The organism is Haloferax sp. ATCC BAA-644 (assembly GCF_000336975.1).
Taxonomy (GTDB): Archaea; Halobacteriota; Halobacteria; order Halobacteriales; family Haloferacaceae; genus Haloferax; species Haloferax volcanii.
This window is the reverse complement of record NZ_AOLF01000022.1, coordinates 167965-223151: the sequence shown is the minus strand read 5'-3', so window position 1 is coordinate 223151 and position 55187 is coordinate 167965. Positions and strand designations below refer to the sequence as shown.

The window sequence follows — 55187 nt, the reverse complement described above, 5'->3', positions numbered from 1 at the left end:
GTGTTTCAGACGAACCCTTGTGGGATTGAAGCAGAATAGTCGGTATTAGAGATGGACGAACGAATCCCACGTTTCAGACGAACCCTTGTGGGATTGAAGCAGGGTGCAGGTCGCGGACATCGAGCGCCCGAAGCGCCGTTTCAGACGAACCCTTGTGGGATTGAAGCGCCTCCAGGAGCGCGCGGTGCTCGTCGCTCGCGTTGTCGTTTCAGACGAACCCTTGTGGGATTGAAGCCGGTTCGACGACGACGCGAGCTTCGCAAACGCCCGTTTCAGACGAACCCTTGTGGGATTGAAGCGAACTGCGCGCCGGGGACGATGGTGTCGAAGTGGTGTTTCAGACGAACCCTTGTGGGATNGACGAACCCTTGTGGGATTGAAGCGAACTGCGCGCCGGGGACGATGGTGTCGAAGTGGTGTTTCAGACGAACCCTTGTGGGATTGAAGCAGCCAGTGGCTCTCGGAGACGGGCACCGAACGCGTGCGTTTCAGACGAACCCTTGTGGGATTGAAGCAATGGCTCTCGTTCTCCCCGCGTTAGGACTCACGTCGTTTCAGACGAACCCTTGTGGGATTGAAGCGGCTTCCCACGGCGTCTGGTTGAGCCGCTCCAAGAGCGTTTCAGACGAACCCTTGTGGGATTGAAGCCAAGGATGCCGACCGCCCGGACGAGAGGCCACGTACGTTTCAGACGAACCCTTGTGGNGCGTTTCAGACGAACCCTTGTGGGATTGAAGCCAAGGATGCCGACCGCCCGGACGAGAGGCCACGTACGTTTCAGACGAACCCTTGTGGGATTGAAGCCGCTTTACCGCCGACTGCGACAGCGACGCGCCCCGGTTTCAGACGAACCCTTGTGGGATTGAAGCGTTCCCGCCGCGCTTCAGGAACCACCGGAGCGAATCGGTTTCAGACGAACCCTTGTGGGATTGAAGCACCTCCCGCGAGCGCCACTCTGCGACCCCGTGAATCGTTTCAGACGAACCCTTGTGGGATTGAAGCGAGACTTGTCCGCCGTCGGCGAGCAGGTAGCGGACAGTTTCAGACGAACCCTTGTGGGATTGAAGCCAGCTAAAACAAATCCGCACGTCGCGCCAAAACCGCGTTTCAGACGAACCCTTGTGGGATTGAAGCGTGGACTACGGCGACTTGTTCACCTACGACCGCGAGTTTCAGACGAACCCTTGTGGGATTGAAGCTACAACTTCGCGGCACGTCCGGGGTCGAACGGTGGTTTCAGACGAACCCTTGTGGGATTGAAGCCGCGAGCGGGAGCGCAGCCGCGACTACGTGGCCGACCGTTTCAGACGAACCCTTGTGGGATTGAAGCGACACGGAGCTCCGCCGACACCTAACGGAGCCGCCCGTTTCAGACGAACCCGTATCGAAGTGAAGAATCAGGCGACGGCATTGCGATGCACGTATTAGTCAATCACGTACTGAAATCGAAGAATGCCCGGGGTGGGCTCCGAACCCACGATCTCCGCATGTCCCAGGTGCGAGGCCGGCATGACCTCGCGGGGGGCGGAGGCTTCCAAGGCGTTCCGCACCGATTGTGAAACCCTATGAGTGCGGCGCTATGTCCAGCTAAGCCACCCGGGCTCAACTTCCCGTTGTGTACTGGTTGTATTTAAGCTTCTCATCTCCGACGACCGCGGGACGAGTCACCACGGCACTCGATTCGAGTCATCACCCGCGGATTTATGTCCCAACACCGGGTGCACACACGCATGAGCCAACCGGAGATCGTCCAGTCCGTCCTCGGAGAGGAAGACGTGGTGACCCGCGTCCACCTCGGGGGCGAGGACGAACTGTTTGTAACTCCGACGCGGACGCTCGTCTATCGGGCCGAAGGCCTCCTCTCGGACGAGTCCGTCGACGAGTTCTCGCACGCTGCCGAGCAACTGTCCGTCAAGGAGGGGCGACGAAAAGCGAAGATATCGCTGGACTACGGTCTCGACGGGAGCGAGACGTTCTCGCTGTCGACGAAGCGCCTCGACGACGCGCTCCAGCCCGTCGTCGAGGGCGTCCTGTCGGCCGCCGGCGTGACCGACGAAGACGGCGAGCGTCTGGTTCAGGCGTTCCGGTTCAGCGAACTCACGTTCGTCATCACCGACGCCCGCGTCGTCCGACACATCGGGAGCGCAGTTTGGGACGAAGACTACGAGGCGTACCGCTTCGCTGACGTGACCGACCTCGAATTCGAGTCGGGAAGCGTCGCCACGACGGTCGTACTCACCGTCAACGGCCGCCAAGAGCGGTTCAAGATCCCCAACGAACAGGCGCGGCTCGTTCGCGAGAAACTCGCGCGGGCGCTGTGTGACTACCACGGCGTCGGCAGCCTCGAAGAGTTCCGCGTCCAGATGGAGAAGGCCCGGGCGAACGCCGAGTCCGCCGACGACGCCGGCCGCGACAACACCGACTTCGGCGCGGGCCCTGACCCGCTGAGCGCGAACCCCGGCGAGCTATCCGACGAGCCGGCGAACGCCACTCGCTCCGAGGACTCCGCGTCCGCCGAGCCGACCCAGCAGGCTGCTCGGAACCAGTCCACCGGGTCCGCCGAGGCTGCCGCCGCGACCGGCGCGGTGGCGGAAGCGAAGGCGGCCGAGGCCGCGACGACCCAGTCGGCCGCCGAATCGCCGGCCGCCGAGCAGTCGTCCGGCAACGTCGCCGGCGCCGACGACCTCGGATTCGAAGGGTCGGGCTTCGAATCGGCCGCCGAGTCCGAGGCGGGCGATACCGCCACCGCGGACGCCGACTACGCCGCTCTCGCTGCCGAAGTCGAGTCGCTCCGCGAGGTCGTCGAGGCCCAAAGCGAGCAGATTCGCCACCAGCAGGAGCTGGTCGAACAGCTCATCGAAGAACTTCGCCGCGGGCGGTAACGCGGTCGCGCGACCGGCGGCGACCGCGGCGACCTACTCCCGCCCGAGTACTTTTCTCACACACGACGAGCCGAACGGCCCGAGTTCGCCGGAGTCGAACCGCACGAAGTGGCCCGTCGAGATGGACGCGCCGCAGCGGCGGCAGTCGAAGTCGCCCTCGCGCTGGACGACCTGACTCTCGAACCTGACGAACGTGCCGCCGCGGTTGTGACGGATGCGGCCGCCCTCGCGCTCGATGATGCCGCGAAGCTCCGCCGCGTCGAGGATGTCGCGGGTGAGCGTCGGGTCCGTGGTGACCGTCTCGATGCGGTCGACGACCTCGGCGAGGGAGAGTTCGTCGGCTTCGAGGTGCGCGAGGAGGTCGAGCGCGAGTTCGACGCGCTCGTCGCGTGTGGGCTCGGTCACGGTTCGGGAGCCACTCGAACGGGGGCGGGCTAAAGCCCTCCGAAGCACAAAGCGTTTGGTCGCGGCGCGCCGACCGACTCCAGAGCTTCCGTGCCCCGTCCGCGTCTCGCCGCCGGCCTCGCGCTCGCGGCCGTCGTCGCCGGTCTGCTGTTCGCGTCGCCAGACGCCGTCATCGCGCGCGCGACGTGGGTCGCCGCCGACCCCGTGCGACTCGTCGCCGTCGTGAGCGCGCTGGCGCTCGTCCGCCCGCTTCTCGCGTGGCCGACGACGCTCCTCGCGCTCGTCGTCGGCTACGGGCTCGGCCCGGTCGGCGTCCCGTTCGCGCTGGCGCTCATCGTCCTCACGAGCGTCCCGCCGTTCCTCTTCGCGCGGCGCTACCGGGGCGCGACCAGATTTGCCGACATCGGCCAGCGAACGGTCGAACAGACGGGGTCGGTGAAGGGCGTGGCCGCGAGCCGTCTGCTGCCGATTCCTTCCGACGTGGTGTCGGTGGCGGCGGGCGTCGCCAACGTCCGACTCGGCGCGTTCGTGCTCGGGACCGCCGCCGGGGAGCTTCCGTGGGCCGTCGCGGGCGTCGTCGCCGGCGCGTCCGTCGAGACGCTCACGACGGACTCGCTCGCGGCGGCCGTCCGCCCGGAGTTCGTCGTCCTCGCCGCTATCGCAGGCGTGTCGATGCTCGTCCCGACCGCGTACCGCCGCTACCGAAGCGGGTCGGGCGCGTAGGAGAAGATGCGAATCGAGCGGGGCACGCGACCGACTGCGACCTATTCTAACAGCGACTCGCCGGTCATCGCGGACGGCTGGTCGACGCCGACGAGTTCGAGGATGGTCGGCGCGATGTCGCACAGCGAGCCGCCCTCGCGGACGGTCCGGCCGCCCGAAAGCGGGTGGTCGGGGTCGAGGTCGGCGTGCTCGCCCTCGGCGTCGTTCTCCGCGGCCCCCTCGTCGTCGCGGTCGGCCGCGAGGTAGACGAACGGGACGGGGTTGAACGTGTGGGCCGTGTGGGGGTCGTCTTCGGTGCCCATGTCGTCGGCGTTGCCGTGGTCGGCCGTGATGCAGACGTGGCCGCCGCGGGCGCGGACGCGCTCGACGAGCCGCCCGAGCTGTTCATCGACGGCCTCGACGGCCTCGATGGCGGCCTCGTAGTCGCCGGTGTGGCCGACCATGTCGGGGTTGGCGTAGTTGAGCACCATCACGTTCGGGTCGTCGGACTGGATAATGTCGATAGCCGTGTCGGTGAGCTCTCTCGCGGACATCTCGGGCTGGAGGTCGTAGGTCGGCACGTCGGGGCTCTCGACGATGTTCCGAATCTCGCCGTCGAACTCGACCTCGCGGCCGCCGTTGAGGAAGTAGGTGACGTGGGGGTACTTCTCCGACTCGGCCATGCGCAACTGCGTCATGTCCGCCCCGGCGAGCACCTCTCCGAGCGTGTCTTCGGGCTGTTCCGGCGGGTAGGCCACGGACACATCGAACGTCTTGTCGTACTGCGTCATCGTCGTCATGAGCACCTCCGGCGGCGTCGTCTCGAACTCCCAGACGGGCTCGATGTCGCAGAGCATCCGCACGAGCTGTCGCGCGCGGTCGGCGCGGAAGTTGAAGAAGACGACCGAGTCGCCGTCTTCGAGCGCGGGCGCGTCGTCGACGACGGTCGGCTCGACGAACTCGTCGGTGTCGCCGCGGTCGTACGACTCGGTGACGGCGTCGACGGCCGTCTCGGCGGTCCACTCCGCCTCGCGCTCGACGATGGCGTCGTAGGCACGCTTGGTGCGCTCCCAGTTCTGGTCGCGGTCCATCGCGTAGTAGCGCCCGGAGACGGTGGCGACCCCGCCGGTGCCCTGCTCGTCGGCGACGGCTTCGAGGTCGGAGAGGTATTCCTCGCCGCCGGTGGGGCTGGTGTCGCGGCCGTCGGTGAAGGCGTGGGTGACGGCCTCGACGCCGCGGTCGGCGGCGAGTTCGATGAGCGCGTGGAGGTGCTGTTGGTCGGAGTGGACGCCGCCGTCGGAGACGAGGCCCATGAGGTGGACGCGCCCGTCGTGTTCGTCGGCGTGGTCGTAGGCGGCCGTGATGGCGTCGTTCTCGTAGAACGAGCCGTCGTCGATGCTGTCGCCGATGCGGGTGTACGCCTGCTTGACGACGCGGCCGGCCCCGATGTTGAGGTGGCCGACCTCGCTGTTGCCCATCTGGCCGTCCGGGAGACCGACGCGCCGGCCGTCGACGATGAGCGTCCCGAAGGCTCCCGCATCGCGGTAGCGGTCGAAGTTCGGCGTGTCCGCCGCCTTGATTGCGTCGCGGCGGTCGTGGTCACCGAGTCCCCACCCGTCGAGGATGATGAGTGCTGCGTCCATACGTCGCCGTTCGGCGCGCCGGGCTAACTGTCCTTTGCTCCCGACATGGGATGACAACGTGTCGCGTACGGAGCCATCGACCCCGGGGTGTCGCCCCGACGGTCTTTTCTTTCGGCGCGCCGTCCGACTCGGCGATGGGTCTGCGCGACTTCGACCTCGACGCGGCGGTCGACGACTGGACGGAGTACTACCTCGGAAACGGCCCGAGCCTCGTCGTCTTCCTCGTCCTCAACGCCGCCGCGTTCCTCGTCGGGGTGAGCTTCTACGTCCACTCCGACCCCGCGCTGTCGGACCTGCCGACGTTTCTCTACCCGCTTTTCGGTGACTCGCCGGCCGCCCTCGCGCTGATGACGCTGTCGGCCGCGACGCTGCTTCCGAACCTCGGTCGCCGCGTCGCCGACGCACCCGTCAACCGACCGCTCGCGTACCTCCACACGCTCGCGTTCGTCTGGCTCGTCAAATACGGCGTCTGGACGGTCGTCGCGCTCAACCTCCGACCCGACCTCTACGTCGGTTTCTCCGGGGCCGCGCTGTGGGACTACTGGGGCATCATGCTCACCCACGCCGGCTTTCTCGCGCTCGCGCTCGTCGTGCCGCGGTACGGCGCGACCACGAAGGGCGCACTCGGGTTCGCCCTCACGCTCGCGCTCGTCAACGACGTGTTCGACTACGGCCTCGGCTACTACCCGCCGCTGAAGTACGAGGCGGGGGCGCTCCTCGCGGGCATCACCGTCGCCCTCTCGTTTCTCGCGGTGTTCCTCGCGTCGCGGGCGTTCGACCGCCTCCCGGACGCCACGGAGACCGCCCGTGAACGCCCCGCGAGTCACAATCGCTAATCGCACGACGGCGCGGAGTATCACATGAGTCAGGCTTTTCCCCACCGGCAGTCTATGACCTCGTAATGGACTCCGCGGTACTGCTCGACCTACTCGGGAACGAAAACCGCCGGCGCATCCTGCGGTTGCTCTCGCACAAACCGTGCTACGTCACCGAGATCAGCGAGTACCTCGGCGTCAGCCCCAAGGCCGTCATCGACCACCTCCGAAAGCTGGAGGACGCGGGGCTCATCGAGTCGCGCACCGACGACCAGCGGCGCAAGTACTTCCACATCTCTCGAAATCTCCGACTGGAGGTGAACGTCTCGCCGTACGGCTTCGGCGCGAAGAGCGCCTACCCGCCGAGTCCGAGCCTCGACATGGCCGGGCGCTGTCCGCACGTGACGCTCGAAGTCGAGAACGCCGGCACCGACGACGTCTCCGAGTTGGCGCGCGAACTTGGGAAACTGGAGGAGCTCGACAACGAACTCTCCTTGGCCCAGCGGTGGGTGCAGGGCCGCATCACCGACGTGCTCGACCGCCTCAACGACCGCCTCGGCGTCGACGCCGACAGCCGCTTTTACGCGGAGATTCTGGCCGCGCTCGCCAACGGGTCGAACACCGTCCGCGGCATCGCCAAGGAACTCAACGCGGACCCCGCGGTCGTCGACAGCGCGCTCCACCACCTCGCCGACGGCGGCCTCGTCGCCCACAACGGCGACCGCTGGCGAATCGACTGACGCTTACAGCTCCTGGGTCAGCCCGTTTCTGAGGTCGCGGCCGAAGTAGTGACCGACCAACCCCGCGAGCCCGCCGCTCGCCGCGCCGACGCCCGCGATAGCGACGCCGTAGTCCGCGAGCAGTTGGACCGCGAAGGGCGCGAACACGGCGAACAGCGTCGAGAGGACGAACGCGAGGCCCGCGGCGATTGCACCGGCGAGGACGACCTCCGTGTAGTATCGCTTCGAGCCGACGGCGCCGAGGACGAAGCCGGCGGCGGCGATGCCGACGAACCGGCCGATGAAGCCGACAAGGGGAATCGCACCGCCGACGAGCAGTCCGCCGATGGAGAGCACGAGCGCCGCGAGGAACACGCGCGGGGAGAACAGCCCGCCGAGGCGACCGCCGCCGCCGGACGAGGCGGAACGCTCCGCCTGCATCGCCTCGTCGCGCTCGCGGTTCACTCCGGAGAGCAGGTCGTCGACGGACTGCTCAGACTCCCGTTGGTCCGACCGTTGCATGCGTACAGGGTCGCGGGCGAGCCTGATGGCTCTTGTGCCGGTGAGCCGGTCGCGGTGAGTGTTCCGGCGCGCGACGGTGCGCCGGTCGTCTCGGTCCTACGCGTTGCGGCCGAGGATGAAGTACAACACGAGTCCCAGAAGTGGCGCGAGGAAGACGACGACGGCCCAGAGGAACGCCGGGTGACTGCTGTTTTGCCGCGCGTCGCTGTACGTCCACACTACCATCCCGAGGAACAGGAGGAAAAACAGCAGGCCGATCACGAGCGCGCCCGCGCCGCCCGACTGGAGGAGTATCGTGGGGAGCATACGCTGGCCGACGGACGGTCGGGTAAAATGTCTTGTGTCCGTTATGTCGGTGGAGCTAACGTCCCCTCAGCCACGCTCGTGGGTCGGGTATGAATCTGTGATAATCGTGGCCAGCAATCGCACCGAACGGTGAGCGTAGCGAGCCGTTCGGTATTTTTGGTCCAGATTTTTGCTCCGAGCGGGTCGCTACGCGACCCCGAGGAGGAAAAAGGTGGAATGGTGGGTTTGAAGTCTGCCCCCGCGGTATCCCGCGATATGAACGCAGGGGACCGCGTCCGCGTCACCCGCGCGGACGTCACGAACGAAGGCGTGCTCATGCCGTCTTCCACCGAGGACCACCTCGTCGTCAAGCTCGACGGCGGATACAACGTCGGTATCGCCCGCGAGGGGGCCGACGTGGACGTGCTCGAAACCGACGTGTACGACATCGAAGACGCGCAGTCCGAGGGCGACGGCACCTCCGAAATCGAGTTCGACGACGACCTCCCGACCATCTCGCTCATCTCGACCGGCGGGACCATCGCCTCGACGGTCGACTACCGCACGGGCGCGGTGACCGCGCAGTTCGACGCCGAGGACGTGCTCCGGGCCGTCCCCGACCTCGCGGGGCGGGCGAACTACCGCGGCCGCGTCGTCGCCAACATCCTCTCGGAGAACATGACGACCGACGTGTGGGTCGACCTCGCCGAGGCCGTCGCCGAGGAAATCGAGGCCGGAGCCGACGGCGTCGTCGTCATGCACGGCACCGACACGATGCAGTTCTCCGCGTCGGCGATGTCGTTCATGCTCGACACGCCCGTGCCCATCGTCTTCACGGGCAGTCAGCGCTCGGCCGACCGGCCCTCCTCGGACAACGTGATGAACGCCGTCTGCGCCGTCGAGGCCGCGAAGGCCGACGCCGCCGAGGTCATGGTCTGCATGCACGCCTCGGAGTCCGACGACGCCTGCGCGCTCCACGAGGGGACGCGCGTCCGCAAGAACCACACCTCCCGGCGCGACGCGTTCGAGACCGTCGGCGCGAAGCCGCTCGGCGAGGTCGACTACGAGGCCGAGGAGGTCACGTTCCGCCGCGACTACGCCCCCCGCGGCGAGGCCGACCTCGCGCTCCGCGCCGACATCGAGTCCGAGGTGGAACTCGTGAAGTTCACGCCGGGGATGGACCCCGCGGCGCTCGACTACCTCGACGAGAAAGCCGGCGTCGTCATCGAGGGGACGGGCCTCGGCCACGTCCACACCGACCTCATCCCGCGGTTCGAGGAACTCGTCGAGGGCGGCACGGTCGTCGCCATGACCTCGCAGTGTCTCGAAGGCCGCGTCTGCGACCGCGTCTACGACACCGGCCGCGACCTGCTCGACGCCGGCGTCGTCGAGGCGGGCGACACGCTCCCCGGCACGGCGAAGGTGAAGCTCATGTGGGCGCTCGCCAACGTCGCGGACCCGACCGACGCGATGGGTCGGAACCTCGAAGGCGAACTGACCCAGCGCTCGGTCCCGTGGGAGTGAACTGATGGAGATTCGACCCGCCCGACCCGAGGACTACGACGCGGTCGCCGCGTTCACCCGCGACACGTGGGCCGACCGCGGCGGGTCGGACTACATCCCCGACATCTACCACGACTGGATTTCCCCCGGCGAGTTAGCGCAGGCGACGCTCCTCGTCGACGTGGGCGAGGAGACGCCCTCCGACGAGGTGGCCGCCATCGCGCAAGTCGTCATGCTGTCGGAGTACGAGGGGTGGGCGCAGGGGATGCGCGTCGCGCCCGACTACCGCGAACAGGGTCTCGCGACCCGACTGTCGCACGCGCTTCTCGGCTGGGCGCGCGAGCGCGGCGCGCGGCGTGTCCGGAACATGGTCTACTCGTGGAACGTCCCGAGCCTCGCCAACGCCCGCACGGTCGGGTTCGACCCCGGCATCGAGTTCCGCTGGGCGACGCCCGACCCGGACGCGACCGCCGACCCGGCGGCAGCCATCCGCGACGACGCCGACGCCGCGTGGACCTACTGGACCGGGAGCGAGGCGCGAACCGCGCTGTCGGGGCTCGCGCTCGACCCAGTCGAGTCGTGGGCGCTCTCCGAGCTGACCCGCGACCGCCTCCACGACGCCGCGGCCGACGACCGACTGTTCGTCGTCGGGGACGACCGCGCGACCGGATTCACCTATCGCAACCGGACCTACTCGCGCGAACGCGACGGCGAGGGCGAGGGCGAGGAGACGTGGGCCGAGTACGCGGTCGCCGCGTGGGACGACCCGTCGGCCTGCGAGTCGCTGTTGGACGCGATTCGACGCGACGCCGCTTCGGTCGGCGCAGACCGGACGCGTGTCCTGTTCCCCGAGCGCATCGACTGGATTACCGACGCCGCACTCGCTCGGAGCGACCTCGCCGAGGAGCCGACGTTCGTCATGGAAGCCGACCTCTCCTGACGGGCGCGCAAGTGCGCGCTTTCGACGACCGACGACCGCCGGCGCCGGTCAGTTCCAGTCGACGCCGCGGACTTCGAAGCGCGCCCCGCCGAGCGCCGAGTCGCCCACGTCGAACTGCCAGCCGTGCAGGTCAGCGATTCGCCGCGCCGTCGAGAGATGCGTGGCGTCGTAATCGACGCCGAGCAGCTGGTTCGACTCCGCGGTCACCGCCGCGAGCTCTTCCGGTGACGGGCGGGGGCCGTCGTCGTCGACGTAGAAGCCGTCGGCTGTCGTCCCGACGACGACGCTGGACGACGAACCGGACGACGCGTTCCGCTCGTAGCAGTTCGTGAGCACCGCGACCAGAGACAGGCCGAACAAGTGGGTGTCGGCCAAGAGCGACCCGTCGCCGACGACCCGGAGCGAAGCGTCGTCCGCGCCATCGGGCGACGCGAGGGCCCGCGCTTGCGCGACGTGCGGGCGGAACTCCACCGCCCCGAGGTCGAGCGTGATGGGTTGCCCGGCGACGGCGATGCCCCACTCGACGAGCGAGTCGATGCGCGAGAGGCTTTCGGAGAGCGCCACCGCGTCGTCGCCGTCGACCGCGGCGAGTCGCTCGGCGGACGCGGTGGCCGACGCGAGCCGGGCTTTGAGCTCCGAGGCGAGCACGCTGACGAGCGCCGCGAGGTGCTCGTTTTTCTCGTTGACCTGCAGCTCCGCGAGCCGCCTGTCGGTGATGTCGAAGTGGGCGACGAGCGCGAAGCTCCCGTGTCTCGGCGTGTCTATCGGGACGACGCGGAGCGCGAACCACCGGTAGACTGCGGGCGAGTGACACGGATACTCGGCGGTAAAGAGGTCGCGGTCACCCCTGAGAACCGCGCGGATGCCGTCGGCGACGACGCCCGCGATTTCGTCGGTCTCGCGGGCCGCGTCGCACACTGCAAGGTAGTTGACGCCCGTCGAATCGGGGTCGTCCGCGTAGCCGTTCGCGTCGGCGAACGCCCGCCACGAACGGTTCGTGTAGACGATGTCGCCGCGGCTGTCGAGGAGCGCAATCGTCGCCGGGAACTCCTCGAAGCCGCGTTCGATGAGCGATACGTCGTCCATCACAGAGCGTACGCCGGGAACCCGTTTGACAGTTTCTACCACGTCGGGGGACGACGAACCGCCCGCTCGCGGCGTGAGATATTCGAAAAGCGGTGTTCGGCCGCCGGCGGTCGTGGTGCAGTCGACCGGGCGTCTGGAATCGGGTCAGTCGCGGTTGCGATTGTGGTCGCGGTCGCAGTCGCAGTCGCGGCCGCGGTGGTCAGTCCGAGGCGACGGCTCGGGGCTTATGCTCGTTTCCCTCCGTACCCGCCATGGCGAGCACGTCGTCGAAGAAGCCGAGCGAGTCGTGGGGGCCGGGGTGGGCTTCGGGGTGGTACTGACGCGTGATGACGCTCAGTTCCTCGCTGGCGAGGCCCTCGGCGGTGTCGTCGTTGACGTTGACCTGCGTCACGTCGAGTTTGTCGCCTGGGTCGGCGACGGTGTAGCCGTGATTTTGGGTCGTCATGACGACCTTGCCGGTCTGGAGGTCGCGGACGGGCTGGTTGACGCCGCGGTGGCCGAAGGCCATCTTCTCGGTGGTGCCGCCGAGCGCGCTGGCGACGATCTGCTGGCCGAGGCAGATGCCCGCCAGCGGGACCTCGCCGGCGAACTCCTCGACGAGGTCGCGCGTCGCGGTGTAGTTCTCGGGGTCGCCGGGGCCGTTCGAGATGAACAGCACGTCGGGGTCGAGCGCGGCCACGTCCTCGGCGTCCGCGTCGTAGGGGAGCACGTGAACCGTCGCGCCGCGGTCGACGAGGGAGTCCACGATGGAGCCCTTCGCGCCGCAGTCGACGAGCGCGACGGTGGTGTCGCCGTCGCCCTCGAACGTCGTCAGTTCGGTCGTGGTGACCTGCGCGCCGATGTCGACGTGCTCGCTCATGCCCTTACACTGCGCGAGTTCTTCCTTCGCGTCCTCGGGGGTCACGTCCTCGCCGACGGCGATGCCGACCTTCATCGCGCCCTCCTCGCGGATGGACGTGACGAGGTCGCGCGTGTCGAGGTGGTCGACCGCCGGAACGCCCTCGTCTGCGAGCCACTCGACGACCTCCTCGGTGAACTCGCGTGCGACGGCCGCCCGAGGGTGGACCCGGTCGGACTCGAATCGCTCGGCTCGGACGCCGTAGTTCCCGATGAGGGGGTACGAGAAGGTGAGAACTTGCTCTTCGTACGAGGGGTCGGTCAGACTCTCTTCGTATCCCGTATATGCGGTTGTGAACACCAGTTCACCGCGTGTGCGCCCCGGAACACGGCCGCGCGCTTCGACCACGCGTCCGTCTTCCAGCGCCAGATAGGCGTCCGACATTACGAGAAACGAACGGAACACGGGTGCATAAGTGTTACTTTCGAAGTCGAGTTACGAAATTCGTAATCGGTAAGTCGCTGGGGTGGGCACGTGGTGTATGGACGAGCTTGACCGACGCATTCTCGATATCCTTCGACGGGACGCTCGGACCCCCAACACGGAGATTGCGGCCGAGGTCGGGACCTCCGAGGGGACCGTCAGAAACCGCGTCGAGCGGTTGGTCGAGGAGGGCGTCATCGAGCGCTTTACGATTTCGACCCGCACGGGGAACCTGAAGGCGATGATAGAGGTGACCGTCGCGGTCGACGTCGACACCAACGACGTGTCCGAGCTGATGGCCGACTGGAAGGACGTGGACTTCGTCTGGCAGGTCTCCGGCGAGGAGGACATCGTCCTCGTCGTCGACGCCGCCGACACCCGCGCCGTCAACGACCTCATCACCCGCGCCCGCGAGCACGACGACGTGAAGAGCACGAAAACCCGCCTGATTCTCGACGAGCGCCTCGGCTGACGCCGCGCCGCCGCGTGGTCCGCGATTCGCATCGAAGCTTAGTTGACCCCCGACTCCGACGGAAGGCACATGAGCAACGCAGCGGCCGACGAGGCTACTGAACTCCACGAGAACGCAGCGCAGGACGTCATCGCCGTCGACTCCGACGACAACGCGGAGGGGACGGTCAACCGACTCGACGCCCACACGGGCGACGGCATCCGTCACCGCGCCTTCACCTGCCTCGTGTTCAACGAGGAGGGACAGATTCTCCTCGCCCAGCGCGCCCCCAACAAGCGCCTGTGGGACACCTCCTGGGACGGCACCGTCGCCTCCCACCCCGTCGAGGGACAGACCCAAGAGGAAGCCACCCGAGAGCGCCTCGAAGAGGAACTCGGCATCTCGCCCGACCAGTACTCCGACCTCCGCGTCACGGACAAGTTCGAGTACAAGCGCTACTACGAGAGCGCCGGTCTCGAATGGGAGGTCTGTGCCGTCCTGAAGGTCACGCTCGAAGACACCTCCCTCGACCCCGACGAAGAGGAAATCGCGGGCATGCTCTGGGCGGACTACGAGCACCTCCACGACCACCCCGAGTGGTACCGCCAACTGCGTCTCTGCCCGTGGTTCGAAATCGCCATGCGCCGTGACTTCGAGTAGGCTCTCGCTCGCAGCCGACGCGCGAGCGGCGATGCTCTCGCACGCCCGCGAGGGTGCCGCCCGCGACCCGCCCGCGGAGGTCTGCGGCGTCCTCGCCGGCGACGGCGACGCGCGCACCGTCACCGCCGTCCACCCCGTTTCGAACGTCGCCGCCGAGCCGCGGGTCGCCTACGAACTCGACCCTGAGGAGACGGTTTCGATTCTCGAAGCGGTCGAGGCCGCCGGCGACGACGCGGTCGGCTTCTACCACTCGCACCCCGAGTCCGACCCCGTGCCGAGCGCGACCGACCGGGAACGGGCCTCGTGGCCGGGATACGTCTATCTCATCTGCTCGCCCGACGGCCGGCTGTCAGCCCACGAGTGGACCGGCGACGAGTTCCGCGAACTCTCCGTCGCCGTCGAGTGACCTGCGGCCCCTCCGACCGGTCGCTCGCGCGCAACCCGCGGCCGACACGCTTCGGTGAGAATATCCTTTCTCAGTTCGCAGACGCAGCCATGGAACCCGACCGCTACGACGACCTCGACGGACAGGTCGCGCTCGTCACCGGCGCGAACCGCGGCATCGGCCGCCGGATAGCCGCGAACCTCCGCGACCGCGGCGCGACGGTGTACGCCGGGTCGCGCAGCGTGACGAACGAGACGCCCGAGGGCACGGAACGCGTCCTCCTCGACGTGACCCAAGAGGGCGACATCGAGGAGGTCGTCGACGGCATCTTCGCCGACCAGAACCGCCTCGACGTCCTCGTCAACAACGCCGGCGTCGGCGGCGAGGGCGAGGACATCGTCGCCGAGTCGACCGAGCGAATCGACCGCACGCTCGGCGTCAACCTCCGCGGGCCGATGCTCCTGTGCAAGCACGCGGTTCCCCTGCTCCTCCAGTCCGACGGCGGCCGCGTCGTCAACGTCTCGTCCGGCATGGGCGCGCTCGGTGAGGAGCAGTCCGGCGGGTCGCCCGCGTACCGAATCTCGAAGACCGGCCTCAACGGCCTCACCGTCTACCTCGACGGCCAGTACGGCGACGACGGCCTCATCGCCAACTCGGTGTGTCCCGGCTGGGTCCGCACCGACATGGGCGGCGAGGAGGCGAACCGACCGGTCGAGAAGGGCGCGGAGACGCCGACGTGGCTCGCGACGTTCAAGCCCGGCGCGCCCGCGGGGAAGTTCTGGCGCGACAAGGAAGTCATCGACTGGTAAGCGACCGCCGCCCCGCCGTCGCGACCCTCACGTCACGCCGCCGCGCTGCCTCTCGAACGCCTCGTATTCTCCTTCGTCCAAAATCTCGCGGACGTGCTCGACCGCCCGGTACACGTCCTCGAAGCCGACGTAGGCCGGCGAGGGAGCCACGCGAACGACGTTCGGCCGGCGGAAATCCACGACGACGCCGCGCTCCTTGAGCGCGAGGCTGATTCGGTAGGCCTCGGGGTGTTCGACCGCGACGTGGCCGCCGCGGGCCGCGGGGTCTCGCGGCGTGCCGACCTCGCACTCGGGCAGTCGCTCGTCTACGAGGTCGATGAGATAGTCCGTGAGCGCCAGCGACTTCTCGCGGAGGGCGGCCACGCCACCGGCGTCCTCGACGATGTCGAGCGCGCCGTCGAGGGGGGCCGCCGACAGCACCGGGACCGTGCCGGACTGGAACGCGCCGGCCGACTGCGCCGGCTCGTACGTCATCGCCATGTCGAACTGCGTCTCCTTGTCGTTGCCCCACCAACCGGCGAGCGCGGGCGTGACGCCGAAGTGGCGCTCGTTGACGTAGAGACCGGCGATGGAGCCGGGGCCGGCGTTGAGATACTTGTAGTGACACCAGACGGCGAAGTCCACGCCGACCTCGGAGAGGCGATGTGGGACCGCGCCGACCGAGTGCGCGAGGTCGAAGCCGGCCAGCGCGCCGGCCTCGTGAGCCGCCTCGGTGATGGCCTCGACATCGAACAGCTGGCCGCTCCGGTAGAGGACCGACGGGAGAAACACCATCCCCACGTCGTCGTCGACGGCGTCGAGCACGTCCTCGGTCTCGATGGTTCGCCCGTCGCGGCTCTCGACCACGCGGAGCGCCTCGTCGGGGTCGCGGCCGGCGCGCCGGAGCTGCGCGCGAATCGCGTAGTGGTCCGTCGGGAAATCGAGGTCGTCGACGACGATTTTCTCGCCGCGGGCGGGATCGTAGAACGTCCCGACGAGCGCGTGGATGTTGACGGTGGTGGAGTTGGCGACGACGACCTCCTCGGGGTTCGCGCCGACGAGCGGGGCGAGTCGGTCGCCCAGTCGCTCGCCGTAGCTGAACCACTCGGGGTCGGCGTCGGTCCACCCGCGGATGGCGAGGTCGCGCCACTCGTCGACGACGCGGTCGAGCGCCGCCTCCGCATCGACCGAGAGCGGGCCGAGCGAGTTGCCGTCCAAGTACAGTTCGCCTTCGGGGAGGAAAAAGCGGTCGCGGAGGTCCGAAAGCGGGTCCGCCGCGTCCATCTCGCGGGCGGCGTCGACGGCGGCGTCGGAGTCGCTGGGGTCGCCGGAGTCGCTGGGGTCGCCGGAGTCGCTGGGGTCGTCGGGGTCGTCGGAGTTAGTCATACACGACCTGAAGCGCCCGCGCGACAAGTAGTGCGAGGGCCGAGGCGGCGTCCCTTATTCGTCGGCGTCCGACTCGTCGGCCTCGCGGGCGAGTCGCTCGTAGGCGGCCCACGAGGGGTCCACGTCGGGGTGTGCGATGCGCTCGCCGTCGACGACGACGCCCTCGCCCGCGACGACGGTGCCGGCGACGCCGACGGGGGTGCCGCGGGCGTCGAGCGCGGCGACCACGTCGTCCGTGACGGCGGGGTCCGTGGCGACGACGAGCGACCCCGCGGTGGTCGAGCGCCACGGGTCGATGCCGAGGTACTCGCAGGTCTCGCGGACGCCGGGACGGAACGGGACGCTCGACGCGTCGATTTCGAGTTGGACGCCCGCGCTCCCGGCGACTTCGTTGAGCGCGCCGTGGACGCCGCACTCGGTGGCGTCGTGCATGGCGTGGACGCCGCGGCCGCCGGCGGCCGAGACGGTCATCGCGTCGCGGACGGCGTCGGTCTCGTCGAGTCGGTCCTGCGCCGCGGCGAGCACGTCGGCGTCGAGGTCCGAAAAGGCGTCGGGAAACAGCGTCGTCAGGAGGCCGGTGGCCTCGACGCCCGGCCCCTTCGTCACGAGCACGTCGTCGCCGGGTTTCGCGCCGTCCGGGCGGACCACGTCGTCGTGGTTGCCGACGGCGAGGGCGGTCGCGCCGCCGACCCACGGGTACGAACAGCCGGCGTAGCGGGCGGTGTGGCCGGTGACGATGCTGACGCCGAGGTCGTCGGCCTCGTCGTGCATCGCCCCCCAGAGTTCGGCGAACTGGTCGTCGGTCATCTCGGGCGGGAGCGTAAAGGAGACGGCGAGATGCGAGGGGTCCAGCCCGGAGACGGCGATGTCCGAGAGAACGATGTCGATGGCGAACCGCCCCGCGCGCTCGAAGCCGAGCGCGGGGAGCACGGAGAGCGGGTCGGTCGCGATGGCGACGGCGGTGCCGTCGATGTCGAGGAGGCCGAAGTCGACGCCGTGGGTCGGGCCGAGCGCCACGTCGTCGCGGGCCGCGCCCAACCGCGGGTAGATGTACTCGTCGAAGAACTCGCGGTCGACCTTTCCGAGGTCGGTCATACGCGACCTCGGGGGGCCGCCAGTAAGAACGTACTCATCCGCCGACGACGGGGCCGGGACGGATTGCGGTTTCGGTCTCGACGCGGGTCGCGCTCGCCCGGTTGGTCGGCGCGGCCGCTCGCCGGTCGAAAGGTGGGACGGTCCCCCGTCCCTGCTCATGAAGAGACGCGGAGACGGTTCGAAGGGGCATGGAAAGTCCCACCACCGGACTGCTCCCGCGTCGGTTCGACCTGAACGCCGGACGTACAAGAACCTCGCTAAGTTCCCTCGATGGACCTATATAGCTCCATTGAGGATGCGGAGAATATAGCCGCTTTAGGAACATCGCCTTCCGGCGGTCAGACCGGTCGGTGGCCCGCCTCGTCGGGGGTGTTGTTCGGGGTCCGCCACGCGTCGTCGAGGTGTTCGACGACCGCGCGGGCGACGGCGACCGGCTCCTCGTGGTGGACCCAGTGGGTCGCCTCCGCGAACGTCTTGAGGTGGCCGTCCTCGCAGAACGCGAGGCTCTCGCGCGCCATCTTCGGCCGGAGGAACCGGTCTCTGCTCCCCCAGACGACGAGCGTCGGCACGTCGACCGTCTCGGCCCGGGGCCGCGGGCGCTCGCGGACGACCGCGCGGTACCAGTCCACCATCGAACCGTAAGCCCCGGGCACCGACCACGCGGCGCGGTAGCGGTCGAGGTCGGTCGCCGAGAACGTGCCGGGGAGCGCGGAGCCGGTCATCGCCCGCTCCAAAACGGCCCAGTCGCCGACGGGGGCGACGAGTTCGGGGAGCTTCGGTAGTTGGAAGAACAGGACGTACCAGCTCCGGAGCTGTTGGGCCGGGTCGCGTCTGAGGTGTCGGGCGAGCACCGTCGGATGCGGGAGGTTCATCGCGGTGAGCGAGCTTACCCGGTCCGGGTGGTGCAGCGCGGTCCACCACGCCACCGCGCCCCCCCAGTCGTGGCCGACGACGTGGGCCGTCTCGTGACCGAGCGCGTCCGCGACGCCGACCACGTCGCCGGCGAGTTCGTCGATGCTGTACCACTCGACGCCCGAGGGACGGTCGCTCAGGTTGTAGCCGCGCTGGTCGAGCGCGACGACCCGGTAGCCCGCCTCCGAGAGCGGGCGGAGGTAGTCCGCCCACGCGTACCAACACTCCGGGAAGCCGTGGAGGAGGACGACGAGTTCGCCGTCTTCCGGCCCGGCTTCGACCGCGTGGAGCGTGACTTCGCCCGCGTCGATGCGGCGGCTCGTCGCCTCGACGGACAGCTCCACGTCGTCCCGCGACAGTCCCGATTGCTTCGCCATACCCCTCGCTACGGCGGCGAGGGACAAATGTACCGCGGCGGCACGCGGCCGTCGTCTACGAGAAACGAGTCGGTTCCGCGGGGCTGACGGGGCAGCGAAGGGCGGTGAGAGAGGTGCGGAACGGGGCGGGGCGCGAGCAGGGCGGAGCGGGGCGGAGCGGGCTACCCGAACAGGCGCTTTCTGATGCTCCGAGCGCGACTCTGTTCGGCCATGAGCACCGAACACTCCACGTCGTCGACGACGTCCATGACGACGGTCCCGCCGACGAGCCGCGAGAGGAGGCCGCGTTCCGTCGCGCCGACGACGAGCAGCGACGCGTCGGTCGCGTGGGACTCGATGGCCGCCTCGACGTCGCCGGTCTCGACGGTGAGCGTGGCGTCGCCGAGGCCGCGTTCGTCGGCCCACTCCCGGAGGAAACGCTCGCCCTCGGCCGCGTCGTCGGCGACGTGCAGGAGTTCGATTTCCGCGTCGCAGAACTCGCGGAGGACCGAGGCGATGGACGCCGAGAGGTCGGAGTCCGGGCCGCCGGCGGTCGGCACGAGCACGTGCGAGGGGTCGAAGCCGCGGTCCTTCAGCACCAACACGTCGTAGGGGAGCGCGTTGGTCATCTCCTCGACCGCGCTCTCGGCGCGGCCGGGCGACCCGTGGCTGTCGGGGCCCCAACCCATGACGACGAGGTCGGCGTTGTACGTCTCCGCCGCGTCGAACACCTCCTCGAACGACCGGTGGGAGAGGACGGTGTGGGTCTCGATGTCCACGTCGAGTTCGTCGGCGTCGGCGCGGGCCTGTTCGAGCAGGCGGTCCGCCTCGGCGAAGTCGTACTCCTCGCGGGCCGATTCGAGGGCGGTCTGGTCCGGCACTTTCACGATGTGGACGCCGACGAGCGTCCCGTCGTTGGCCTTGGCGACCGACCCGGCCAGCGACACGAGGTCGCGCTCGCTTTCGGGGTTCGAAAGCGGGACCATGACGCGGTAGCCGCCGTCGGGCTGGACCGTCGAAGCCGCCGACACCGCGGCGTCGGGCATCTCGCCCGACCGAGAGAGCACGTACCGCGAGAGGATGCCCCGCTTGTCGGTGCGCTCGCGGGCGTAGAACAGGTACCAGACGATGCCGAAGACGACGAACAGCACCGACAGCCCGATTTCGATGGGGTCGAGGAAGGCGATGAGTCCGAAGGAGAACACCGCGCCGAGAATCGGCGTCATCGGGTAGAGCGGAACCGTGAACTCGGGGTCGTAGTCGGGCGCGTCGGACTCGCGCATCACGATGAGCGCGAGGTTGAGAAGCCCGTAGACGATGAGGTGGAGGGCGCTCCCGGCCTTCGCCAGCACCTTGATGTCGTCGACGGCGACGAGCGAGAAGACGATGATGAAGCCCGTGACCGCGATGGAGCGGTACGGCGTCGCGAACCGGGGGTGAATCTCGTTGAGCCACGCCGTGACGAGTTTGTCGCGGCCCATAGCGAAGTTGATGCGCGACGACGCGAGGATGGAGGCGTTCGCGCTCGACGCGGTGGCGAGGAGGCCGCCGAAGATGATGAGCCCCGCCCCGAGCCCGCCGAGGCCGAGCGCGGACTCGAACGAGAGTTGGGCGACCTCGACGACGGGGTCGGCACCGGCGGCCGACAGCTCCTGCCACGGCTTGACCGACGCCATGATGATCATCAGGATGGCGTACATCGTCGTGACGATGACGACCGAGCCGACGACCGCGAGCGGGAGGTTGCGGCCGGGGTTCTTGATCTCCTCGGCGACGGTCGTGATTTTCGCGAAGCCGAGGAAGGAGACGAAGACGAGCGCCGTGCCGGGGAGCACCGCGCCGTAGCCGCCGAGTTCGCTCGGCGCGAACGGGCGGAGCGTCGTGAGGTCGGCTTCGAGGAAGCCGAGTATCGAGAAGGCGGTCAGGATGACGACGAGCGTGATGACGATGACGACCTGGAGCGCGCCGGTCTCCTTCGCGCCGACGTAGTTGACGCCGATGAACAGGAGGCCGGCGAGTATCGCGGCCACCTGCACCGCAGACAGGGAGACGACGCCGAGGCTCACCGCCGGTATCGACACGACGCTGACGAGGAAGTCACCGAAGCCGATGACGTAGAACGCCGAGGCGAACGCCAGCCCCATCCAGTTTCCCATGCCCGCGATGGAGCCGAAAAGCGGGCCGAGGGCGTGGTTGACGTAGTAGTAGCTCCCGCCGGCTTTCGGCATCGCGGTACCGAGTTCGGACGCCGACAGCGCCGTGAAAAGCGAGATGACGCCGCCGACGACGAACGAGAGCGCGACGGCCGGACCGGCGATGCCGTACGCGTCGCGGGGGAGGACGAAGATGCCCGCACCGATCATCGTTCCGACGCCGATGGTGAGCGCGGCGACGGGTCCGAGGTCTTTGGCGAGTTCCTCGTCGGTCATGTTTCACCCCCGGCGTCGCCGTCGTCGCCCGCTCCGGCCGGCAAAACGACCACGGGGCGGTCGCTGTGCCGGACCAGTTGGTCGCGGACCGCGCCCGAAAACAGGTCCCACCACGAGCGACCGCCGCGCGGGGTGAAGACGATTGCCGTCGCGTCGGCCTCGGCGGCGGCGTCGAGGATGGCGTCGCCGACATCGGTCGCAAACCGGAGGTCGGTGTGGAGATCGACGCCGGCGTCGTCCGCGGCGCGGCGGGCGACGTCGAACAGTTCGTCGGCGACCTCCTCGCGCTGTTCGACGCTGGCTTTGTCCGGCGCGCCGCCCGCCTTCTCGATGACGTGGACGACGGAGGCCCGACCGCCGGCCGCGGCGATGCGCGGGAACGCCGCGGCGCAGGTGAGCTCGGCGTCGTCCGCGTTCGCAATCGGCAGCAGGGGACGCGAGAACAGCGGTTCGACGTGTTCAGTCATCTGTCGAACCCACGGGAGTGGTGTGACAAAAGCGATTCCGCCCGGCGGAACGGGATTGTGCGGGGACGGCTGTGCCCGATTCACAACGTGACCGTCGGGAATTCATGTGCCGGGATTGTGCGCCAATCGGTTTAGAAGTTCGCAAACCGGGGTACGGTGTCGGGCGAATCGACGCGGGAGAGACGGAGGCCTCAGACGGCGGTGACCCACGCCCGGTAGCCCTCGTCGCGGCCGTAGACCGCCTGAAAGACGCGGTCCGCGAAGCCGGCGAGGCGGTTGGCGTCCGAGCGGGCGGTGATGCGGACGTTCGTCCCCTCGGCCTCCTCGGGGCTCTCCAGTTGGTCGATGCGGAACTCGGGGAACTCCGAGAGGAGCGTCTTGAGGCGGTCGAGTTCGCCTTCCGTCACGTCCATGTTGAACGTCTGGTCCGCGAACTGAAGCCACGGACCGGGACCCTCGCCGTCGACGTCGTCGAGGCGCTCGGCCTCGATGGTGAGAAAGGCGCTGCCGCGGTCGCGGTGCGCCGACACGGCGTCGGCGAAGAGCTTCCGTCGCTCGCGGGCGGTGTCGGCCTCGAATCGAGTCATGCGGGTCGATACAGCCGCGCGGTACAAAAGCGACCCGCGTCGGGGCGGGTGCGGCGTCAGTCGGACGGCGATCGAGACGGCCGCCGGCGCATCAGAACAGCGCGAGGACCGCGGCGAGCGCGAGGGCGCTGACGGTCAGTAGTTGCACGCCGAGGACGGCGAGCGGGGCCGCGCCCGTCCGCCGCATCGCGTCGAGTCGAACGTCGAGGCCGAGGCCGACGAACGCGAGCGCGAACAGGGCGTCGCTGGCGGTGCCGACGGTGGCGAGCGTCGCGTCCGAGAGCAGGCCGAGGTTGGCGACGGCGGCGACGGCGACGAATCCGACGAGGAACCGGGGAACGCCGTCGAAGACGGCCCGCAGACCGGTCGCGGCCTCCTCGGCGCGGCCGGCGTAGCGAACCGCGTAGGCGACGGCGACGAAGCCGAGCATGGAGTTGCGCGCGAGTTTGGTGACGGTCGCCCAGCGGCCCGCAACGTCGGAGTGGGCGAAGCCCGCCGCGGTGACGGGGCCGGTGCTGAACATGCTCAGGCCGGCCCAGATGCCGAACTGGCGGCCGGACAGGGGGAGCAGGTCGCCGGCGATGGGGAACACGGCGAGCGTGAGCGCGTCGAACAGGAGGACCGCGGCGACGACGTGGGCGAGCGACTCGCCGTCGGCGTCGATGGTGCCGGCGATGGCGGTGGCCGCGGAGACGCCGCAGACGCTCGCGCCGGCCGCGAGGAGCGACCCGGTCTTGTCGGCGAGGCCGAACACCCGCCCGGCGACGGCCTCCACGAGGAGCACGCCCGCGGCGACGGTGACGACGACGAGCGCGACGAGCACCGGCCCCGAGGCGACGAGTTCGTCGATGGCGATGCGAGCGCCGAGCAGGACGATACCCGTTTCGAGGAGGAGTTTCTGCGTGTCGACGCCGGGGCGCGCCCAGTCGGGGACGCCGACCGTGTTGGCGACGACGGCCCCGAACAGCACGCCGAGCAGGAGCGCGTTGACGCCGGGGACGAAGCCGGCGACGAGCGTGGCCGCCCCCGCGAGGGCGACGAGGGCGCCGACCCCGGGGGCGAGTCGCGCGAGCCGACCGACGCCGGCGGCCGAGTTCTCCCCGGCGCTCACGGCCCGAGCGCCGCGAGGACGGTCACGACGACGAGTCCGAGGGCGGTCGCGCGCCAGCCGCGTTCGAGCGTACACCACAGCCTGTACGCGCGCTCGACGGCGGTCGCGCCGAGCGCGTCGCGCATGAGGGACGAATCGCGCATTTGCCGAAGTCACGAGTGCCGCGCCGTTGAACGTGTCGCTTCCGTCTGCGAAACCGGCAACAAAGACCTCGAACACCGCGGTGAGACGGCCGAACGAGCGGTAGGCCGACGAACAATGAGCAACATTTTCTTGTTCCTCTGACCATCGCCGTCGCAGAACTCAGTACGTATCTTCAACACTATATGCTCTCGCCGGATGGGGTCAGATATGGCAAAGCGCATCCTTCTGCTCGGAGCGCCGGGCGCAGGTAAGGGCACACAGTCGAAGCGACTCGCCGAGACCTACGGCGTCGAACACGTCACCACCGGCGACGCGCTGCGCGCGAACAAGGACATGGAGACCGAGTACGGGACGCCCCGCTCGTTCATGGAGAAGGGCGAACTCGTCCCCGACGCGGTCGTCAACGAAATCGTCGAGGCCGCGCTGGAAGACGCCGACGGCTACGTCCTCGACGGCTACCCGCGGAACCTCTCGCAGGCGGAGTACCTCACCGAAATCACCGACCTCGACGCGGTCATCTACCTGAACGTCGCCGAGTCCGAACTCGTCGAGCGCCTCACCGGCCGCCGCGTCTGCGACGACTGCGGCACGAACTTCCACGTGAAGTTCAACCAGCCCGAAGCGGAGGGCGTCTGCGACGACTGCGGCGGCGAACTCGTCCAGCGCGACGACGACACCGAAGAGACCGTCCGCGAGCGCCTGTCGGTGTTCGAGGAGAACACCGAGCCGGTCATCGAGCACTACCGCGACGAGGGCGTTCTCGTCGAGGTCGACGGCGAACAGACCCCCGACGAGGTCTTCGAGGACATCCGGGCCGTCGTCGACGACGCGTAAACGCGGACTCGACGCGCGAACCGCCTCATCGACGCAGTTCGGTGCGACGTTTTTCACCGACGAAACGGGAGCGCCAGCGTCGCCGCCGGCGCGCTCGCTGTCGTCCGCAGAGTAAAACCTTGATAACAGCCGGTTGCTAAAGAGCCGGTAATGGCACGAATCGAATCTCGGGTGCGCGACCTCGTCGGCTCCGACGCCGACATGCGCGCCGCCGTCGAAACCGTCCTCGACCGGGCGGACGACGGAGAAGTCGAGTGGGCCGACGTTCGCGACGAGCTCACGAGCGGCCAGTGGGGTCGCCTCATCGAGAAGGGTATCCTCGTCGACGGCGACGAGGGGTTCCGGCTCGCCGACGTGGGGGAGACCCGCGCCGGCCTCGAAGACGACACGTCCGGCTCCGGCGGCTCGTCGTCCTCGTCGACCGACGTCGACACCGGCGACTCGTCGTGGTCGAAGTACGACAAGGGCGCGGCCGTCGTCACCGTCGGCCTGTTCCTCGGCTACTCCGTCTCCGAGGTTCGGAACCTCATCGGCGGCGTGATGGACGCGGCGCTCGGCCCGCTGGCCGAGATGCTCCCGTTCTACGCCGTCGTGATGGTCCTCGCGCTCGCGACCGGCCTCTACTCCACGCTCTTGCAGGCGAACCTCATGGACATGGAGAAGATGGGGAAGTACCAAGAGCGGATGAAGGACATCCAACAGCGACAGAAGGACGCCAAGGAGCGCGGCGACGACGCGGAGCTCGAAAAGATTCAGGAAGAACAGATGGAGGCGATGGGCGACCAGATGGGCATGTTCAAAGAGCAGTTCCGCCCGATGGTCTGGATCATGTTCCTCACCATCCCGGTGTTCCTCTGGATGTACTGGGCCATCGGTGTCGGCGGGGGCTCCGACCCGCACATCGTCACCGAGAACATCGTGCTCCCGCTCGTCGGCTCCGTCGGGTGGAAGCAGGGCGTCCTCGGTCCCATGCAGGCGTGGATTGTCTGGTACTTCCTCTGCTCGATGGGCTTCACCCAGATCATCCGCAAGAGCCTGAACATCGACATGTCGCCGTCGGCGTCGTAAGCCAACTGGGCGACTCGAAACGACTCCGTTTCTCTCTCCGTTTCCGCGTCTCACCAGCCTCGGTTCTCTCGCACTCACCCCCGTGAGAAGCCTCCGCAGGGGTCGTCGGCAACGATAACACCTTTTAGCCGACCGCACCCAGCATGGATATGTTACTGACCGTCTCCGGACCACCGGGCAGCGGAAAGAGTACGACCGCCGCCGCGCTCGCCGAGGCGTTCGACCTCGAACACATAAGCGGCGGAGACATCTTCCGCGAGCTCGCCGCCGAACGCGACATGACCGCGGTCGAGTTCAACAAACTCGCCGAGGAGGACGACCAAATCGACCGCGACCTCGACCGTCGCCTCCGCGACATCGCGCTCGACCGCGACGACGTGCTCCTCGAATCCCGACTCGCCGGCTGGCTCGCCGGCGACGCCGCAGACCTCCGATTCTGGCTCGACGCCCCCGTCGACGTTCGCGCCGAGCGCATCTCCGACCGCGAGGACAAAGCGCCCGACATCGCCCGCGAGGAGACGACGACCCGCGAGGCGAGCGAGGCCAAGCGGTACGACGCCTACTACGACATCGACATCACGGACCTCTCTATCTACGATATCGCGCTCAACACCGCCCGCTGGGGCCCCGACGAGGTGACGGCCGTCTGCATCGCCGCGGTCGACTCCTACGACCCCGAAGCCGACGAGGGCAAATACCCGGTCGACGGCGTCCGCTACGACTTCTGACCATGCTCCGAGACCCGCCCGAACACCGCAGCGTCGACGACCTGCTCTCGTTCGGCGTCGTCAACCTCGACAAGCCGCCGGGGCCGTCGGCCCACCAGGTCACCGGCTGGGTCCGCGACATGGCCGACGTCGACCGCGCCGCCCACTCGGGGACGCTCGACCCGAAGGTGACCGGCTGTCTGCCCACGCTCCTCGGCGACGCGACCCGCATGGCGCAAGTGTTCCTCGAGGGCTCGAAGGAGTACGTCTCCGTGCTCGAACTCCACGGGCCCGCGCCGGCCGACATCGACTCGACCGTCGCCGAGTTCGAATCGAAGCTCTACCAGAAGCCCCCGCGGAAGTCCGCCGTCTCGCGCCGCCTCCGCGTCCGCGAAATCTACGACTTGGACCTCCTCGAAGTGAAAGACAGACAGGCGCTCCTGCGCATCCGCTGTGAGTCGGGCACGTACATCCGCAAGCTGTGTCACGACCTCGGGCTCGCGCTCGGCACCGGCGGCCACATGGGACACCTCCGCCGGACCGCGACCGACCCCTTCGACGATGCGGACCTCGTGACGCTCCACGACCTCAAAGACGCCCTCGCGTTCGCCGCGGAGGGCGACGAGTCGTGGCTGCGCGACGTGGTTTCGCCCGCCGAGCGAGCGCTGTCGCACCTCCCGTCCGTGACCATCGCCAACAGCGCGGCCCGCGAGGTCGCCAACGGCGCGCCCGTCTACGCGCCCGGCGTCTTCGACGTCGACGCCGACGCCTCCCGCGGCGACCTCGTCGCCTGTTTCACCGACGACGGGTCGGCCGTCTGTCTGGGCGAACTCGTCGGCGACGCCGACGCCGACTCCGGCGAGGTCGTCTCGCTGGAAGCCGTGTTGGTCTGAAGCGGGATTCTACCTTCTCCGGCGCTTCTGCTCCGCGTCCGCGAGCGTCTCCGCCTGCTCGTTGACCGACGCGACCTCCCGCTTCGCGTCCGATTTGTCGAGGTCGTAGACGTAGCGCCACGACGCCAGCGGGTAGCCGTGCGACTCCTCGGAGCGGTCCGCAGTCGGTTCGGACTCGCTCCCGCGGCGTATCGACCACCATCGGGCGGCCGCAACGCCTAGCGCGATGAGGACGAGGAGCATCGCGACGAACGGCAGGACGAGCAGGACGCTCTGGAGAGACGTGAGCACACGTTGTCATTACTCACGAGCCGGCAAAAGTGTACTCGCCGCCGGGTGTCGGCCTCTCGGCGGCGTCCGAACCGCACGACGACGGTGCGATACCGTGGCACGCCAGTCCGTCGCGTCGCCGCGACGAAACGAAGGGCTTAACCGCGAGACACGCATCGCTTTGAATGCACCCCGGGACCGTGGGGTAGTGGTATCCTCTGCCGATGGGGTCGGTAGGACCTGAGTTCGACTCTCAGCGGTCCCACTTCTTACGTTCGTGGATTAAAATTACTGGTAGTACAAGCTCTCTCTATACATTTTGCACTCAACTATTATCTGGAAATAAAAACTCGCTTAAAATCCGCTCTGCGGGGTAGGTTGCGTGATTCGCGAGTGCCCTGCGTGCGGTCACGAGTCGGAGAACCTCCACGCGATCGTTTCTGATTGTGACGTTTTCTTAGCGGGGTTGTGGCTAAAGACCCACACACCAAGACTACCGGAGTCTTCGCTTCGATCAAGCTCCAGATGAAACACATGAAACGGGGGTCGCCGCACCTATTCGGCGCGGCTTGCTAAAGAAATTTGGGAGAAACATCTCGGATAAGTACGATATCAGTTGCGAAACCTAGGTAATATTATTAGGCTGTTTCACAGTACGTTCAATTCAAATGACAGATGAGACAATAGATGGCTCGTTTGCTTTCTTTGGACGCATTTACCCTGAGCGAGTAAATCTTCGAATAGAGGAAGTAGCCGAATTGTACTACGAAAACGATTTTACGACGTTCGACATGGAGTTATTCATCCATGGGTCCCACATTTTAGCGGAAGTTACACCTACTGAGGATGTTGATAACTTGGCAACGCTTCGTAATTTGGTCGAAAGCGCGGTTGAATCACTAACAGACCCGATAGCCTTTTTGAATGGGGTATACGTTCATGTTGAAATAACGGGGGTTATCGCGCCAGACGGGTACAAACGGGTGTTTGGGTATAATCATGGGGCGATAAGTGGTAGATTCACACAGCAAGAGATATCCGAGGACTGGATGCCAAAAGTTCAATCAACCTACCAGACCGAGGCCGGAAAATATCTGCAACGTTGTTTAACTGACTTCCGACTCGCTTTAGAACATGCAGAGGATACTGGATTCTACAGTTACCGCGCAATCGAATCTCTTAGGCAGTACTTCAAATCGAGGGAGAACAATAAGAAAGAATCATGGATCGCCCTTCGTGAAGCAGTCGAGGTTGATCAAAAGATTATTGAGGAGAACATTAAAGAATACGCTGACGGTCGGCGCCATGGAGAACCAACGTCTATCACAAATGAAGATCGGACGAGAGTCTTAGAAACGACATGGGGGATTATTAGGAGTTTCCTTGAGTTTGCTGATTCAGAACTCAATACACAACAAGATCCCGAGTAAAGTGGTATATCTGGAGAATACGCGCCTACAATTCTCATCTAAGTACTCGATGACCTGTGTACCCCCGACTTCACATTTGTAGAGAGACGTGCAACTTCAACGAATCGCACGAACTCAGACACTTGAAATACACCGCCTCAGACGAAGCACCGATTTCGCCTGATGACTACGCGTGCATATCTAGAAAAATGCGATCCATGCGAGCCGAGTGGTCCCACACCACCGTCTTATTCCGTCGGCGGACAGAAGTCTCGCGGGCCGCGATAGCCCCGGATTGAATCCTCGTCACTCCCATCGACATCGTCAAAAAATCGGCCGAGAACCGTTAATCAGGTCGAGACGGCATCGCAGGTCCAGCCGGGGTCGCTCCCCGTCCGCCGGATGAGGTCCGCGCGGCACGCCGGACAGTAGTCGGGGACCGTCGTTTCGCCTCGCGGGACATAGACGCCACCGCCGCATTCCACGCACGCATCGGCGACGACTGTCGTGCAGTCCGCACACAGGTTGAAGTCGTCAACCGTGAGGTCGCGCAGCACTTCGAGCTTTTTGTCCAGGATGTACTCGTCGATAACCGCCTGACAACTGTGGCACGGCTTCATAGCGATACAGCGTGTCAATTGAGACCATGCCACATATACCTGTCGTCGCCGGTGTCTCTTGTCGCGGAACGTCGGTCGTGTGAGAACGTCTCCGAGTACGGATACTGTCACGAGTACGCGCGAGCGACGCTAGCGCGCCCGGTGCGAACGTGTTTCACAGAATTCATAAGTAACTCGGTGACGAGTTACTATTTGCTGCTGTCAGAGGCACACCGGGGCGAACGACCGGGCACGTTTGCCCTCCCCTCCACATCCATTCTCCCGCATCTACTGGTTCGAGCGGTCACCCACGAGCACGCGGTTTGGTGGCGTTCGAGAACCGAACTTCAGCTCCGCGCACTCGCGTCGGCGGAGGCGTCGTCGGCCATCTCGGGGAGCATCGCGTTCGTCGCCCGATGGACGCCCACGAGCAGGACCACGCTCGCGACGATAGTCGCGACCGACTGCGGCGTCGAGAGCAGGCCGAGCGAGACGATGAGCGTCGTCGCGCACGCCGGCGGGTGGACCGCGTCGAGTTCGACCATCCCCCAACTCGTCGCGGCGACCGAGACGGCACCGCTCGTGACAAGCCGCAACGTGTCGGTCGACGCGACCGACAGTGACGGGCTAATCGTCACACCGGAGGCGATGAGCGCGTAGGCCGCGAAGCCGACGACGGCACCGACGGCGTGGCCGCCGACGATGCGAGTCGAGCGGGGCCGCGTGCCGCGCCGCGGAAACGCCAGCGCGAACGCCGTGGGGCCGAGGCTCGGAAAGACGAACGGCTGACCGGTGGCCCACGCGACACCGCCGAGTGCGGCGACGAGCAGGCCGGCGGAGAGCCCCGTTTCGAGGCCGCGACGAGACATGCGACACGCTCTGTCGGCGTCGCGTGAAAACGCTGTCTAATTCGAGCGGGAACAGCGTCGGCGGCGACGCCGAGCGCCGGCCCGGAAGCGACGCCGACGGGCGAGGAGAGCCTAAATCCAGCCCTCTTGGGCGAGCAGCTCGCCGTTGAGGACCGACGCGCCGGCCGCGCCGCGAATCGTGTTGTGCGCGAGGCAGTTGTACTTCACGCCGTGGTCGGTCGACTGGATGCCGCCGGCCGAAATCTGCATCCCGTCGCCGCGGTCGCGGTCGAGGCGGGGCTGCGGGCGGAACTCGTCCTCGAAGACGTGGATGAGCCGTTCGGGCGCGCTCGGGAGGTCGACGCCGGGGTACTCGCGCATCGCGGCGGCGACGTCCTCGGGGGAGGCGTCGTCGGCCAGGTCGGCGAAGACGCTTTCGAGGTGGCCGTCGAGCGTCGGAATGCGGTTACACGAGGCGTTGACTTCCGCGCCGTGGAGCGCGACCTCCGCGCCGTCGAACGAGCCCAGAAGCTTGCGGGACTCCGTCTCCATCTTCTCGTCTTCGCCGCCGATGTGCGGGATGGCGTTATCGATAATCTCCATCGAGGTGACGCCGTCGTAGCCCGCGCCGGAGACGGCTTGGAGAGTCGTGACATCGACGCGTTCGAGGCCGAACTGGTCGAGCGCGGCGAGCGTCGGGACCATCGTGATGGTCGAGCAGTTCGGGTTCTTCACGAGCGCGCCGTCCCAGCCGCGCTCGTCGCGCTGGACCTCGATGAGGTCGAGGTGCTCCGGATTTATCTCCGGAATCGTGAGCGGCACGTCGGGGGCCATGCGGTCGTTCGAGGAGTTCGAGGAGACGACGTAGCCCGCTTCGAGGAACGCGGGCTCGACCTCGGCGGCGACCGACGACGGGAGCGACGAAAACAGGAGGTCGATGTCGTCGGGCACGGCCGCGGGGTCGGTGCTGCCGACTTCCATCGCGGCCACGTCGTCCGGGATGGGCGTGTTGACGCGCCACTTCGCGGCCTCGTCGTATCGCTTGCCCGCGCTCTCTTCGCTCGCGGTCAGCGCCGCGAGTTCGAACGTCGGGTGGTCGTCGAGAAGCTGGATGAATCGCTGTCCGACTGCACCGGTTGCACCGAGGATGCCGACTCGTACTGCCATTACCCGTGTCGTAGTGTGGCACACGCATAAGGCCGTTTGGATTTGAACCAGTATTCGCGGCGGATAGTGCCAGAGAACTGTAAGCTCGGGCGTTCTATCACGGTCGAACACGTAAATCGTCGTCTGTCGAACCGGCCACCGACGTGCGTTGGGAAAATCGATAGAATAACGTGCGGTTCCCTGAAAGACTACCGCAAATGTTCAGCAAGGTTCTCGTCGCCAACCGAGGCGAGATCGCGGTGCGCGTCATGCGTGCCTGCGAGGAGCTCGGAGTCCGAACCGTCGCCGTGTACAGCGAGGCGGACAAACACGGCGGGCACGTACGGTACGCCGACGAGGCGTACAACATCGGTCCCGCCCGCGCGGCCGATTCCTACCTCGACCACGAGTCGGTCATCGAGGCCGCGAGAAAGGCCGACGCCGACGCCATCCACCCCGGCTACGGCTTTCTCGCGGAGAACGCCGCGTTCGCCCGGAAGGTCGAGGAGTCCGAGTTCAAGTGGGTCGGCCCGTCGGCCGACGCCATGGAGCGCCTCGGCGAGAAGACGAAGGCCCGCGCGCTCATGCAGGACGCGGACGTGCCGGTCGTCCCCGGCACGACCGAGCCCGCCGACTCCGCCGCGGACGTGAAGGCCGTCGCCGACGAGTTCGGCTACCCGGTCGCCATCAAGGCCGAGGGCGGCGGCGGCGGCCGTGGCCTGAAGGTCGTCCACTCCGAAGACGAGGTCGACGAGCAGTTCGAGACGGCCAAGCGCGAGGGCGAGGCGTACTTCGATAACGCCTCCGTCTACGTCGAGAAATACCTCGAATCGCCGCGCCACATCGAGGTGCAGATTCTCGCTGACGAGCACGGCAACGTCCGCCACCTCGGCGAGCGCGACTGCTCGCTCCAGCGCCGCCACCAGAAGGTCATCGAGGAGGCCCCGTCGCCGGCGCTCTCCGACGACCTCCGCGAGCGCATCGGCGAGGCCGCCCGCCGCGGCGTCCGCGCCGCCGACTACACCAACGCCGGTACCGTGGAGTTCCTCGTCGAAGACGGCGAGTTCTACTTCATGGAGGTCAACACGCGCATCCAAGTCGAACACACCGTCACCGAGGAAGTGACGGGCCTCGACGTGGTGAAGTGGCAGCTGCGCGTCGCCGCCGGCGAGGAACTCGACTTCTCGCAGGACGACGTGGAAATCGAGGGCCACTCGATGGAGTTCCGCATCAACGCGGAGGCCCCCGAAAAGGAGTTCGCGCCCGCGACGGGCACGCTCGCGACCTACGACCCGCCGGGCGGCATCGGCGTCCGCATGGACGACGCCGTCCGCCAGGGCGACGAAATCGGCGGCGACTACGACTCGATGATAGCCAAACTCATCGTCACCGCCTCGGACCGCGAGGAGGTCCTCGCCCGCGCCGAGCGCGCGCTCGCCGAGTTCGACATCGAGGGGCTCCGCACGGTCATCCCGTTCCACCGCCTCATGCTCACCGACGAGGCGTTCCGCGAGGGGAGCCACACGACGAAGTATCTCGACGAGGTGCTCGACCCCGACCGCATCCAGGCCGCCGTCGAGCGCTGGTCGCCCGAGGCCGTCGCCGACGATGACGACGACGACGAGGTCACCGAACGCACCTTCACCGTCGAGGTCAACGGCAAGCGCTTCGAGGTCAGCCTCGAAGAGCGCGGCGCGCCCGCCATCCCGGTCGGCAACGCCTCCGCGGGCACATCCAACTCCTCCGGCCCGCGCAAGCGCCGCGACGACGGCGGAAACGACGACGCCCAGCAGATTATCGAGGGCGACGGCGAGTCCGTCACCGCCGAGATGCAGGGGACTATCCTCTCTGTCGAAGTCGGAGAGGGCGACGAGGTCGAACCCGGCGACACCGTCTGCATCCTCGAAGCCATGAAGATGGAAAACGACGTGGTCGCCGAGCGCGGCGGCACCGTCTCGCAGGTGCTCGTCTCCGAGGGCGACAGCGTCGACATGGGCGACGTGCTGCTCGTCCTCGACTAGTCGGCTCCGGGCCTCCGAACCGACGCTCGAACCGCGAACCTCTTTTCCCGTGCGCCGGTACCGTCCACCATGAGCGACACGCGACGCGCCCTCCTCGACGCACTCGCTGCGGGTCCCGTCTCCGGGCCCGACCTCGCCGACCGACTGGGCGTCTCCCGCGCCGCGGTCTGGAAGCACGTCGAAGCGCTCCGCGACGAGGGGTTCGGCGTCGAGAGCGCTGGCGACGGCTACGTCGTCACCGACGTGCCGGAGTACGGCGGCCCGGCAATCGAGTACGGCCTCGACGCCGACTACGACGTGGAGTTCCACGAGACGCTCGACTCCTCGAACGACCGCGCCCGCGAACTCGCCGCCGAGGGCGCGAGCGACGTGGTGGTCGTCGCCCGCAAGCAGACCGCCAGCCGGGGGAGGAAGAACCGCGAGTGGTCCGCCCCGGACGGCGGCGTCTGGATGAGTCTGCTCGTCCGCCCGGACGAACCGCCGGCGTACGCCCCGCTGTACACGCTGGCGATGGCCGTCGCCGTCTGCGACGCGGCGCGAGAGGCCGGGGTTGACGCGAGCATCAAGTGGCCGAACGACGTTATCGTGAGCGAAGCGAACGATAACCCGTCGGGCGCGTCAGCGTCCGACGGTGTTCTCGTGAACGAAGTGAGCGATAACTCATCTGACTCGCCAGAGTCAGATGTAGTCGCCACGAGCGAAGCGAGTGGCAGTTCGTCTGCGAACGCAGACGGTATTTCCGCGAGCGAAGCGAGCGGAGGTTCACCGGCTCACGCCGGTGGCGTTGCCACGAGCGAAGCGAGTGGCAGTTCGAAATCCGACACGCCCGTAGACACCGACGCGCCCGCCGACCGCGGCTACCGGAAGCTCTGCGGCATCCTCACCGAGATGGAAGGCGAGGCCGACCGCGTCTCGTGGCTCGTCATCGGCCCCGGAATCAACGTCAACCTCGACCCCGCGGCCCTCCCCGCGGGCGCGACCAGCGTCGCCGCCGAGGCCGGCCCCGTCGAGCGCCGCGCGTTCGTCCAGCGGGTGCTCGAACGCTTCGACGAACTGCGCGGCGACCTCGACGCCGTCCTCCCCGCGTGGCGCGAGCGGGCGGACACGCTCGGCAGGCGGGTCCGCGTCCACACCGCGAGCGGCGTCATCGAGGGCGACGCCGTCGATATCGAAGACCCCGGCACGCTCGTCGTCAGCACCGACGCGGGCGAAAAACGAGTCCACGCCGGCGACTGCGAACACCTGCGCCCGGCCGACGACGGGCGCTGAATCCGCGACCGAACCTGTACCGCTGTTTCTGCTGTTCCGCTACTCTCCGCCGTCGGCGGTCGCCGTCGAATCGGCGGGCGCGTCCGCGTCCGCCTCCGCCTCTGCGGGCGAATCGATGGGCGTCTCCGGCGCGGTCTCGCCCGGTACCTCGACGGCGTGCTCGCCCGCGTCGTCGCCGCCCTCGATGCGGACGGTCAGGACGGGGACTTTCGACGCGCGGACGACCTTTTCTGCGACCGAGCCGAGGAGGAGGCGGTCGATGCCGCCGCGGCCGTGGGTCCCCATCACGATGAGGTCGCACTCGCCGCGCTCGGCGAACTCGACGATTTCGCGGCTCGGCGTCCCTTCGAGGACGTGCGTCTCGACGGGGACCCCCTGCGACTCGGCCGCGCGCTCGACTTGGTCGAGCGCCGATTCGGCGTCGGCGCGCAGCATGTCGTCGAGCCCCTCCCACGACGATTCCATCGGGAGCCCCGCGAAGCTCCCGGCGTTCACCACGTACACCCCGTGGAGTTCCGCATCGTGGACGGCCGCTAACGCCGCCGCGTGGACCGCGACGCGCTCGGAGCCGGCGGAACCGTCAATGGGAACGATGATTCGGTCGTACAACACCATGACACTTGATAACATATTCTCGGGTCGGTAATAACCCTTTGCTACGGGAGGAGTACTGCGAGAATAGGTCGGCGTTCGTGAGCGTTCCGCGGCCCGACGGCCGACGGTCGCGGGTCGGCGGTCGTGGGTCGGCGGTCGCGAGCCGGCGATGTGTCCGCCGCTCGACTCAGAGATACACGTCTTTCACGTCCGCCTGCCCGGCCCGCCGGACGACGGCGCGGGCCACGTCCTCGACGCCCGCGAGGTTGTCCGTGTCGCCGTCGAGGACCAGCAGCTTGGCGTCGCGGCCCTCCTCGACGAGGCCGTAGTTCAGCCCGGCGATGTCGGCCCCGTTGACGGTCGCCATGCGGAGGACTTCGGCGGCCGACACGTCCGCCAGCTTGGAGGTGAACTCCATCTCGCGGAACATCGAGGGGCTGTTGAGCATCACGTTGTCCGTGCCGAGCGCGACGGTGGTGCGGTCGACCAGGTCGCGAATCGGCGCGACGCCCGCGTCGGTGACGAGGTTCGACCGCGGGCAGACGACGATTGGTATCTCGCTGTCCGCGACGCGTTCGAGGTGGAGCGCCTCGGGGTGGACCATGTGGACGAGGAAGTCGGGTTCGAGGTCCAACGCGGCGTTGATGTCGTGGGCGTCGCGCTCGCCCGCGTGGATGCCGAACAGCTTTCCGGCGGCCTCGGTCGCGTCCCGAAGCGCGCCGAACTCGCCGTCTCGCGCGCCCGACGCGCCGAAGCCGTCTGCGATTTCCATCGCGTCCGCCGTCTCGCGGCCGAAGACGACCGCCTCGATGTCGCGGCCGTCGAGCGCCCGCCGGATGACATCGACGCCCTCGACGCCGCCCTCGCGGAACTCCAGACAGGCCGCCGTGCCGCCGGCCTCCATCATGCGGAGCGAGCGGTGCATCGCGGCGGCTTTCTCCTCGGTAGTCGCCGCGCGGAGAAGCCGGTGTTTCAGCCCGTCCGGCGGCGCGACGAGGTCGTCGAGCGAGAGCCCCTCGCCGGCCTCCTTGGCGATGGAGTCACCGAGGTGGGTGTGGGCGTTGACGAACGCGGGCAGGATGATGTCCGTCGACTCGGTCGCCGTCTCCTCGATTGCGGTTATCGTGCCCTCTTCGACGACGACCCGCCCCTCGACCGGGTCGAAGTCGCGGCCGCGGAGTATCGTACCCTCGAGTTGCATCGCTCTCGACTGCGTCTCGGCGGTGCTTGAACCTCCCGTCTCGGGACGGCGGCTACTCGAACTCGTCGAGCGTCGCGTTGAGGCCGCTTCTGACCTCGGCGACGAGCGCGCCGTCCACGTCGAGGCCGAGCACGTCGGCGGCCGCGCGACCGACCCGCTCCGTCTCCTCGCGCGGGGCGTAGACGCCCAGTCGCCACTGCTGTTCCTGTGCGGTCCGCAGCGCCTGCACGAGCGGCGATTCGCGCTCCAACTGCCGAATCTCGCCGTTGACCATCACCCGCGACGACGACTCGGTCATCGACGGGCGCGAGGGCACGTCGAGGATGACCGACTCGGGCGACACGTCGGCGGCGGCGGCGATGTCCCGCTCGAACGCCGCGAGCGCGTCGTGTTCGGCGTCGATAATCGAATCGGGGACGTTCGGCAGCTCCGCCCAGACGGCCCGCTTGTAGAGGTCGCGGGTGGCCAGTCGCTCGGCGAAGGCGCTCGTCGAGTCGGTGAGGCGGAGCGCGACGAGCAGGTCGGGGTCGTCCATCCGGCGAAGCTCCTCGGCGTCGATGTCGGGCTCGTCGAGCAGTCGCTCCGACGAGCGCCGGAGCATCGCCTTCGAGATACGCGCGACGTGGTGCTGGTAGACGGTCGGGTTCATGAGCGCGCGGGCGAGCAGGAGCGACTCGGCGGTCTGGACGTTCCCCTCCGCGAGGACCAACTCGCCGTCGACGAACGTCAGCTCTCGAATCAGGCGCTCGTGGTCGATGGTGCCGTAGGGGACGCCGGTGTGGTGGGCGTCGCGGACGAGGTAGTCCATCCGGTCCACGTCCAACTCACCGGAGACGAGTTGGCCGAACTCGCCGTCGCCCTCGACCAAGGCGGCGACGCGTTCGGGGTCCAGTCCCTCGTCCTCCAGCGTCTCGCCGACGGTTCCGCGGGCGACGAGTTCCACCACGTCGTCGTGGTACTTGCCGGTGTGGCGGTGGGTCACGTCCTCGATGTTGTGGCTGTACGGGCCGTGGCCGACGTCGTGGAGGAGCGCCGCGGCCTCGACGTGGGCGGCGGCGTCGCCCTCGATACCGAGATGCGAGAGGGCGCGGGAGGCGAGGTGGTAGACGCCGAGGCTGTGTTCGAACCGCGTGTGGTTCGCGGAGGGGTAGACCAGCTGGACGGTTCCCAACTGCTTGATGTGCCGGAGCCGCTGCATCTCCGGCGTATCGAGGAGGGCTTCGGCCGCGCCCTCGACCTCGATGTGGTCGTGGACGCTGTCCTTGATGGTCGTCATCGTGGGTGAATCGACCGCCATCGATGAAAAAGGGTCGGACGGGAGGTGTGTTCCCGACTCCCCGCGCCTCAGGCCGGCGTCGTCACGCGAACCGGAAGTCCGAGCACGTCCACGGCGGCCGCGGCCACCTCGTCGCGGACTGCCTCGGGCGCGTAGACGCCGAGTCGCCACTGCGTCCGCTCGGCCGACCGGAGCGCGCCCACGAGTTCGGAGGCGTCTTCGAGGCGTCGGACGACGCCGTTGACGACGACGCGCGACCGGGACTCCTTGATTCGCGGCCGCGACGGCGCGTCCACGATGACCGACTCGGGCGGCACGTCGGCGGCGTCGGCGATGTCGCGCTCGGCCGCCCGCGTCGCCTCGAAGTCGAGTTCGACCACGTCGGTCGGCACGGCGTCGATTGGTGCCCAGACGGCCCGCTTGTAGAGGTCGCGGCGCTCGATTCGGCGGCCGAGGTCGGGCACGCGCTCGCCGAGGGCGACGAGCAGGTCGTGGTCGGCCATCCGGACGAACGACTCGATGGGCACGCCGTCGTCGACGAGGCGCTCGGAGGCGCGTTCGAGCATCGCGCCCGCGATGCGGGAGACGTGGTGGCGGTAGACGGTCGCGTTCATCAGCGCCCGCGCGAGAAGCAGGGACTCGGCGGTCTGGACGTTCCCCTCGGCCAACACGAGTTCGCCGCCCCGGTACCGGAGTTCGCGGACGAGGCGGCCGTGGTCGATGGTTCCGTAGGGGACGCCGGTGTGGTGGGCGTCGCGCACGAGGTAGTCCATCCGGTCCACGTCCAACTCCCCGGAGACCAACTGCCCGAGGCCGCCCGCGCCGCCGACCATGTCGGCGACGCGGTCCGGGTCGAGGCCGTGGTCGGTCAGCACGTCTCCGACCGCGGTCCCGTCGAGCAGGTGGTGAATCTCGTCGTGGTCGCGGCCGGTCCGCCGGCGGATGAGGTCCTCGGTCTGGTGGCCGTAGGGGCCGTGACCGATGTCGTGGAGGAGCGCGGCGGCGCGGACGTGGGCGGCGCGGTCGCCGCCGACGCCGAGATGCGAGAGAGCGCGGGAGGCGAGGTGGTAGACGCCGAGGCTGTGTTCGAACCGCGTGTGGCTCGCGGAGGGGTAGACGAGCCGGACCGTCGAGAGCTGTTTGATGTGTCGAAGCCGCTGGAAGGCGGGCGTATCGACGAGTTCGGCGGCCACGGGGTCGAGCGAGATGTAGTCGTGGACGCTGTCCTTGACGGCGGTCATAGCGGGTGTTGCACGAGAGGCATCAAATAGCCGAGCATTCGCGTCGTCTGAGGGTCGAAAGGCGGGGACGACTCGGAAGCCGCTGCGCCCACAAACCGTTTCACGCGGGGGCGACGATGCGGGACTATGAGTCTCCGGTCGGCGCTCGGAAGCGCCCTCGGTTACGCTCTCCTCGGCCTCGCGTGCCTGTTCGTGGTCTTCGCGGGGTACTGGGCCGCGATGAGCGCCCTGACCGGCGTGACCGCCGGGCGCGCGATGTTCGTCGTCTCCGGCCTCGGTGCGGCGCTGGTAACCGGGTTTTCTGGCTACTTCGTCAGGAAGGCGGTCGCCGGACAGGTGATGCCGTCGGCGTTCGACGTGTCGGTGGCCTATCGCGGCGGTCGCTGACGGGGGTTTCGCCGGTCTCCGCGGCCGTACCGCGCTCGTGGTCCGCGACCGGCCGGCGTCTCCGGTGAAGGAACTTTCAAACGGACACTCGCCGTACGGCGCACCATGGTTACGTTTCTCGCCGGGGGGACGGGCACCCCCAAACTCCTCGACGGGGCCGCCGGGGTGTTCGACCCCGCCGAGACGACCGTCGTCGCCAACACCGGCGACGACGTGGAACTCGGCGGCCACCTCGTCTGTCCCGACGTGGACACCGTCCTCTTCGCCGGCGGCGGCGTCCTCGACACCGACCGCTGGTGGGGCGTCGCCGGCGACACCACCGCGACCGACGACGAACTCCACCGCCTCGCCGACGCGGCCGGCCTCGAATCCGGCCCGCGCTACCTCTCCGAGTCGGCCCAGACCGCCGGCCGCGACATCGCCCGCTGGCGGCGCTTTTCGGGCGTCGCGGAGTTCATGGAAATCGGCGACCGCGACCGCGCGGTCCACATCACCCGAACCTCGCTTCTCGACGAGGGGAACACGCTCACCGAGGTCACGCGAACCCTCGCCGCCGCCTTCGACCTCGACGCGTCGCTCCTCCCGATGAGCGACGACCCCGTTGCGACCCTGATTCACACCGACGAGGGGACGATGCACTTCCAGGAGTACTGGGTCCACCGCCGCGCCGACCCCGCCGTCCGCGACGTGGAGTTCCGCGGCGCTGACGACGCCACAATCACCGACGAGGTCGCCGACGCCCTCGCAGAGCCCGTCGTCGTCGGCCCTTCGAACCCTGTCACGAGCATCGGGCCGATGCTCGCCATCGACGGCTTCGCGGACGCCCTCGACGACACGCCGGTCGTCGCCGTCTCGCCGTTCGTGGAGGACACCGTGTTCTCCGGCCCCGCCGCGGACCTCATGGCGGGCGTCGGCTACGAGCCATCGACCGCCGGCGTCGCCGCGGCCTACCCCTTCGCCGACGCGTTCGTCCTCGACACTGACGACGGGACCGACCTCGACCGCCCGGTCGTCAGAACCGACACCCGAATCGACGGCCCGGGAGACGCCGAGCGCGTCGCCCGCGCCGTTTCCGCGGCGCTCAGCGAGGTGTCGTGATGTTCGCCCCGCGAGTCGCCGTTGCGAGCCTCAGCGGCGAGTCCGACGCCGCGTGGGCCGACGCCGCGGCCCCCCACGTCGGCGCGGCGTTCCTCGGCGGCGTCGCCCTCGATGAGCCCTCGCAGGCGGCGGCCCGCGACCTCGTCGCCCGCGGACGCTCGGAGTTCCTCGCCGACGACCCGGTCGCCTTCGTCGCCGCCCAACTCGATTCCCTCGACGAGTTCGGCGGGGGAGACCGGTTCGTCGCCGTCAACGTCAGAGCGACCTCGCCCGACCCGATTCGGGAGGTCGCCGCCGTCTGCGCCGACCGCGGCGCGGGCGTCGAGATAAACGCCCACTGCCGACAGGACGAACTCCGCGCCGTTGGCTGCGGCGAGACGCTCCTGCGCGATACCGACCGGCTGGCCGCGTACGTCGCCGCGGCCGCCGAGTCGGGCGCATCCGTCGGCGCGAAAGTCCGCGCCGAAATCGACGGCGTGGACCTCCCGAGTCTCGCGGTCGCGCTCGCTGACGCGGGGGCCGACTGGCTCCACGTCGACGCGATGGACTCCGAGGCCGTGATTGCCGACGTGGCCGCCGCCGCGCCCGACCTCTTTCTCGTCGCCAACAACGGCGTCCGCGACCGCGAGACGGCGACCGAGTACCTCGACTACGGGGCCGACGCCGTGAGCGTCGGGCGGCCGAGCGACAATCCGAGGGTCCTCCGCCGGGTCCGAACCGCCGTGGACGACTGGTTCGCCGGGCGCGAGAACGCCGCCGAGTCGGGCGACGAAAGCGAGGTGTCCGCCTGATGGTCGCGCCCGTCTCCGACCGCGGGTTCGACCCCGCGCGGCACGCCGAACTCGCGCTCCTGCTCGAGGTCGCCGGCACGCCCAAACCGGGGAACGTCGACCGCCGGCGCGACCTCTCGGACCTGCGCTTCGAACAGTTCCTCACGGGCGCGGTCGGCTCCGCGACTGGCCTCGAACGCGCCGCGTCGGGCGCGCCGGTCGGCGAGGCGTTCGAGGAGGCGGTCGCCGGCATGAGCCGACAGGGCGGCGGCAACACCCAGTTCGGCTGTCTCCTGCTTCTCGTCCCGCTCGTCCGGGCGGCGGCCGACGACGGCCGCGGCCTCTCGCCCGCCGGCGCGACCGCCGTGGTCGAGTCGACCACCGTCGCCGACGCGGTCGGGTTCTACCGCGCGTTCGAACACGTCGACGTGGCCGTCGGCGACGTGCCCGACGACGCCCCGGCCCTCGACGTTCGGCGCGGCGGCGACGCGGCGGACGCGCTCCGAGACCGCGGCTGCACGCTGTACGACGTGATGAACCTGAGCGCCGACCGCGACGCCAACGCCCGCGAGTGGACCGGCGGCTTCGCCCGGACGTTCCGCGCGGCCGAGGCCATCCTCGACGACGACGGCCCCGTCACCGACCGCGTCGCTCGCGCGTTCCTCGACCTCCTCGCGGAGGAACCTGACACGCTCGTCGCGACGAACCACGGCGAAGCCGTCGCCCGCGACGTGATGGCCCGCGCGGCCGACGTTTCGGACCTCGACGAGGCCGAGGAGCTGGCCGAGGCGTTCGTCGCAGAGGGCATCAACCCCGGGACGACCGCCGACATCGTCTGCGCGGCGACGTTCGTCGCGCTGGAGCGGGGGGTGCCGCTGTGAGCGACGAGGAATCCGAGCGTGAAACGGCGACCGACTGGCCCGTCGAACTCCGCGGCGTCACCGAGTCAGTCGTCGCCACGCTCGGGCCGAACGACCGGTGGAACTTCGCGGCGCTCGGCGTCCACGCGCCGGCGGCCGGCGGCGATGACGACAGCGACGAAGATGGCGATGCACCCGCCAGCACGCCCTCGCCCCCAGCGACCGCGACGACGTGGGGCAACACCCGAACTCGTCGGAACTTCCACCGGCAGGGGGGCGGCGTCGTCCAGTTCGTCTCCGACCCGCGGGCGTTCGTCGAGGCCGCGATGACGATTTACGAACGGGAGTCGCCGGTCCTCGACGCGGCAGACGCGTGGGCCGAAGTCGAGGCGACGCCGGTCGATTCAGGCGAGGACGGCGGAACCGAGTGGGAATCGTGGGAACTCCGGCCCGTCGATGCCGCGGTCGAGCGGACCCGGCCGCTCACTATCAACCGAGGCTTCGGCGCGGTCATCGACGCGACGGTTGCGGCCTCGCGGCTCGACGTGCCCGCCTTCGACACCGACGACCTGTTGGCCCGACTCGACTACTTCGCCGAGACGGTCGAGAAATGCGGCGGGAGACGAGAGCGCGAGGCGTTCGCGCGAATCGACGAGTTGACGGGCTGGCGCGAGCGGGCGGCCGCGAGACGGAACGAATCGTTTTAGTGTTCGTCCGGGGAATCTTCCGACATGGCAATCAAGCCCAAGTACGTCAAGCAGCTTGGTAACATCCTGCTGGAGCGGTACCCGCAGGCGTTCAACACGGACTTCGAGACGAACAAGGACAGCGTCGAGGAACTGACCACGGTCGAGTCGAAGGGCGTCCGCAACCGCATCGCCGGCTATATCACGCGCAAGAAGGGCGGCCAGGGCGCGTAAGTTCGAGTCAGTCGATTCTCTCTGCGAACACATCTTCTCCAGCCCGCGCGGAGCGGCCGCGCCGGTTCGTGCGCGACGAGCGCGCGACCCCCGCGCGGCTCGGTCCCCAGTCCACTATACCCGAACGAACCGCTCCCGAGCGCTTTCGACCGGTCCGGAGGAAGCGTTTAGGCCGCCCTCCCGCGACGTACCGACATGCGCGTCATCGGTCACCGCGGCTGTCCCGCCCTCGCCCCCGAAAACACGCTCGCCGCCTTCGACGCGGCCGCGAAGCGACTCGACTGGGTCGAACTCGACGTTCGACGCTGCGGCTCCGGCGAACTCATCGTCGTCCACGACGAGACGCTCGACCGCGTGACCGGCGCGACCGGCCGCGTCGACGAGACGAGACTCGCGGAGTTGCAGGCACTCACGGTCGGCGGCTCCGACGAGTCGATTCCGACGCTCGCCGCGGTGTTCGACGCCCTTCCGGACCGCGTTTCGGTCAACGTCGAACTGAAAGAGACCGGGCTCGCAGACGACCTCGCGGCCGTCGCCGGCGAGGCGGAACACGAGATACTCGTCTCGTCGTTCGACGCCGACGCGCTCCGTGAGGGACGCGAGACGACCGCGCTCCCGGTCGCCTTCCTCTTCGCGGCCGACTGGGACGAGTCACTATCGGTCGCCGCCGACCTCGACTGCGCGGCCGTCCACCCGCACTACGACCTGCTCTCGTCGTCGCGGGTCGAGGAGGCGCACGACCGCGGCTTCGAGGTCAACGCGTGGACGGTTCCCGACCGCGAGGTCGCGCGGCGACTCCGGGAGTACGGCGTGGACGGCGTCGTCGTCGACGACCCGGGGGTCGCGGAGTGAACGACGGGCCACCGACTGCCAACTACTGATTACCAACTACCGAGACCGAGCGTCGCTCCGGAACGCTTGAAACGCCGCTTGGTCCCGCCGAACACCGAGTGCGAGCGAGGCGAGGGCGACGACGATGCAGCCCCCGACGACGGCGGTCGGGAGAACCCCGTCCGGGAGGTAGCCGTTCGCCGTCCCGAGTTCGACGCAGGTCCCGGTGAAGACGGCGGCGAGCGCCGCGGAGACGAAGTCGAGTTCGCCCTCGTCGGCGTAGTGTGCGGCGACCGCGACGGCGGCGAAGCCGGCGAGGACGGCGTTGAGGAACAGCCAGACGAGCGCGGTTTGGACCATATCGGACCGACTGACGTCGGGTAAAATGTGAATTTTCCGTCGTGAAAACGCAGGCCCCCGATTCAGAACCGGTCGACGCGGCCCGAGGCGGCCCACGCGTCGGTCGGCGCGCCGGCGGGGACGCGGCGGCCACAGCCCGTGACCGATTCGAGGCGGCCGGCGTACCGCCAGCGGTTTTCGTTCCACGTCTCCTCGCCGTCTTCTGCGGCCGCGGCGGCCGCGGCGACCGACTGGTCGTGGAGGTGCGCACCGACGGCGGCGGCGATGGCCGCGGCCTCCTCGGCGTCGGCGTCGTCCGGAATCGACAGCCCCGACAGCAGCTCCCCGCTCATAGCGGGATATTGCCGTGTTTCTTGTCGGGCTGGGACTTGCGCTTGGAGTTCAGCATCTCGAGGTCCGAGATGAGGCGCTCGCGGGTCTCGCCGGGTTCGATGACATCGTCGATGAAGCCGCGGTCCGCGGCGGTGTAGGGGTTGGCGAACTCCTCGCGGTACTCCTCGATGAGTTCGTCGCGGCGGGCGTCGGGGTCGTCCGCGGCGTCGAGTTCGTCGCGGTAGAGGATGTTGACCGCGCCCTGCGGCCCCATCACGGCGATTTCGGCGGTCGGCCACGCGTAGTTCACGTCCGCGCCGAGGTGCTTCGAAGCCATCACGTCGTACGCGCCGCCGTAGGCCTTGCGCGTGATGACGGTCATGAGGGGCACCGTCGCCTCGGAGTAGGCATAGAGGAGCTTCGCGCCGTGGCGGATGATGCCGTTGTGCTCCTGGTCCGTGCCGGGCAGGAAGCCGGGCACGTCCACGAACGAGAGGATGGGGATGTTGAACGAGTCGCAAAAGCGGATGAAGCGCGCGCCCTTCTCGGAGGCCTCGATGTCGAGGGTGCCGGCGTTCACGCGGGGCTGGTTGGCGACGATGCCGACCGAGCGGCCGTCGAGGCGGCCGAAGCCGACGACGATGTTCTTGGCGAAGTCCTCCTGCACGCCGAAGAACGAGCCCTCGTCGAGGACGCCGTCGAGCACGTCGTGGATGTCGTAGGGCTTGCGCGGCTGGTCGGGCACGACCTCGGCGAGGTCGTCGTCGACGCGCTCGGGGTCGTCCCACGGTTCGACGCGCGGCGGGTCCTCGACGTTGTTCTGCGGGAGGTACGAAAGCAGGTGGCGGATGTCGTCGAGCGCCTGCTCTTCGGTGTCGGTGGCGAAGTGTGCGACCCCGCTCGTCGAGGTGTGGGTCGTCGCGCCGCCGAGTTCGTCGAAGGTGACCTCCTCGCCCGTGACCGTCTTGATGACGTCCGGGCCGGTGATGAACATGTGGCTCGTGTCGCGGACCATGAACGTGAAGTCGGTCAGCGCGGGGGAGTACACCGCGCCGCCGGCACAGGGCCCCATGATGGCCGAAATCTGCGGGATGACGCCCGACGCCTCGGTGTTGCGGCGGAAGATTTCGCCGAAGCCGCCGAGCGACTGGACGCCCTCCTGAATCCGCGCGCCGGCGGAGTCGTTGAGGCCGACGACGGGCGCGCCGACCTCCATCGCCTTGTCCATCACCTTACACACTTTCTCGGCGAACACCTCGCCGAGCGAGCCGCCGAAAACGGTGAAGTCGTGGGCGAAGACGAAGACGGTTCGGCCGTCGACCTCGCCGTAGCCGGTGATGACGCCGTCGCCGGGGAGCTTCGTCTCCTCCATCCCGAACTTGTGGTTGCGGTGGGTTCGGAACTGGTCGAACTCCCGGAAGGTGCCGTCGTCGAGGAAGTAGTCGATACGCTCGCGGGCGGTCATCTTGCCCTTGTCGTGCTGCGAGGCGATTCGGTCCTCGCCGCCGCCCTTCAGGGCTTTCTCGCGCTTCTCGCGGAGTTCGTCGATCCGGTCTTCCATCGTCATGCCAGACCACCTTCGCTCATTGACTCGTCGGTCCGCAGTCCTCGGTCAAAGGAGTTCCGCAATCCGGCAACCCTTACTTCGACAGTTGTCGAATAATAGATGGAACAATCATCATAGACAGCGGCGTGGAGTGGAACGACTCGTGGCGGTCGAGTCGGCCGAAAACGGAGGCAACGGGGTCGGTTCACCGCTCGAATGCGTCGGGGCGGTCGCCGGTTAGACGACCGAATCGGGCTGTCGAAGGCCGAAGAAGGCGGCGGCGGACCCGACGACGGCGACGCCGACGGTCGGCCAGAAGCCGATGGTCGTGTCCACGCCGAAGTGCGTGAGGAGCGTGAAGACGAGGAACAGCGGGAGGACGACCCCGACGGCGAAGAGCCACGGCGTGCCGAGGGACTTCGAGAACTCGCCCGCGCCGGCGGCGAACTCTTCGAGCGCCTCTCGGCCCATGACCCAGCCGACGAACAGGAGGAACGCGGCGAGGCCGGCGGTCAGGAGGACGTTCACGAGCGGCCCGGCGACGAAGCCGAAGATGCCCGGGTTGAACGCGCAGACGGTCCCGGTGACGGCGACGAACGCAGTCATCCCGGCGACGGCGCGTCGGCGCGAGACGCCGTACTCGTCGACGAGGAACGCGACGGGGATTTCGAGCATGCTGATGGAACTCGACAGCGCCGCGAGCGTCACGACGCCGAAGAACGCGGTGGCGATGAGCGTCCCCGCGGGGAGTTGCGAGAACGCCCCGGCGAGGCCGACGAACAGCGCGCCCGGCCCGGTGCCGGTCTCGGTCGGGTTGATGCCCTGCGAGAACAGAAGCGGGAAGACGACGAGGCCGGTGATGACGCCGACGCTCGTGTTGAGGACCGCGATGGCGCTCCCGTCGAAGGGAAGCGAGCGGTCCTCACCGAGGTACGAGGAGTACGTTATCATCGTGCCCGCGCCGAGCGAGAGGGTAAACAGCGCCTGTCCGGCGGCGGGACCGAGAATGGCGAAGAAGTTCTCGGTGATGACCGAGGGGTCGAATCGGAGGAAGAAGGCGTAGCCCGCGGCCGCGTTGGGCTGGGTCGCGGCCCAGCCGGCGAGGCCGACGAGGAGAACGAGCACGGCGGGCATCATGACTTTCGTGCCGAGTTCGATGCCCTTGCGGACGCCCGCGAAGACGATGAGCGCGGTCAGGCCGAGGAACAGGAGGTGGTAGAGCGCCGCGTCGACGCCGGCGGAGACGCCGCCGAAGTACTGCCCCGGATTCGTGAAGTACGCGGGGTTGCCGCCGGCGAGCGCGGCCGCGCTTTCGAGGAGATAGCGGATAATCCACCCGCCGACGACGCTGTAAAACGAGAGCAGCGAGATGCCGGTGACGACCGAGAACGCGCCGACGACGCCCCATTTTTTCGATCCGGAGAGGTCACGGAGCGCGCCGACCGGCGACTTCTTCGCGCGGCGGCCGATGACGAACTCGCCGAGCAGTCCGGGGACGCCGACGAGAAGGACGATGCCGAGATATACGACGAGGAACGCGCTGCCGCCGTTTTCGGCGGTCTGCCACGGGAACCGCCAGATGTTCCCGAGGCCGACCGCGCTGCCGACGGCCGCGAGGATGAACCCGAGCCGTGTTGCCCATGTTTCTCGTGTCATTGCCACCCATTGACAGCCCACCGGTAAAAGGGCTTTCGAACCGACGATACGTCATCGGAGAAATTTAACGGTTTTGAGTGGTCTACGCGTGAAAATCGCCGTCGAATAGTCGGAAGAGACGCGTCGCTACCGACGATTCCTAACCGCTCGAAAAGCGGGAGCGTTCGCCGCCTCAGAGGGGCGGGACGATGGCCGGGCTCTCGCCGAGGAACAGCGTCTGGAGGCCGAGGGCGAGCGTCGCCACGACGGCGACGATGACGAGCGTGCGGGCGAGCCAGAGCCACGTCAGCCCGACGCCCTCTCCGAGTCCGCTGCCCTTCATCAGTTCGTCGATGGCGGGCGCGCCGTAGACCCACGCCGCGAAGACGAGGATGCCGAGGACCGAAAGCGGGAGGAGCAGCTGGTAGGCGAGCGTGTCGAACCAGCCGAGCCACGCGGAGTCGATAGCCGACGGGACGCCGAGCAGGAAGATGGTCCCGCCGAGGCCGATGGCCATCTGCGGGCGGGACACGTCGTAGTTGTCGATGGCCCACGAGACGACGACTTCGAGCAGGCTGATGGCCGACGAGAGCGCCGCGATGAGCACGACCGCGAAGAAGACGAAGCCGATTATCTGGCCGCCGGGGATGTCACCGAACGCGCCGGCGACGCTGATGAACACCGCGCCCGCGCCGCTCGTGTTGGGGTCGATGCCCTGCGCGAACAGGAGCGGAAGGACGACGAGGCCGGCGAGGATGCCGACGAAGCTGTTCAGGAAGACGATGGTGATGCCGTCGCCGAACAGGCTCTGGTCGCCGTCGATGTAGGAGGCGTAGGTAATCATCGCGCCCATGCCGAGCGACAGCGAGAAGAACGCCTGCCCGACGGCGAAGGGGACGATTTCAGCGAAGTTCTCCGACAGCGCGTTGAAGTCGGGCGAGAGGAAGTACGCGTAGCCCGCCGACGCGCCGGGGAGCGTGAAGGCGAAGACGGCGAGCGCGGCGAGGATGACGACGATGCTCGGCACCATGAGCTTCGTCGCCTTCTCGATGCCGTCTTCGATGCCGGCGGCGACGATGCCGACGACGAGCGCCATAAAGACGGCGTGGAGCGCGAGCGCCTCCATGCCGGCGGACACCTGTCCGAAGTACTCCGCGGGGGCGGCGAAGTACGCGCCGGTCAGACTGCCGCCGATGTACCGGAGGACCCAGCCGCCGACGACGCTGTAGTACGACAGAATCCAGAAGCCGGTGAACAGGCCGATAGCGCCGACGACGCGCCACTCCTTGTAGCCGAGCTTCTCGAAGGCGCTGATGGTGTTCAGGTTGGCTTTGCGTCCGATGACGAACTCGGCGAGGATGGCCGGGAGGCCGATACCGAGCGCCGCGACGATGTAGACGATCAGGAAGGAGGCACCGCCGAACTGGGCGGTCTTGAACGGGAACTGCCAGATGTTCCCGAGGCCGACCGCGCTGCCGACGGCCGCGAGGATGAACCCTGCCCTGGTTGCCCACGTTTCACGTTCGGTCATGTCTATCACCCTGTTGCCGATGTGGGTGTGATAAATGACGCGGTATGCCGTCGCATATCGGAGCGAAAATCGACACAATTCTCTAACCAACTATAATATATGGTTCGTTCGTCCGAATTCGACCCCGGAATAGCCTCATTTTTCTAACGAGTGTCGTGTTCGTGAATCACTTGCGTACCGTGTAAAAATTCGTGCGCACCGAAACGGATGTCACCCCTTAACGTGGCGAATGTTGCTACGAATCAGAGGGAGAGTCGGATCAGGCCTCGCCGTACACCGGGACGGCCGCACCGCTCGTCACGGGCGTCGCGTCCGAACAGAGCGCGAGGACGGTCCGGGCGATTTCTTCGGGTTTCACCCACTTCTCGAAGTCGGCGTCGGCCATCATCTCGCGGTTCATCGGCGTGTCGATGACGCTCGGCATCACCGCGTTCGCGCGCACGTCGCCGCGGTTCTCCTCGGCGATGGTTTCGGTGAGCAGGCGAACGCCAGCCTTCGACGCCCGGTAGACGCCGTCGCCCTCGCCGCCCGAAAGCGACGAGCGGGCCGAGACGCTCACGACGGAGCCCTCGGTCTCGCGGAGGTGCGGAATCGCGTGTTTCGACGCGAGGAACATCGTCTTGAGGTTCACGTCGAACAGGAAGTCGAAGGTGTCGGCGTCGGTCTCGTCGATGGGCGTCCCGCCGCGCCACGTCCCGGCGATGTTGGCGAGGTGGTCCAGACGCTCGAAGTCGGAGACGACCTCGTCGACGACGCGCGCCACGTCGTCCTCGTCGGTGAAATCGCCCTCGTAGAACCGCACTCCTTCGGTCTCGAAAAAGTCGTCTTCGTCGTCGGGTTCGACCACGTCCGCGGCCGCGACCGACGCGCCCGCCTCGTGGAACGCGCGAGCGATTGCGCCGCCGAGCGCGCCGCTCGCACCGGTCACGAGAGCGACGGTTCCGTCGAAATCGAATGTCACGTCCATGTCCGTGCGGTACGTGCGCACGGGACATAATTCGGTCGCGGCTGTGCGCCCGCCGGCGACCGGGCGCGGTGGTGGGCTGCGTCCTCACTTTCCGCGTCGGCGGCCGCGTCAGGGCGTGATGACCAGTTTGCCGAGGACGCTGTCTTCCATGACGGCGCGGTGGGCCTCGGCGGCCTCGTCGAGGTCGTAGGTCCGCGCCACGTCGATTTCGAACTCGCCAGCGCCCATCTGGCCGGCGAGTTCGCGCAGCGGGGCCGACAGATCCGGCGTGTTGAACATACTCATCATCGTCAGCGAGAGGTCCTTCCCCCGGGCCGACGACGACAGGTCGAAGCCGACTTCGGGGTCGTTCTCACCGATGCCGACGATGCGACCGCCGTGGGCGGCCACGTCGGCGTCGAACTGGAGGTAGTCGTCCATTCGGTGGTCGAGCGTCAGGTCCACGCCGTCGCCCGTCGCCGCGGCACCGACGGCGTCCGCGAGGTCGTCGCGGTCGTAGTCGAGGACCACGTCCGCGCCGAGTTCGGCCACCCGGTCGTGGTAGTCGGGCGCGGCGGTGGCGATGACGCGGGCCCCGGACGCGGCGGCGAGCTGGACCGCGGCGTGGCCGACGCCGCCGGAGCCGCCGTGAATCAGCACCGTGTCTCCGAGTTGCATCCCGCCGTGGTCGACGAGGGCGCGCCACGCGGTGACGCCGGCGACGCCCGCGCCGCCGGCCGCGACGAGGTCCACGTCGTCCGAGAGGACCGCGAGCCGGTCGGTCGGGACGGCCGCGAACTCGGCGTAGCCGCCGTAGTGGTCCTTCCCGATGCCGGTGCCGACGACGTGGTCGCCCGCCTCGAACCCCGTCACGCCGGCCCCGACCGCCGCGACCGTTCCGGCCACGTCGACGCCGGGAATCATCGGCATCGCGAAGGGTTGGTACGAGCCCTCGCGGAAGTACGTGTCCACGGGGTTGACGCCCGCGGCCGCGACTTCGACGAGGACCTCGCCCGCCGCCGGTTCGGGCGTGTCGATATCGTCTACCTGAAGCACGTCGCGTCCGCCGTGGTCGTGGAATCTGACAGCGCGCATGGCGAATGATGGGTTCGGGCGGGTGATAAATTCGGACGACTCGGAGCGAATCGCGGCGTTTCGACGCGGCGGCCGGGTCGGTCAGTCCTCGTGGGTGCCGAAACGCACATTCTCCGCCCGAGACAACGTCGGTTCGTGCCTCCAAGAACGTGCCCCGACTGCGACGTGTCGATGGTGTCGGTCGGCCACAAGACGACGTACAACGGCGACGGCCTCCGCGTCGACACCGATGGCGGACTGCTCGGTGCGCTCGACCTCCGCGGGTCGTACGTGCAGGCGTACGTCTGCGAGTCCTGCGGACTCGTCCGGTTCTACGCCGAGTGAGCGGTCGCGTCGGTCCATTTTTTCGGCGGCGAGTAAACGCTATGCGGCGAATGTTCCCGGTTGTCCCAGAACGTAGATGAATGGGATTTAAGCGCGTGCCTTTCCCTCCCACGCATGGTAATGAAGCTTCACGAATACCAGGCGAAGGATATCTTCGCAGAGGCTGGGATTCCGGTGCCAGAGTCCCGTCTCGCGTCGTCGGTAGAGGAGGTCATGGAGGCGGTCGAGGAGATCGGATACCCCGCCGCCATCAAGGCGCAGGTACACGTCGGTGGGCGTGGCAAGGCCGGTGGCATCAAAATCGCCACGGACGAGGACGAGGCGCGACAGGCCGCAGAGGACATCCTCGGGATGGACCTCAAGGGCTACACGGTCGATCGGGTGCTCGTCGAGGCCGGCGTCGACTTCGAGAACGAACTGTACGTCGGCGTCACGATGGACCGCAGCGAGGGCAAGCCCGTCGCGATGGTCTCGACGGAAGGCGGCGTCAACATCGAGGAAGTCGCAGAGGAGAACCCGGACGCAATCGCCCGCGAGCACATCGACCCCGCGTTCGGTCTGCACCCCTATCAGGCCCGCAAGGTCGTCTTCGAGGCGGGCATCCCCCGCGACGTGGCCTTCGACGTGGCCTCGTTCCTCACGACGCTGTACGACCTCTACGAGTCGAACGACGCGTCGGACATCGAAATCAACCCCGTCATGATTACGTCCGACCGCGACATCGTCGCCGCGGACGCGGTCATGAACATCGACGACGACGCCCTGTTCCGTCACGACGACCTCGCGGCGATGGAAGAGGACGCCTACGAGAACGACCTCGAGGCCAAGGCCGGCGAGTACGGCTTCGACTACGTCCGTCTGTCGGGTAACGTCGGCATCATCGGCAACGGTGCCGGGCTCGTCATGACGACGCTCGACCTCGTGGACTACTTCGGCGGCGAACCCGCCAACTTCCTCGACATCGGCGGCGGCGCGAAGGCCGAGCGCGTGGCGAACGCGCTGGATATGGTGTTCTCCGACGAGAACGTCGACTCCGTCGTGTTCAACATCTTCGGCGGCATCACCCGCGGCGACGAGGTCGCCAAGGGTATCAACGAGGCGCTGGAGAGCTTCGACGAGATTCCCAAGCCGGTCGTCGTCCGTCTCGCGGGCACGAACGCCGAGGAGGGCATGGAGATTCTGAACACGGACCTCGTACAGGTCGAGGGGACGCTGGAGGACGCCGTCCAGCGTGCCGTCGAGAACGCACAGGAGGTGTCCCAATGAGCATTTTCGTCGACGACGACACGCGAGTGGTTGTACAGGGTATCACGGGTGGCGAAGGCAAGTTCCACACCCGGCAGATGGTCGAATACGGCACGAACGTCGTCGCCGGAACCTCCCCCGGAAAGGGCGGTCAGGACGTGGACGGTATCCCCGTCTACGACACCGTCGAGGAAGCGGTCGACGAGGAAGACGCCAACGCCTCCGTCGTGTTCGTCCCGCCGGCGTTCGCCGGCGACGCCATCTTCGAGGCGCTCGACACGGACCTCGACCTCGTCGTCGCCATCACCGAGGGCGTCCCGACGCAGGACATGGCCAAGGTGAACAAGCGCCTGTCCGAGACCGACACGCGCCTCATCGGCCCCAACTGCCCGGGCATCATCACGCCCGGCGAGGCCAAACTCGGCATCCTCCCCGGCAACATCTTCGAGGAGGGTAACGTCGGCCTCGTCTCCCGCTCCGGCACGCTCACGTATCAGGTCGTCTCGAACCTGACCGAGCGCGGCATCGGCCAGACCACCGCCATCGGCATCGGCGGCGACCCCATCATCGGCACGTCGTTCGTCGACGCCCTCGAAGCGTTCGAGAACGACCCCGACACCCACGCCGTCGTCATGTGCGGCGAAATCGGCGGCGAGGACGAAGAGCAGGCCGCGAAGTACATCGCGGAGAACATGGACACGCCCGTCGCCGGCTTCATCGCCGGCCGCACGGCACCGCCGGGCAAGCGCATGGGTCACGCCGGCGCTATCGTCTCCGGGTCGGGCACGGGCACCGCGGAGTCCAAGATTTCCGCCCTCAACGACGCGGGCGTCCCCGTCGGCGACACCCCCAACGAGGTCGCCGACCACATCGAAGACTTCCTCTAACTTCGCCCGAAGCGGTTTTCGGTTTTCTCGTCTTTTTTGCGCTATCGAAACGCCGCGCCGCACAGCCCACAGCGTCCGCCGTCGGTCGCGGTCGGCGCGCCGCACTCCCGGCAGACCGCCGCCCGCCGACGCGACTGCTCCCCCGCGGACCGCAGGAACGTCGTCGGGTCGAGCGCCGTCCCGGTCGGCCCGTCGCCCTCGTCGACCCTGTCGAGGACGCGCTCGACGAGGGCGTCCTCGCGCATGGCGTCGAGCAGTCTGACGAAGCCGACGAACAACAGCGACGGCGCGACGATGCAAAAGCCCGCCACGAGCAGGCGGAACTCGGCTTCCATGTGGCTTGCTAGCTCCCAACAGACGTATGGTTGATGCTCGGATCGGACCGGCTCGTGGTCCGCGGTCGCCGGAGCCTGTTCGGCCGTCGCCGCGACGCTATATTATCTCGTTTGATACTCGGACGCGCGGATTTATGCATCGCATTCGGGTCGGTACGGTAATGGCCGAGAATCTCGTTTTGGAGGTCGAATCACGGCTTCCTGATGCGATTACGGAGAGCTACACGCGGCGACTCGTCGCCGCGATGCTGCTCGTTTCAGTCCTCGTCGCCGGTGTCGGAATCGTCCAGTATCAACAGACGGCATCCACGATAGACGCGGACGCCCGCGCCGATCTGCTCACCGAGGCCGAACGCGAGGCCTTGCAGGTGAACACCTGGTTCGACGAGCGCGAACGCCTCGTGGGCATCGTCGCCGACGACCCCTCCGCCGGCAGCACGCTCGACGGGCGCTCCTCGGCGACGCTGACGGCCGCGAAAGAAGATATGCCCGCGGACGTGGCCGCGCTCCACTTCGTCAACACCGAGACGACGGCCGTCATCGGCTCGTCCGAGGAGGGCGCGGTCGGGACGACGCTGTTCGACGACGGGTCGCTTCCGCTCCCCGCGAGCGCCGACCTCTCGGACGACGGCGTCGAACGAACGACCGTCTACGTCGAAGACGGCGTCGCCTACATGGGCTTCGTCGCGCCGCTCCCGTCCATCGAACCCCGCGCAATCGTCCTCGTCGCCGAGGCGTCCTCGCTCGGGGCCGCGCTCGACGGGAACCACATCGACGGCGGCTTCACCCAACTCGTCACGACCGACGGGAACGTCCTCTACGACGGCGGCGGCGGCCGGTCGAACGTCGCCTATCCCGCCGCCGAGGCGTCCGAACTCGACGCCGCCTTCGCCGGCGAGACGGGCGTCACCCGCCTCGCCCCCGTCGAGGGCTTCGTCTCCTCGCCGCACGTCGTCGCGCACGTCCCCGTCTCCGGCGGCGTGCTCCTCCTGCACGCCCCCGCGAGCAGCGTCTTCGCGCTCTCCCGAAGCGTCGGTCTCGGGATTGCGACGCTGCTCGCGCTTTCGATGCTCGGTTTCGTCGTCTTCGCGCTCATCGTCCGCGGGAACACCGCGCGCCCGCTCGTCGACCTCGC

Annotated in this window: 58 protein-coding genes, 2 tRNA genes and 1 CRISPR repeat array (2 of these 61 only partly in view); of the genes, 29 read left to right on the top strand and 31 right to left on the bottom strand. The window is 68.0% G+C overall.

Annotated features, from left to right (window positions below):
- Positions 1-1396: direct repeats of the CRISPR family, unit length 30 nt; unit sequence GTTTCAGACGAACCCTTGTGGGATTGAAGC (it extends 1386 nt beyond the left edge of the window).
- A 57-nt stretch (positions 1397-1453) separates the two neighbouring features.
- Positions 1454-1602 (bottom strand) — tRNA-Met (locus tag C458_RS11195).
- Between the two features lie 128 nt (positions 1603-1730).
- On the opposite strand from C458_RS11195, the gene C458_RS11190 reads away from it, so the two are divergent.
- Complete coding sequence (locus tag C458_RS11190) at positions 1731-2882, top strand: hypothetical protein (RefSeq protein WP_008575772.1); 1152 nt, start codon at positions 1731-1733, stop codon at positions 2880-2882.
- A gap of 33 nt (positions 2883-2915) precedes the next feature.
- On the opposite strand, the gene C458_RS11185 is transcribed toward C458_RS11190, so the two are convergent.
- Positions 2916-3287: a DUF5830 family protein gene (locus C458_RS11185; protein WP_006601439.1), complete on the bottom strand. Its 372-nt coding sequence runs from the start codon at positions 3285-3287 to the stop codon at positions 2916-2918.
- A gap of 90 nt (positions 3288-3377) precedes the next feature.
- Here C458_RS11185 and C458_RS11180 point away from each other — a divergent pair, with 90 nt between their 5' ends.
- A complete protein-coding gene (locus tag C458_RS11180; protein WP_008575771.1) occupies positions 3378-4010 on the top strand; it encodes a TVP38/TMEM64 family protein in 633 nt (210 codons plus the stop codon).
- A gap of 41 nt (positions 4011-4051) precedes the next feature.
- On the opposite strand, the gene gpmI is transcribed toward C458_RS11180, so the two are convergent.
- Positions 4052-5632, bottom strand: coding sequence for a 2,3-bisphosphoglycerate-independent phosphoglycerate mutase (gene gpmI, locus C458_RS11175; protein ID WP_008575770.1), 1581 nt, complete (start codon positions 5630-5632; stop codon positions 4052-4054).
- 134 nt (positions 5633-5766) lie between these two features.
- On the opposite strand from gpmI, the gene C458_RS11170 reads away from it, so the two are divergent.
- Together C458_RS11170 and C458_RS11165 are read left to right on the top strand one after the other, a co-directional pair.
- A complete protein-coding gene (locus tag C458_RS11170) occupies positions 5767-6468 on the top strand; it encodes a DUF1405 domain-containing protein (protein WP_004042494.1) in 702 nt (233 codons plus the stop codon).
- A 65-nt stretch (positions 6469-6533) separates the two neighbouring features.
- Positions 6534-7187, top strand: coding sequence for a metalloregulator ArsR/SmtB family transcription factor (locus C458_RS11165; RefSeq protein ID WP_008575769.1), 654 nt, complete (start codon positions 6534-6536; stop codon positions 7185-7187).
- A 3-nt stretch (positions 7188-7190) separates the two neighbouring features.
- On the opposite strand, the gene C458_RS11160 is transcribed toward C458_RS11165, so the two are convergent.
- Both C458_RS11160 and C458_RS11155 read right to left on the bottom strand, forming a co-directional pair.
- Positions 7191-7688 (bottom strand): hypothetical protein, encoded by a 498-nt coding sequence (locus tag C458_RS11160; RefSeq protein ID WP_008575768.1) that lies wholly within the window; start codon positions 7686-7688, stop codon positions 7191-7193.
- Positions 7689-7784: 96 nt separating this feature from the next.
- Complete coding sequence (locus C458_RS11155; RefSeq protein ID WP_004042489.1) at positions 7785-7994, bottom strand: PLDc N-terminal domain-containing protein; 210 nt, start codon at positions 7992-7994, stop codon at positions 7785-7787.
- A gap of 255 nt (positions 7995-8249) precedes the next feature.
- Here C458_RS11155 and gatD point away from each other — a divergent pair, with 255 nt between their 5' ends.
- Together gatD and C458_RS11145 are read left to right on the top strand one after the other, a co-directional pair.
- Positions 8250-9497: a Glu-tRNA(Gln) amidotransferase subunit GatD gene (gene gatD / locus C458_RS11150; protein ID WP_008575767.1), complete on the top strand. Its 1248-nt coding sequence runs from the start codon at positions 8250-8252 to the stop codon at positions 9495-9497.
- Between the two features lie 4 nt (positions 9498-9501).
- Positions 9502-10416 (top strand): GNAT family N-acetyltransferase, encoded by a 915-nt coding sequence (locus C458_RS11145; RefSeq protein ID WP_008575766.1) that lies wholly within the window; start codon positions 9502-9504, stop codon positions 10414-10416.
- 48 nt (positions 10417-10464) lie between these two features.
- On the opposite strand, the gene C458_RS11140 is transcribed toward C458_RS11145, so the two are convergent.
- Entirely contained in the window at positions 10465-11502 is a 1038-nt protein-coding gene (locus tag C458_RS11140) for a PAS domain-containing sensor histidine kinase (RefSeq protein WP_008575764.1), read from the bottom strand.
- Between the two features lie 199 nt (positions 11503-11701).
- The gene (gene carA, locus C458_RS11135; RefSeq protein ID WP_008578018.1) at positions 11702-12784 is read right to left on the bottom strand and encodes a glutamine-hydrolyzing carbamoyl-phosphate synthase small subunit; all 1083 of its coding nucleotides are present in this window, start codon (positions 12782-12784) and stop codon (positions 11702-11704) included.
- Between the two features lie 97 nt (positions 12785-12881).
- On the opposite strand from carA, the gene C458_RS11130 reads away from it, so the two are divergent.
- The 4 genes from C458_RS11130 to C458_RS11115 all read left to right on the top strand — a co-directional run bounded on the left by C458_RS11130 (position 12882) and on the right by C458_RS11115 (position 15128).
- On the top strand, positions 12882-13295 hold the full coding sequence (locus C458_RS11130) for an Lrp/AsnC family transcriptional regulator (RefSeq protein WP_004042482.1): 414 nt from the start codon (positions 12882-12884) through the stop codon (positions 13293-13295).
- A gap of 69 nt (positions 13296-13364) precedes the next feature.
- Entirely contained in the window at positions 13365-13934 is a 570-nt protein-coding gene (locus C458_RS11125) for an NUDIX domain-containing protein (RefSeq protein ID WP_008575759.1), read from the top strand.
- Entirely contained in the window at positions 13921-14340 is a 420-nt protein-coding gene (locus C458_RS11120; RefSeq protein WP_049896316.1) for a desampylase, read from the top strand. The genes C458_RS11125 and C458_RS11120 overlap by 14 nt, the downstream gene beginning before the upstream one ends.
- Positions 14341-14429: 89 nt before the next feature.
- Positions 14430-15128 carry an SDR family NAD(P)-dependent oxidoreductase gene (locus C458_RS11115; RefSeq protein WP_008575754.1) on the top strand — a complete coding sequence of 233 codons (699 nt, stop codon included), beginning with the start codon at positions 14430-14432 and terminating at the stop codon, positions 15126-15128.
- Between the two features lie 27 nt (positions 15129-15155).
- On the opposite strand, the gene kynU is transcribed toward C458_RS11115, so the two are convergent.
- From kynU to C458_RS18260, 8 genes are all read right to left on the bottom strand, one after another.
- Entirely contained in the window at positions 15156-16493 is a 1338-nt protein-coding gene (kynU, locus tag C458_RS11110; RefSeq protein ID WP_008575753.1) for a kynureninase, read from the bottom strand.
- Between the two features lie 54 nt (positions 16494-16547).
- Positions 16548-17588 (bottom strand): AIR synthase family protein, encoded by a 1041-nt coding sequence (locus C458_RS11105; protein ID WP_008575751.1) that lies wholly within the window; start codon positions 17586-17588, stop codon positions 16548-16550.
- A gap of 338 nt (positions 17589-17926) precedes the next feature.
- Positions 17927-18877: an alpha/beta fold hydrolase gene (locus C458_RS11100; RefSeq protein ID WP_008575749.1), complete on the bottom strand. Its 951-nt coding sequence runs from the start codon at positions 18875-18877 to the stop codon at positions 17927-17929.
- Between the two features lie 161 nt (positions 18878-19038).
- Positions 19039-21285, bottom strand: a complete 2247-nt coding sequence (locus C458_RS11095) for an amino acid permease (protein WP_008575748.1) — start codon at positions 21283-21285, stop codon at positions 19039-19041.
- Positions 21282-21752, bottom strand: a complete 471-nt coding sequence (locus C458_RS11090; RefSeq protein WP_008575746.1) for a universal stress protein — start codon at positions 21750-21752, stop codon at positions 21282-21284. Before C458_RS11090 ends, C458_RS11095 begins: the two co-directional genes overlap by 4 nt.
- 191 nt (positions 21753-21943) lie before the next feature.
- Positions 21944-22339, bottom strand: coding sequence for a hypothetical protein (locus C458_RS11085; protein WP_008575743.1), 396 nt, complete (start codon positions 22337-22339; stop codon positions 21944-21946).
- A 91-nt stretch (positions 22340-22430) separates the two neighbouring features.
- Complete coding sequence (locus C458_RS11080) at positions 22431-23450, bottom strand: YeiH family protein (protein WP_008575742.1); 1020 nt, start codon at positions 23448-23450, stop codon at positions 22431-22433.
- Positions 23447-23593 (bottom strand): hypothetical protein, encoded by a 147-nt coding sequence (locus tag C458_RS18260; protein ID WP_160162996.1) that lies wholly within the window; start codon positions 23591-23593, stop codon positions 23447-23449. Before C458_RS18260 ends, C458_RS11080 begins: the two co-directional genes overlap by 4 nt.
- A gap of 208 nt (positions 23594-23801) precedes the next feature.
- On the opposite strand from C458_RS18260, the gene C458_RS11075 reads away from it, so the two are divergent.
- From C458_RS11075 to C458_RS11060, 4 genes are all read left to right on the top strand, one after another.
- Entirely contained in the window at positions 23802-24428 is a 627-nt protein-coding gene (locus tag C458_RS11075) for an adenylate kinase (protein ID WP_008575740.1), read from the top strand.
- 150 nt (positions 24429-24578) lie between these two features.
- Complete coding sequence (locus tag C458_RS11070; RefSeq protein ID WP_008575738.1) at positions 24579-25496, top strand: DUF106 domain-containing protein; 918 nt, start codon at positions 24579-24581, stop codon at positions 25494-25496.
- A 149-nt stretch (positions 25497-25645) separates the two neighbouring features.
- A complete protein-coding gene (cmk, locus tag C458_RS11065; protein WP_008575736.1) occupies positions 25646-26224 on the top strand; it encodes a (d)CMP kinase in 579 nt (192 codons plus the stop codon).
- Between the two features lie 2 nt (positions 26225-26226).
- A complete protein-coding gene (locus C458_RS11060) occupies positions 26227-27096 on the top strand; it encodes an RNA-guided pseudouridylation complex pseudouridine synthase subunit Cbf5 (protein WP_008575734.1) in 870 nt (289 codons plus the stop codon).
- A 9-nt stretch (positions 27097-27105) separates the two neighbouring features.
- Here the strand turns inward: C458_RS11060 and C458_RS11055 are convergent, their stop codons facing one another.
- Positions 27106-27387, bottom strand: coding sequence for a cbb3-type cytochrome oxidase assembly protein (locus C458_RS11055; RefSeq protein ID WP_008575733.1), 282 nt, complete (start codon positions 27385-27387; stop codon positions 27106-27108).
- Between the two features lie 173 nt (positions 27388-27560).
- Here C458_RS11055 and C458_RS11050 point away from each other — a divergent pair.
- A tRNA-Pro gene (locus C458_RS11050) sits at positions 27561-27631 on the top strand.
- A gap of 403 nt (positions 27632-28034) precedes the next feature.
- Complete coding sequence (locus C458_RS18160) at positions 28035-28796, top strand: hypothetical protein (protein WP_152418136.1); 762 nt, start codon at positions 28035-28037, stop codon at positions 28794-28796.
- Between the two features lie 329 nt (positions 28797-29125).
- On the opposite strand, the gene C458_RS11045 is transcribed toward C458_RS18160, so the two are convergent.
- The 3 genes from C458_RS11045 to asd all read right to left on the bottom strand — a co-directional run bounded on the left by C458_RS11045 (position 29126) and on the right by asd (position 31389).
- The gene (locus C458_RS11045) at positions 29126-29395 is read right to left on the bottom strand and encodes a hypothetical protein (RefSeq protein WP_004042445.1); all 270 of its coding nucleotides are present in this window, start codon (positions 29393-29395) and stop codon (positions 29126-29128) included.
- 326 nt (positions 29396-29721) lie between these two features.
- Positions 29722-30243 carry an HPP family protein gene (locus tag C458_RS11040; protein WP_008575731.1) on the bottom strand — a complete coding sequence of 174 codons (522 nt, stop codon included), beginning with the start codon at positions 30241-30243 and terminating at the stop codon, positions 29722-29724.
- Between the two features lie 111 nt (positions 30244-30354).
- Entirely contained in the window at positions 30355-31389 is a 1035-nt protein-coding gene (asd, locus tag C458_RS11035; protein ID WP_008575729.1) for an aspartate-semialdehyde dehydrogenase, read from the bottom strand.
- A 197-nt stretch (positions 31390-31586) separates the two neighbouring features.
- On the opposite strand from asd, the gene pccA reads away from it, so the two are divergent.
- Together pccA and C458_RS11025 are read left to right on the top strand one after the other, a co-directional pair.
- Positions 31587-33389: a propionyl-CoA carboxylase biotin carboxylase/biotin-carboxyl carrier subunit gene (gene pccA, locus C458_RS11030; RefSeq protein ID WP_008575727.1), complete on the top strand. Its 1803-nt coding sequence runs from the start codon at positions 31587-31589 to the stop codon at positions 33387-33389.
- 69 nt (positions 33390-33458) lie between these two features.
- Positions 33459-34658 (top strand): bifunctional biotin--[acetyl-CoA-carboxylase] synthetase/biotin operon repressor, encoded by a 1200-nt coding sequence (locus C458_RS11025; RefSeq protein ID WP_008575725.1) that lies wholly within the window; start codon positions 33459-33461, stop codon positions 34656-34658.
- Between the two features lie 39 nt (positions 34659-34697).
- Here the strand turns inward: C458_RS11025 and C458_RS11020 are convergent, their stop codons facing one another.
- The 4 genes from C458_RS11020 to C458_RS11005 all read right to left on the bottom strand — a co-directional run bounded on the left by C458_RS11020 (position 34698) and on the right by C458_RS11005 (position 38970).
- Positions 34698-35273 (bottom strand): universal stress protein, encoded by a 576-nt coding sequence (locus tag C458_RS11020; RefSeq protein ID WP_008575723.1) that lies wholly within the window; start codon positions 35271-35273, stop codon positions 34698-34700.
- 166 nt (positions 35274-35439) lie between these two features.
- Positions 35440-36453 carry an amidohydrolase family protein gene (locus C458_RS11015; protein WP_008575721.1) on the bottom strand — a complete coding sequence of 338 codons (1014 nt, stop codon included), beginning with the start codon at positions 36451-36453 and terminating at the stop codon, positions 35440-35442.
- Between the two features lie 52 nt (positions 36454-36505).
- Complete coding sequence (locus tag C458_RS11010) at positions 36506-37729, bottom strand: HD domain-containing protein (RefSeq protein ID WP_008575718.1); 1224 nt, start codon at positions 37727-37729, stop codon at positions 36506-36508.
- 68 nt (positions 37730-37797) lie between these two features.
- Entirely contained in the window at positions 37798-38970 is a 1173-nt protein-coding gene (locus C458_RS11005; RefSeq protein WP_008575715.1) for an HD domain-containing protein, read from the bottom strand.
- A 126-nt stretch (positions 38971-39096) separates the two neighbouring features.
- Here C458_RS11005 and C458_RS11000 point away from each other — a divergent pair, with 126 nt between their 5' ends.
- The 7 genes from C458_RS11000 (at position 39097) to C458_RS10970 (ending at position 43857) form a co-directional block, all read left to right on the top strand.
- Positions 39097-39357, top strand: a complete 261-nt coding sequence (locus C458_RS11000) for a hypothetical protein (RefSeq protein ID WP_008575713.1) — start codon at positions 39097-39099, stop codon at positions 39355-39357.
- Between the two features lie 105 nt (positions 39358-39462).
- Positions 39463-40455 (top strand): 2-phospho-L-lactate transferase, encoded by a 993-nt coding sequence (gene cofD, locus C458_RS10995; RefSeq protein WP_008575711.1) that lies wholly within the window; start codon positions 39463-39465, stop codon positions 40453-40455.
- On the top strand, positions 40455-41246 hold the full coding sequence (locus C458_RS10990) for a tRNA-dihydrouridine synthase (protein ID WP_008575710.1): 792 nt from the start codon (positions 40455-40457) through the stop codon (positions 41244-41246). Before cofD ends, C458_RS10990 begins: the two co-directional genes overlap by 1 nt.
- Positions 41246-42106 (top strand): triphosphoribosyl-dephospho-CoA synthase, encoded by an 861-nt coding sequence (locus C458_RS10985; protein ID WP_008575708.1) that lies wholly within the window; start codon positions 41246-41248, stop codon positions 42104-42106. The genes C458_RS10990 and C458_RS10985 overlap by 1 nt, the downstream gene beginning before the upstream one ends.
- Entirely contained in the window at positions 42103-42792 is a 690-nt protein-coding gene (locus C458_RS10980; protein ID WP_008575706.1) for a DUF447 domain-containing protein, read from the top strand. Before C458_RS10985 ends, C458_RS10980 begins: the two co-directional genes overlap by 4 nt.
- A gap of 24 nt (positions 42793-42816) precedes the next feature.
- Complete coding sequence (locus C458_RS10975) at positions 42817-43005, top strand: 30S ribosomal protein S17e (protein WP_004042417.1); 189 nt, start codon at positions 42817-42819, stop codon at positions 43003-43005.
- 195 nt (positions 43006-43200) lie between these two features.
- A complete protein-coding gene (locus C458_RS10970) occupies positions 43201-43857 on the top strand; it encodes a glycerophosphodiester phosphodiesterase family protein (protein ID WP_008575704.1) in 657 nt (218 codons plus the stop codon).
- 36 nt (positions 43858-43893) lie between these two features.
- Here the strand turns inward: C458_RS10970 and C458_RS10965 are convergent, their stop codons facing one another.
- The 7 genes from C458_RS10965 to C458_RS10935 form a co-directional block, all read right to left on the bottom strand.
- Positions 43894-44196, bottom strand: coding sequence for a hypothetical protein (locus C458_RS10965; protein WP_008575702.1), 303 nt, complete (start codon positions 44194-44196; stop codon positions 43894-43896).
- A 62-nt stretch (positions 44197-44258) separates the two neighbouring features.
- Positions 44259-44528, bottom strand: coding sequence for a hypothetical protein (locus C458_RS10960; RefSeq protein ID WP_008575700.1), 270 nt, complete (start codon positions 44526-44528; stop codon positions 44259-44261).
- On the bottom strand, positions 44525-46069 hold the full coding sequence (locus C458_RS10955; protein WP_008575698.1) for an acyl-CoA carboxylase subunit beta: 1545 nt from the start codon (positions 46067-46069) through the stop codon (positions 44525-44527). The genes C458_RS10960 and C458_RS10955 overlap by 4 nt, the downstream gene beginning before the upstream one ends.
- A 222-nt stretch (positions 46070-46291) precedes the next feature.
- Positions 46292-47710, bottom strand: a complete 1419-nt coding sequence (locus C458_RS10950; RefSeq protein WP_008575697.1) for a sodium-dependent transporter — start codon at positions 47708-47710, stop codon at positions 46292-46294.
- A gap of 172 nt (positions 47711-47882) precedes the next feature.
- The gene (locus tag C458_RS10945; RefSeq protein WP_004062515.1) at positions 47883-49220 is read right to left on the bottom strand and encodes a sodium-dependent transporter; all 1338 of its coding nucleotides are present in this window, start codon (positions 49218-49220) and stop codon (positions 47883-47885) included.
- Between the two features lie 259 nt (positions 49221-49479).
- Positions 49480-50187 carry an SDR family oxidoreductase gene (locus tag C458_RS10940; RefSeq protein WP_008575694.1) on the bottom strand — a complete coding sequence of 236 codons (708 nt, stop codon included), beginning with the start codon at positions 50185-50187 and terminating at the stop codon, positions 49480-49482.
- A gap of 108 nt (positions 50188-50295) precedes the next feature.
- Positions 50296-51261, bottom strand: coding sequence for an NADPH:quinone reductase (locus C458_RS10935; protein ID WP_008575692.1), 966 nt, complete (start codon positions 51259-51261; stop codon positions 50296-50298).
- Positions 51262-51396: 135 nt separating this feature from the next.
- Between C458_RS10935 and C458_RS18155 the strand changes: the two genes are divergently transcribed.
- From C458_RS18155 to sucD, 3 genes are all read left to right on the top strand, one after another.
- Positions 51397-51585 (top strand): hypothetical protein, encoded by a 189-nt coding sequence (locus C458_RS18155; RefSeq protein ID WP_146047402.1) that lies wholly within the window; start codon positions 51397-51399, stop codon positions 51583-51585.
- A 120-nt stretch (positions 51586-51705) separates the two neighbouring features.
- Entirely contained in the window at positions 51706-52851 is a 1146-nt protein-coding gene (gene sucC / locus C458_RS10930) for an ADP-forming succinate--CoA ligase subunit beta (RefSeq protein ID WP_004042383.1), read from the top strand.
- Positions 52848-53717: a succinate--CoA ligase subunit alpha gene (gene sucD, locus C458_RS10925; protein WP_004062518.1), complete on the top strand. Its 870-nt coding sequence runs from the start codon at positions 52848-52850 to the stop codon at positions 53715-53717. The genes sucC and sucD overlap by 4 nt, the downstream gene beginning before the upstream one ends.
- A 41-nt stretch (positions 53718-53758) precedes the next feature.
- Here the strand turns inward: sucD and C458_RS10920 are convergent, their stop codons facing one another.
- Positions 53759-54052 carry a hypothetical protein gene (locus C458_RS10920; RefSeq protein WP_008575689.1) on the bottom strand — a complete coding sequence of 98 codons (294 nt, stop codon included), beginning with the start codon at positions 54050-54052 and terminating at the stop codon, positions 53759-53761.
- 161 nt (positions 54053-54213) lie between these two features.
- Here C458_RS10920 and C458_RS10915 point away from each other — a divergent pair, with 161 nt between their 5' ends.
- Positions 54214-55187, top strand: the beginning of a protein-coding gene (locus C458_RS10915) for a methyl-accepting chemotaxis protein (RefSeq protein WP_008575687.1). The gene runs 1330 nt beyond the window's last position; 974 of the gene's 2304 nt are visible here — the first part of the coding sequence; its start codon is at positions 54214-54216; its stop codon lies off the right edge, out of view.

Excerpts from the sequence above, each read along its gene's own strand:
- C458_RS11190 (WP_008575772.1), top strand. The coding sequence starts at position 1,731 with ATGAGCCAACCGGAGATCGTCCAGTCCGTCCTCGGAGAGGAAGACGTG.
- gpmI (WP_008575770.1), bottom strand. The coding sequence starts at position 5,632 with ATGGACGCAGCACTCATCATCCTCGACGGGTGGGGACTCGGTGACCAC.
- C458_RS11170 (WP_004042494.1), top strand. The coding sequence starts at position 5,767 with ATGGGTCTGCGCGACTTCGACCTCGACGCGGCGGTCGACGACTGGACG.
- C458_RS11165 (WP_008575769.1), top strand. The coding sequence starts at position 6,534 with ATGGACTCCGCGGTACTGCTCGACCTACTCGGGAACGAAAACCGCCGG.
- C458_RS11160 (WP_008575768.1), bottom strand. The coding sequence starts at position 7,688 with ATGCAACGGTCGGACCAACGGGAGTCTGAGCAGTCCGTCGACGACCTG.
- C458_RS11155 (WP_004042489.1), bottom strand. The coding sequence starts at position 7,994 with ATGCTCCCCACGATACTCCTCCAGTCGGGCGGCGCGGGCGCGCTCGTG.
- gatD (WP_008575767.1), top strand. The coding sequence starts at position 8,250 with ATGAACGCAGGGGACCGCGTCCGCGTCACCCGCGCGGACGTCACGAAC.
- C458_RS11145 (WP_008575766.1), top strand. The coding sequence starts at position 9,502 with ATGGAGATTCGACCCGCCCGACCCGAGGACTACGACGCGGTCGCCGCG.
- C458_RS11140 (WP_008575764.1), bottom strand. The coding sequence starts at position 11,502 with ATGGACGACGTATCGCTCATCGAACGCGGCTTCGAGGAGTTCCCGGCG.
- carA (WP_008578018.1), bottom strand. The coding sequence starts at position 12,784 with ATGTCGGACGCCTATCTGGCGCTGGAAGACGGACGCGTGGTCGAAGCG.
- C458_RS11130 (WP_004042482.1), top strand. The coding sequence starts at position 12,882 with ATGGACGAGCTTGACCGACGCATTCTCGATATCCTTCGACGGGACGCT.
- C458_RS11125 (WP_008575759.1), top strand. The coding sequence starts at position 13,365 with ATGAGCAACGCAGCGGCCGACGAGGCTACTGAACTCCACGAGAACGCA.
- C458_RS11115 (WP_008575754.1), top strand. The coding sequence starts at position 14,430 with ATGGAACCCGACCGCTACGACGACCTCGACGGACAGGTCGCGCTCGTC.
- kynU (WP_008575753.1), bottom strand. The coding sequence starts at position 16,493 with ATGACTAACTCCGACGACCCCGACGACCCCAGCGACTCCGGCGACCCC.
- C458_RS11105 (WP_008575751.1), bottom strand. The coding sequence starts at position 17,588 with ATGACCGACCTCGGAAAGGTCGACCGCGAGTTCTTCGACGAGTACATC.
- C458_RS11100 (WP_008575749.1), bottom strand. The coding sequence starts at position 18,877 with ATGGCGAAGCAATCGGGACTGTCGCGGGACGACGTGGAGCTGTCCGTC.
- C458_RS11095 (WP_008575748.1), bottom strand. The coding sequence starts at position 21,285 with ATGACCGACGAGGAACTCGCCAAAGACCTCGGACCCGTCGCCGCGCTC.
- C458_RS11090 (WP_008575746.1), bottom strand. The coding sequence starts at position 21,752 with ATGACTGAACACGTCGAACCGCTGTTCTCGCGTCCCCTGCTGCCGATT.
- C458_RS11085 (WP_008575743.1), bottom strand. The coding sequence starts at position 22,339 with ATGACTCGATTCGAGGCCGACACCGCCCGCGAGCGACGGAAGCTCTTC.
- C458_RS18260 (WP_160162996.1), bottom strand. The coding sequence starts at position 23,593 with ATGCGCGATTCGTCCCTCATGCGCGACGCGCTCGGCGCGACCGCCGTC.
- C458_RS11075 (WP_008575740.1), top strand. The coding sequence starts at position 23,802 with ATGGCAAAGCGCATCCTTCTGCTCGGAGCGCCGGGCGCAGGTAAGGGC.
- C458_RS11070 (WP_008575738.1), top strand. The coding sequence starts at position 24,579 with ATGGCACGAATCGAATCTCGGGTGCGCGACCTCGTCGGCTCCGACGCC.
- cmk (WP_008575736.1), top strand. The coding sequence starts at position 25,646 with ATGTTACTGACCGTCTCCGGACCACCGGGCAGCGGAAAGAGTACGACC.
- C458_RS11060 (WP_008575734.1), top strand. The coding sequence starts at position 26,227 with ATGCTCCGAGACCCGCCCGAACACCGCAGCGTCGACGACCTGCTCTCG.
- C458_RS18160 (WP_152418136.1), top strand. The coding sequence starts at position 28,035 with ATGACAGATGAGACAATAGATGGCTCGTTTGCTTTCTTTGGACGCATT.
- C458_RS11045 (WP_004042445.1), bottom strand. The coding sequence starts at position 29,395 with ATGAAGCCGTGCCACAGTTGTCAGGCGGTTATCGACGAGTACATCCTG.
- C458_RS11040 (WP_008575731.1), bottom strand. The coding sequence starts at position 30,243 with ATGTCTCGTCGCGGCCTCGAAACGGGGCTCTCCGCCGGCCTGCTCGTC.
- asd (WP_008575729.1), bottom strand. The coding sequence starts at position 31,389 with ATGGCAGTACGAGTCGGCATCCTCGGTGCAACCGGTGCAGTCGGACAG.
- pccA (WP_008575727.1), top strand. The coding sequence starts at position 31,587 with ATGTTCAGCAAGGTTCTCGTCGCCAACCGAGGCGAGATCGCGGTGCGC.
- C458_RS11025 (WP_008575725.1), top strand. The coding sequence starts at position 33,459 with ATGAGCGACACGCGACGCGCCCTCCTCGACGCACTCGCTGCGGGTCCC.
- C458_RS11020 (WP_008575723.1), bottom strand. The coding sequence starts at position 35,273 with ATGGTGTTGTACGACCGAATCATCGTTCCCATTGACGGTTCCGCCGGC.
- C458_RS11015 (WP_008575721.1), bottom strand. The coding sequence starts at position 36,453 with ATGCAACTCGAGGGTACGATACTCCGCGGCCGCGACTTCGACCCGGTC.
- C458_RS11010 (WP_008575718.1), bottom strand. The coding sequence starts at position 37,729 with ATGACGACCATCAAGGACAGCGTCCACGACCACATCGAGGTCGAGGGC.
- C458_RS11005 (WP_008575715.1), bottom strand. The coding sequence starts at position 38,970 with ATGACCGCCGTCAAGGACAGCGTCCACGACTACATCTCGCTCGACCCC.
- C458_RS11000 (WP_008575713.1), top strand. The coding sequence starts at position 39,097 with ATGAGTCTCCGGTCGGCGCTCGGAAGCGCCCTCGGTTACGCTCTCCTC.
- cofD (WP_008575711.1), top strand. The coding sequence starts at position 39,463 with ATGGTTACGTTTCTCGCCGGGGGGACGGGCACCCCCAAACTCCTCGAC.
- C458_RS10990 (WP_008575710.1), top strand. The coding sequence starts at position 40,455 with ATGTTCGCCCCGCGAGTCGCCGTTGCGAGCCTCAGCGGCGAGTCCGAC.
- C458_RS10985 (WP_008575708.1), top strand. The coding sequence starts at position 41,246 with ATGGTCGCGCCCGTCTCCGACCGCGGGTTCGACCCCGCGCGGCACGCC.
- C458_RS10975 (WP_004042417.1), top strand. The coding sequence starts at position 42,817 with ATGGCAATCAAGCCCAAGTACGTCAAGCAGCTTGGTAACATCCTGCTG.
- C458_RS10970 (WP_008575704.1), top strand. The coding sequence starts at position 43,201 with ATGCGCGTCATCGGTCACCGCGGCTGTCCCGCCCTCGCCCCCGAAAAC.
- C458_RS10965 (WP_008575702.1), bottom strand. The coding sequence starts at position 44,196 with ATGGTCCAAACCGCGCTCGTCTGGCTGTTCCTCAACGCCGTCCTCGCC.
- C458_RS10960 (WP_008575700.1), bottom strand. The coding sequence starts at position 44,528 with ATGAGCGGGGAGCTGCTGTCGGGGCTGTCGATTCCGGACGACGCCGAC.
- C458_RS10955 (WP_008575698.1), bottom strand. The coding sequence starts at position 46,069 with ATGGAAGACCGGATCGACGAACTCCGCGAGAAGCGCGAGAAAGCCCTG.
- C458_RS10950 (WP_008575697.1), bottom strand. The coding sequence starts at position 47,710 with ATGACACGAGAAACATGGGCAACACGGCTCGGGTTCATCCTCGCGGCC.
- C458_RS10945 (WP_004062515.1), bottom strand. The coding sequence starts at position 49,220 with ATGACCGAACGTGAAACGTGGGCAACCAGGGCAGGGTTCATCCTCGCG.
- C458_RS10940 (WP_008575694.1), bottom strand. The coding sequence starts at position 50,187 with ATGGACGTGACATTCGATTTCGACGGAACCGTCGCTCTCGTGACCGGT.
- C458_RS10935 (WP_008575692.1), bottom strand. The coding sequence starts at position 51,261 with ATGCGCGCTGTCAGATTCCACGACCACGGCGGACGCGACGTGCTTCAG.
- sucC (WP_004042383.1), top strand. The coding sequence starts at position 51,706 with ATGAAGCTTCACGAATACCAGGCGAAGGATATCTTCGCAGAGGCTGGG.
- sucD (WP_004062518.1), top strand. The coding sequence starts at position 52,848 with ATGAGCATTTTCGTCGACGACGACACGCGAGTGGTTGTACAGGGTATC.
- C458_RS10920 (WP_008575689.1), bottom strand. The coding sequence starts at position 54,052 with ATGGAAGCCGAGTTCCGCCTGCTCGTGGCGGGCTTTTGCATCGTCGCG.